The 56,598-nt window shown below is 63.2% G+C and carries 49 protein-coding genes (2 of these 49 only partly in view); 35 read left to right on the forward strand and 14 right to left on the reverse strand.

Annotation, left to right across the window (positions count from 1 at the left end):
* Positions 1-1,455 carry the 3' portion of a gamma-glutamyltransferase family protein gene (locus AC3ZU9_RS11440; RefSeq protein WP_490090721.1) on the forward strand. Its footprint begins 156 nt before the window's first position, so the window shows 1,455 of its 1,611 coding nt (coding positions 157-1,611); its start codon lies off the left edge, out of view; its stop codon occupies positions 1,453-1,455.
* A 6-nt stretch (positions 1,456-1,461) separates the two neighbouring features.
* Here AC3ZU9_RS11440 and AC3ZU9_RS11445 read toward each other — a convergent pair whose 3' ends face one another.
* The gene (locus AC3ZU9_RS11445) at positions 1,462-2,862 is read right to left on the reverse strand and encodes an L-lactate permease (RefSeq protein WP_015884886.1); all 1,401 of its coding nucleotides are present in this window, start codon (positions 2,860-2,862) and stop codon (positions 1,462-1,464) included.
* A gap of 121 nt (positions 2,863-2,983) precedes the next feature.
* Here AC3ZU9_RS11445 and AC3ZU9_RS11450 point away from each other — a divergent pair, with 121 nt between their 5' ends.
* The 6 genes from AC3ZU9_RS11450 (at position 2,984) to fecE (ending at position 10,125) form a co-directional block, all read left to right on the forward strand.
* A complete protein-coding gene (locus AC3ZU9_RS11450; RefSeq protein WP_015884885.1) occupies positions 2,984-3,466 on the forward strand; it encodes an Lrp/AsnC family transcriptional regulator in 483 nt (160 codons plus the stop codon).
* Positions 3,467-3,557: 91 nt separating this feature from the next.
* Entirely contained in the window at positions 3,558-5,963 is a 2,406-nt protein-coding gene (locus AC3ZU9_RS11455; protein ID WP_490090722.1) for a TonB-dependent siderophore receptor, read from the forward strand.
* 488 nt (positions 5,964-6,451) lie between these two features.
* Positions 6,452-7,372 (forward strand): Fe(3+) dicitrate ABC transporter substrate-binding protein FecB, encoded by a 921-nt coding sequence (locus tag AC3ZU9_RS11460; protein ID WP_015884883.1) that lies wholly within the window; start codon positions 6,452-6,454, stop codon positions 7,370-7,372.
* Positions 7,373-7,374: 2 nt separating this feature from the next.
* Positions 7,375-8,364 (forward strand): iron-dicitrate ABC transporter permease FecC, encoded by a 990-nt coding sequence (gene fecC, locus AC3ZU9_RS11465; protein ID WP_163825679.1) that lies wholly within the window; start codon positions 7,375-7,377, stop codon positions 8,362-8,364.
* Positions 8,361-9,329 (forward strand): iron chelate uptake ABC transporter family permease subunit, encoded by a 969-nt coding sequence (locus AC3ZU9_RS11470; RefSeq protein ID WP_015884881.1) that lies wholly within the window; start codon positions 8,361-8,363, stop codon positions 9,327-9,329. Before fecC ends, AC3ZU9_RS11470 begins: the two co-directional genes overlap by 4 nt.
* A 4-nt stretch (positions 9,330-9,333) precedes the next feature.
* The gene (fecE, locus tag AC3ZU9_RS11475; RefSeq protein WP_046035362.1) at positions 9,334-10,125 is read left to right on the forward strand and encodes a Fe(3+) dicitrate ABC transporter ATP-binding protein FecE; all 792 of its coding nucleotides are present in this window, start codon (positions 9,334-9,336) and stop codon (positions 10,123-10,125) included.
* A 431-nt stretch (positions 10,126-10,556) separates the two neighbouring features.
* Here fecE and AC3ZU9_RS11480 read toward each other — a convergent pair whose 3' ends face one another.
* Genes AC3ZU9_RS11480 through AC3ZU9_RS11490 form a run of 3 tightly spaced genes read right to left on the reverse strand, consistent with a single transcriptional unit; the run spans position 10,557 to position 15,000 of the window.
* On the reverse strand, positions 10,557-11,477 hold the full coding sequence (locus tag AC3ZU9_RS11480) for a sulfonate ABC transporter substrate-binding protein (protein ID WP_490090723.1): 921 nt from the start codon (positions 11,475-11,477) through the stop codon (positions 10,557-10,559).
* Positions 11,474-12,805 (reverse strand): LLM class flavin-dependent oxidoreductase, encoded by a 1,332-nt coding sequence (locus AC3ZU9_RS11485; RefSeq protein WP_490090724.1) that lies wholly within the window; start codon positions 12,803-12,805, stop codon positions 11,474-11,476. The genes AC3ZU9_RS11480 and AC3ZU9_RS11485 overlap by 4 nt, the downstream gene beginning before the upstream one ends.
* Before the next feature lie 2 nt (positions 12,806-12,807).
* Positions 12,808-15,000: a TonB-dependent receptor gene (locus AC3ZU9_RS11490; protein ID WP_490090725.1), complete on the reverse strand. Its 2,193-nt coding sequence runs from the start codon at positions 14,998-15,000 to the stop codon at positions 12,808-12,810.
* A 210-nt stretch (positions 15,001-15,210) separates the two neighbouring features.
* Here AC3ZU9_RS11490 and AC3ZU9_RS11495 point away from each other — a divergent pair, with 210 nt between their 5' ends.
* Positions 15,211-16,251 (forward strand): LacI family DNA-binding transcriptional regulator, encoded by a 1,041-nt coding sequence (locus AC3ZU9_RS11495; RefSeq protein ID WP_102060022.1) that lies wholly within the window; start codon positions 15,211-15,213, stop codon positions 16,249-16,251.
* Between the two features lie 62 nt (positions 16,252-16,313).
* Positions 16,314-16,934, forward strand: coding sequence for a TetR/AcrR family transcriptional regulator (locus tag AC3ZU9_RS11500; RefSeq protein WP_490090726.1), 621 nt, complete (start codon positions 16,314-16,316; stop codon positions 16,932-16,934).
* A gap of 71 nt (positions 16,935-17,005) precedes the next feature.
* Here the strand turns inward: AC3ZU9_RS11500 and AC3ZU9_RS11505 are convergent, their stop codons facing one another.
* Positions 17,006-19,756, reverse strand: a complete 2,751-nt coding sequence (locus tag AC3ZU9_RS11505) for a beta-glucosidase (RefSeq protein WP_490090727.1) — start codon at positions 19,754-19,756, stop codon at positions 17,006-17,008.
* Between the two features lie 508 nt (positions 19,757-20,264).
* Between AC3ZU9_RS11505 and AC3ZU9_RS11510 the strand changes: the two genes are divergently transcribed.
* From AC3ZU9_RS11510 to AC3ZU9_RS11595, 18 genes are all read left to right on the forward strand, one after another.
* Positions 20,265-20,489, forward strand: coding sequence for a hypothetical protein (locus tag AC3ZU9_RS11510; RefSeq protein ID WP_490090728.1), 225 nt, complete (start codon positions 20,265-20,267; stop codon positions 20,487-20,489).
* Between the two features lie 155 nt (positions 20,490-20,644).
* Entirely contained in the window at positions 20,645-22,375 is a 1,731-nt protein-coding gene (gene gspE / locus AC3ZU9_RS11515; RefSeq protein WP_015884872.1) for a type II secretion system ATPase GspE, read from the forward strand.
* Positions 22,372-23,574, forward strand: coding sequence for a type II secretion system inner membrane protein GspF (gene gspF / locus AC3ZU9_RS11520; protein WP_490090729.1), 1,203 nt, complete (start codon positions 22,372-22,374; stop codon positions 23,572-23,574). Before gspE ends, gspF begins: the two co-directional genes overlap by 4 nt.
* A gap of 20 nt (positions 23,575-23,594) precedes the next feature.
* Entirely contained in the window at positions 23,595-24,020 is a 426-nt protein-coding gene (gspG, locus tag AC3ZU9_RS11525; RefSeq protein ID WP_015884870.1) for a type II secretion system major pseudopilin GspG, read from the forward strand.
* 9 nt (positions 24,021-24,029) lie between these two features.
* Positions 24,030-24,461, forward strand: coding sequence for a type II secretion system protein (locus tag AC3ZU9_RS11530; RefSeq protein WP_015884869.1), 432 nt, complete (start codon positions 24,030-24,032; stop codon positions 24,459-24,461).
* Positions 24,458-24,820: a prepilin-type N-terminal cleavage/methylation domain-containing protein gene (locus AC3ZU9_RS11535; RefSeq protein WP_015884868.1), complete on the forward strand. Its 363-nt coding sequence runs from the start codon at positions 24,458-24,460 to the stop codon at positions 24,818-24,820. Before AC3ZU9_RS11530 ends, AC3ZU9_RS11535 begins: the two co-directional genes overlap by 4 nt.
* A complete protein-coding gene (locus AC3ZU9_RS11540) occupies positions 24,817-25,446 on the forward strand; it encodes a prepilin-type N-terminal cleavage/methylation domain-containing protein (RefSeq protein WP_015884867.1) in 630 nt (209 codons plus the stop codon). The genes AC3ZU9_RS11535 and AC3ZU9_RS11540 overlap by 4 nt, the downstream gene beginning before the upstream one ends.
* On the forward strand, positions 25,443-26,168 hold the full coding sequence (locus AC3ZU9_RS11545; RefSeq protein WP_102060026.1) for a general secretion pathway protein GspK: 726 nt from the start codon (positions 25,443-25,445) through the stop codon (positions 26,166-26,168). Before AC3ZU9_RS11540 ends, AC3ZU9_RS11545 begins: the two co-directional genes overlap by 4 nt.
* A complete protein-coding gene (locus AC3ZU9_RS11550) occupies positions 26,165-27,184 on the forward strand; it encodes a PilN domain-containing protein (RefSeq protein ID WP_490090730.1) in 1,020 nt (339 codons plus the stop codon). Before AC3ZU9_RS11545 ends, AC3ZU9_RS11550 begins: the two co-directional genes overlap by 4 nt.
* Positions 27,159-27,770 (forward strand): type II secretion system protein GspM, encoded by a 612-nt coding sequence (gene gspM / locus AC3ZU9_RS11555; RefSeq protein WP_046035370.1) that lies wholly within the window; start codon positions 27,159-27,161, stop codon positions 27,768-27,770. Before AC3ZU9_RS11550 ends, gspM begins: the two co-directional genes overlap by 26 nt.
* The gene (locus AC3ZU9_RS11560) at positions 27,767-28,291 is read left to right on the forward strand and encodes a hypothetical protein (RefSeq protein ID WP_064053364.1); all 525 of its coding nucleotides are present in this window, start codon (positions 27,767-27,769) and stop codon (positions 28,289-28,291) included. Before gspM ends, AC3ZU9_RS11560 begins: the two co-directional genes overlap by 4 nt.
* A complete protein-coding gene (gspD, locus tag AC3ZU9_RS11565) occupies positions 28,288-30,510 on the forward strand; it encodes a type II secretion system secretin GspD (RefSeq protein ID WP_046035371.1) in 2,223 nt (740 codons plus the stop codon). Before AC3ZU9_RS11560 ends, gspD begins: the two co-directional genes overlap by 4 nt.
* Before the next feature lie 1,193 nt (positions 30,511-31,703).
* A complete protein-coding gene (locus AC3ZU9_RS11570) occupies positions 31,704-34,097 on the forward strand; it encodes a TonB-dependent receptor plug domain-containing protein (RefSeq protein ID WP_490090731.1) in 2,394 nt (797 codons plus the stop codon).
* Positions 34,098-34,113: 16 nt separating this feature from the next.
* Positions 34,114-35,079 carry an amino acid ABC transporter permease gene (locus tag AC3ZU9_RS11575; protein WP_043205611.1) on the forward strand — a complete coding sequence of 322 codons (966 nt, stop codon included), beginning with the start codon at positions 34,114-34,116 and terminating at the stop codon, positions 35,077-35,079.
* A complete protein-coding gene (locus AC3ZU9_RS11580) occupies positions 35,072-35,845 on the forward strand; it encodes an amino acid ABC transporter ATP-binding protein (protein WP_015884859.1) in 774 nt (257 codons plus the stop codon). Before AC3ZU9_RS11575 ends, AC3ZU9_RS11580 begins: the two co-directional genes overlap by 8 nt.
* Positions 35,846-35,863: 18 nt before the next feature.
* Positions 35,864-36,787 carry an ABC transporter substrate-binding protein gene (locus AC3ZU9_RS11585; protein ID WP_015884858.1) on the forward strand — a complete coding sequence of 308 codons (924 nt, stop codon included), beginning with the start codon at positions 35,864-35,866 and terminating at the stop codon, positions 36,785-36,787.
* Between the two features lie 12 nt (positions 36,788-36,799).
* Positions 36,800-38,383 carry a flavin monoamine oxidase family protein gene (locus tag AC3ZU9_RS11590; RefSeq protein WP_093541263.1) on the forward strand — a complete coding sequence of 528 codons (1,584 nt, stop codon included), beginning with the start codon at positions 36,800-36,802 and terminating at the stop codon, positions 38,381-38,383.
* 11 nt (positions 38,384-38,394) lie between these two features.
* Positions 38,395-38,829, forward strand: a complete 435-nt coding sequence (locus AC3ZU9_RS11595) for a RidA family protein (protein WP_102060031.1) — start codon at positions 38,395-38,397, stop codon at positions 38,827-38,829.
* Positions 38,830-38,889: 60 nt separating this feature from the next.
* Here AC3ZU9_RS11595 and AC3ZU9_RS11600 read toward each other — a convergent pair whose 3' ends face one another.
* On the reverse strand, positions 38,890-39,267 hold the full coding sequence (locus tag AC3ZU9_RS11600) for a c-type cytochrome (protein WP_015884855.1): 378 nt from the start codon (positions 39,265-39,267) through the stop codon (positions 38,890-38,892).
* A 318-nt stretch (positions 39,268-39,585) separates the two neighbouring features.
* On the opposite strand from AC3ZU9_RS11600, the gene AC3ZU9_RS11605 reads away from it, so the two are divergent.
* The 3 genes from AC3ZU9_RS11605 to AC3ZU9_RS11615 all read left to right on the forward strand — a co-directional run bounded on the left by AC3ZU9_RS11605 (position 39,586) and on the right by AC3ZU9_RS11615 (position 42,262).
* Positions 39,586-39,978, forward strand: a complete 393-nt coding sequence (locus tag AC3ZU9_RS11605) for a DUF4398 domain-containing protein (RefSeq protein WP_102060032.1) — start codon at positions 39,586-39,588, stop codon at positions 39,976-39,978.
* Between the two features lie 10 nt (positions 39,979-39,988).
* Positions 39,989-40,762 carry an OmpA family protein gene (locus AC3ZU9_RS11610; protein ID WP_015884853.1) on the forward strand — a complete coding sequence of 258 codons (774 nt, stop codon included), beginning with the start codon at positions 39,989-39,991 and terminating at the stop codon, positions 40,760-40,762.
* A gap of 165 nt (positions 40,763-40,927) precedes the next feature.
* Positions 40,928-42,262, forward strand: a complete 1,335-nt coding sequence (locus AC3ZU9_RS11615) for an LLM class flavin-dependent oxidoreductase (protein WP_122811402.1) — start codon at positions 40,928-40,930, stop codon at positions 42,260-42,262.
* Between the two features lie 4 nt (positions 42,263-42,266).
* On the opposite strand, the gene AC3ZU9_RS11620 is transcribed toward AC3ZU9_RS11615, so the two are convergent.
* Positions 42,267-42,752, reverse strand: a complete 486-nt coding sequence (locus AC3ZU9_RS11620) for a hypothetical protein (RefSeq protein ID WP_490090732.1) — start codon at positions 42,750-42,752, stop codon at positions 42,267-42,269.
* Positions 42,749-43,663, reverse strand: a complete 915-nt coding sequence (gene ssp4 / locus AC3ZU9_RS11625) for an Ssp4 family T6SS effector (protein WP_490090733.1) — start codon at positions 43,661-43,663, stop codon at positions 42,749-42,751. The genes AC3ZU9_RS11620 and ssp4 overlap by 4 nt, the downstream gene beginning before the upstream one ends.
* 187 nt (positions 43,664-43,850) lie before the next feature.
* Between ssp4 and AC3ZU9_RS11630 the strand changes: the two genes are divergently transcribed.
* Entirely contained in the window at positions 43,851-44,339 is a 489-nt protein-coding gene (locus tag AC3ZU9_RS11630; RefSeq protein ID WP_490090734.1) for an Hcp family type VI secretion system effector, read from the forward strand.
* 214 nt (positions 44,340-44,553) lie between these two features.
* Here the strand turns inward: AC3ZU9_RS11630 and AC3ZU9_RS11635 are convergent, their stop codons facing one another.
* From AC3ZU9_RS11635 to AC3ZU9_RS11650, 4 genes are all read right to left on the reverse strand, one after another.
* Positions 44,554-46,017 carry an aldehyde dehydrogenase family protein gene (locus tag AC3ZU9_RS11635; protein ID WP_064052922.1) on the reverse strand — a complete coding sequence of 488 codons (1,464 nt, stop codon included), beginning with the start codon at positions 46,015-46,017 and terminating at the stop codon, positions 44,554-44,556.
* 314 nt (positions 46,018-46,331) lie between these two features.
* Positions 46,332-47,177, reverse strand: coding sequence for a GNAT family N-acetyltransferase (locus AC3ZU9_RS11640; RefSeq protein ID WP_490090735.1), 846 nt, complete (start codon positions 47,175-47,177; stop codon positions 46,332-46,334).
* On the reverse strand, positions 47,174-48,358 hold the full coding sequence (locus AC3ZU9_RS11645) for an NAD(P)/FAD-dependent oxidoreductase (RefSeq protein WP_046036735.1): 1,185 nt from the start codon (positions 48,356-48,358) through the stop codon (positions 47,174-47,176). The genes AC3ZU9_RS11640 and AC3ZU9_RS11645 overlap by 4 nt, the downstream gene beginning before the upstream one ends.
* Complete coding sequence (locus AC3ZU9_RS11650; RefSeq protein ID WP_015884845.1) at positions 48,348-49,484, reverse strand: DSD1 family PLP-dependent enzyme; 1,137 nt, start codon at positions 49,482-49,484, stop codon at positions 48,348-48,350. The genes AC3ZU9_RS11645 and AC3ZU9_RS11650 overlap by 11 nt, the downstream gene beginning before the upstream one ends.
* A 95-nt stretch (positions 49,485-49,579) precedes the next feature.
* Here AC3ZU9_RS11650 and AC3ZU9_RS11655 point away from each other — a divergent pair, with 95 nt between their 5' ends.
* Positions 49,580-50,464 (forward strand): LysR family transcriptional regulator, encoded by an 885-nt coding sequence (locus tag AC3ZU9_RS11655; protein ID WP_015884844.1) that lies wholly within the window; start codon positions 49,580-49,582, stop codon positions 50,462-50,464.
* Position 50,465: 1 nt separating this feature from the next.
* Here AC3ZU9_RS11655 and AC3ZU9_RS11660 read toward each other — a convergent pair whose 3' ends face one another.
* Both AC3ZU9_RS11660 and AC3ZU9_RS11665 read right to left on the reverse strand, forming a co-directional pair.
* Positions 50,466-51,179, reverse strand: coding sequence for a cupin domain-containing protein (locus tag AC3ZU9_RS11660; protein WP_490090736.1), 714 nt, complete (start codon positions 51,177-51,179; stop codon positions 50,466-50,468).
* A 23-nt stretch (positions 51,180-51,202) separates the two neighbouring features.
* Complete coding sequence (locus tag AC3ZU9_RS11665; RefSeq protein ID WP_015884842.1) at positions 51,203-52,054, reverse strand: GNAT family N-acetyltransferase; 852 nt, start codon at positions 52,052-52,054, stop codon at positions 51,203-51,205.
* Positions 52,055-53,252: 1,198 nt separating this feature from the next.
* Between AC3ZU9_RS11665 and AC3ZU9_RS11670 the strand changes: the two genes are divergently transcribed.
* From AC3ZU9_RS11670 to AC3ZU9_RS11680, 3 genes are all read left to right on the forward strand, one after another.
* Positions 53,253-53,921 carry a haloacid dehalogenase type II gene (locus AC3ZU9_RS11670; RefSeq protein WP_015884841.1) on the forward strand — a complete coding sequence of 223 codons (669 nt, stop codon included), beginning with the start codon at positions 53,253-53,255 and terminating at the stop codon, positions 53,919-53,921.
* A 22-nt stretch (positions 53,922-53,943) separates the two neighbouring features.
* The gene (locus AC3ZU9_RS11675) at positions 53,944-55,218 is read left to right on the forward strand and encodes an NAD(P)/FAD-dependent oxidoreductase (RefSeq protein WP_046036803.1); all 1,275 of its coding nucleotides are present in this window, start codon (positions 53,944-53,946) and stop codon (positions 55,216-55,218) included.
* A 95-nt stretch (positions 55,219-55,313) separates the two neighbouring features.
* On the forward strand, positions 55,314-56,598 hold the 5' portion of the coding sequence (locus AC3ZU9_RS11680; RefSeq protein ID WP_015884839.1) for an ABC transporter substrate-binding protein. The gene runs 353 nt beyond the window's last position; the window shows 1,285 of its 1,638 coding nt (coding positions 1-1,285); it begins with the start codon at positions 55,314-55,316; its stop codon lies off the right edge, out of view.

Genomic DNA, 56,598 nt, shown 5'->3' on the forward strand with positions numbered 1-56,598 from the left:
ACGGCGGCTGCGCTGACGGTGGTGGAGCCCACCGGCTGCGGCCTCGGCGGCGACGCGTTTGCGCTGGTCTGGTGCAAGGGCCGGCTGCACGGTTTGAACGGCAACGGCCATGCGCCGACGGCCTTGAGTATCGACGCGGTCAAGGCCGCCGGGCATGACCAGATGCCGCTGTACGGCTGGACCCCCGTCACCGTGCCCGGCTGCCCCTCGGCCTGGGCCGAGCTGTCGCAACGCTTCGGTAAGTTGCCGTTTGCCGAGTTGTTGCAACCGGCCATCAGCCTGGCGCGCGACGGTTTCCCGTTGTCGCCGGTGGTTGCCCATCAATGGCAGATCTCCTTGAACGAATTCAGCCCCCATCGTGACGCGGTGCTGGAGGCCTGGTTCGACACCTTCTTGATTGATGGTCGCGCGCCACGGGCCGGGGAGATTTTCCGCAACCCGGCCCAGGCCCGCACCCTGGAAGAACTCGCCGCCACCCGCTGCGAAAGCCTGTATCGCGGCGCGCTGGCCGAGCGCCTCGACGCCCATTCCAAGGCGAGCGGCGGCTACCTGCGCGCCAGCGACCTCAAGGATTACCGCGCCCAATGGGTCGAGCCGATCCACATCAACTACCGAGGTGTGGACGTCTGGGAAATCCCGCCCAGCGGCCAGGGCCTGGTGGCGCTGATGGCGCTGAAAATCCTCGAAGGCTTCAGCTTCGATCACCGCGACAGCCAGCAAACCTGGCATCGCCAGTTGGAGGCGATGAAGCTCGCCTACAGCGACGGCCTGCACTACATCACCGACCCGTTGCACATGCGCGTGGCCGTCGCCGATTTGCTCAGCAATGACTACAGCACCCGTCGCCGTGCGCACATCGGCGAACAGGCCCTGCCACCCAAGCCCGGCGACCCTCACGCCAGCGGCACGGTGTACCTGGCCACGGCCGACGCCGAAGGCAATATGGTCTCGTTCATCCAGAGCAACTACCACGGTTTCGGCTCCGGCGTGGTGCTGCCCGACAGTGGCATCGCACTGCAGAACCGGGGGCAGGAATTCAGCCTCGACCCGACCCACGCCAACTGCCTGGCGCCGGGCAAGAAAACCTTCCACACCATCATCCCCGGTTTCCTCACCCAGGACGGCCAGGCCCTCGGCCCGTTCGGCGTAATGGGCGGCTATATGCAGCCCCAGGGCCATGTGCAGATGGTGATGAACCTGGTGGACTTCGGCCTCAACCCGCAAGCGGCCTTGGATGCACCGCGCTGGCAATGGCTGGGCGACATGAAGGTCGGCATCGAACAGGGCGCCTCCCGCGACCTGGCCAATGCCCTGGTGCGGCGCGGGCACCAGGTGCAGATCGCCAGCGACCTCACCGACTACGGGCGCGGGCAGATCATCCTGCGCGACCCGGTCAGCGGGGTGCTGTGCGGCGGCACCGAGCCAAGGGCGGATTCGCATATTGCGGTATGGTAAGGCGCGTCAGTACACGCTAAGCAACACCCAGCCCGCCAGCGCTACCAGCGCGGTGTTCACGCAGGCCAGGGCGAAGCCGAAGCGCACCAACTGGCCTTCTTCCTCGGCGCTGGTCTTGGCCAGCCCGAGCACCAGCATCACGATCGACAGCGAACCCAGCGCGGCATGCCCGGCCGCGCTGTTTTGCACGGCCGCCAACAGCCCGCGTGACGACTCGGGCAGTAGCGCCACGGCCGGCATGAAGATCGCGTTGCCGCCGACGTTGGAGCCGGTCATGTAGCCCGACAACCCGCCGAGTAACGCCACCAACGGCGCTGCGGCGCTATCCGGCAGCCCAATCAGCACCTGGACAAGGCCGTCGAGAAAGCCGGCCTTGACCATCATCTGCGACATGGCCAGGAAGAATAAAATCGTCAGCAATGGCCGCCGTGCACGTGCGCCGAGCGTGCCGAGCAAGGCCCCGCCGCCCCGCCTGTGCACCCACACCAGCACGAGCAACAAAGCAATGCCGGGAGACGCCAGCGGTTTCCAGGCGACGTGCTGGCCGCGCACCACCCAGGCGTCTTCCAGGTGGGTGAGGGCATTGAGGCCCTTGAGCAGCACGATGCAAATGATCAGCGCCAGGTAGGGCCAGGCTTTTCGCGGCCAGGCCAGCGCCGTCGCGCCCTGGCGTCGATGCAACGCCAGCAGCAAGGTCGTAGCGGCCACGCTCAATCCCGCGCTCACGCCGGCCACTTCCGGGCCCAGCCAACGGCTCGACGCGTAGAGCACGCCCAGAAACAGCAGGCCCAATCCCACCAAGGCGCGGCTGATACCCACCCCACAACAGTACGACGCCAGGGCCGCCAGCACGATGAAGACCGGCGCACTTGTCAGCGCTGAGGTCGACGCCAGCGCGGCTGCATCCACATGTGCCAGTGACGCGCCGATCACCGTCGCCAGGCCCAGGGTGCCCCACGGCATGATCGCCATGCCGGTCAACGCCACGCGCAGCGCGATGCGGCGTTCGAACAGACTCAGCAACAACGGCACCGTGGCGATCAATGAAACGCCGAATCCAGTCATTGCCTCCAGTAACGGCGCCAGCCCCAGCACGATGAACACCACCAACTCGGCGCGCTTCAAGCCCAATGCCTGTACCCATTCGCTCAGCGCCTGGTTGACCCCCATGCGCTCGATCAGAATCACGAACGCCAGCCCCGGCACAATCACCAACGCGGTGCTGGCGAACAACACCGCCGTGTCCTTGAAGGCCGCCATCGCGGCACTCGGCAGCAACCCCTCGAACAGCCATAACACCGCCACCAGTGCGGCACCGGCAATCGCTGCCTGAACCGGTGGGCGACGCAACACCATCAGCATCGACATCACCAGCAACACCGGTGACAGGTGGATCAACAACGCCATGAGACACTCCCTTTCTGCATGCCAGAGGAGTTGCGATAGTATTGAGGTCCCGGTCGTCATTGGTCTCTGATTCGAGGCTGTTTTCGATAAAATTTCTCACCCTGACGAGCGCGCCCCCCCGATGGCCAAACCTGCTGCTTCCCTGCTGGACCTGGACGGTTTCGACTGGTCGATCCTGGCGCTTGTGCAACGTGACAATGGCTTGCCCCTGCGCGCCCTGGCCGAGAAGGTCAACCTCTCCACCGCCGCCGTGCAACGCCGTATCAAGCGCATGGAGGAGGGCGGAGTGATCAGCGCGAACGTGGCGGTGGTCGATCCGGTCAAGGCCGGCAAACCGATCACCATCCTGGCCGAGGTCTCCGTCGAGCGCACCAGCATCGACGCGCTGACGGCAACCAAAGCCAGTTTCTCCGTGCCCCAGGTGCAGCAGTGCTACTACGTCACCGGCGAGGTGGATTTCGTGCTGGTGCTCAATGTCGCCAGCATGCAGGAGTACCAGGCACTCGCCGCGCGTTTGTTTGCCGAGAACCCCAACGTGAAGTGGTTCAAGACGCTGGTGGCGTTGGATCGGGTCAAGGTGGGATTGGAAGTACCGATCAGTTGAAGTTTTTTTGAAAAAGTTTGGCGGCAGCTGTCCCTTTTTTTCACTTCGCCTGTCATTCCAGGTAAGTGAACATTATCGAGAGCTTCCTCCAATGCCCGCAGTCCGACCCTTGCGCTTGCGCCCGTTGCTGAAACTGAGCCTGCTGCTGAGCCTCAGTGCCAGCCCGTTATTCGCCGCCGTCAGCTACGCCGAAGACACCGCCAGCCGCCGCAGCTACCAAGTGCCGGCCGGCAGCCTGAGTGCGGCACTGACGCGTTTTGCCGGGTTGTCGGGGGTTAACCTGTCGGTGGACCCGGCCCTGGTCAGCGGTCGCAGCAGCAGCGGTTTGTCCGGCGAGTTCGGCGTGGAGGAGGGCTTTGCCCGCTTGCTGCAAGGCTCAGGGCTGCAACTGCAACCCATGGGTGAGCAGGCCTACATGCTGGTACCGGCACCGGATGGCAGCAGCCTGGAACTGGCGCCGACCTCGATTCTCGGCACCACCGGCCTGTACGACGGCGACACCTACGCCGGTGGCCAAGTGGCGCGGCGTGGCTCGCAGGGCCTGCTGGGCACGCGGGATTTCATGGAAACCCCGTTCAGCATGACCACCTACACCCAGGACGCGGTGAAGAACCAGCAAGCGCGCACCCTTGGCGACCTGATCGCCAGCGACCCGTCGGTACGCGCCACCAACCCGGCGGGCGGGCGCTATGAGCAGTTCACCATTCGCGGCTTCAGCCTGTTCAACAGTGATGTGGCTTACAACGGGCTCTATGGCGTGTTGCCGACCTACACCATCGATATGGAAATGGCCGACCGTGTCGACATCTTCAAAGGCCCCACCCAACTGATCAATGGCATCTCGCCGCGCGGCAGCGTGGGCGGCGGGATCAACGTGGTGCCCAAGCGCGCCACCGACAAAGACATCAACTCGTTTACCGGCAACTGGGCCTCTGATAGCCAGGCGGGCGGTGCGGTGGATATAGGGCGGCGCTTTGGCGAAGACAACAAGTTCGGCATCCGCTTCAACGGCGTTAAACAGTCCGGCGACACCGAATGGGACCACCAGAGCGTCGACCGTGAAATGGCCGTGCTGGGCCTGGATTTTCGTGGCGAGCGCCTGCGCCTTTCCACCGATATCGGCCACACCGAGCGTGACACCGATGCCCCGCAGGAGCGTGTGCAGGTCGCGGCCGCCGCGCCGGTCCCCAGTGCCAACGATGTGCGCCGCAACTATGCGCAGTCCTGGAGCAAGGCCAGTACCAACGACACCTTCGGCACCGTCAACGCTGAGTACGACCTCAGCGATAACGTGATGCTCTACGGCGGTGTGGGCGCGCGCAAAAGTAACCACGACTTCCTGCGCCATGCGGTGTCCGTGACCAACGCGGCCGGTGATTTCGTGGTGTCGCCACGGGATTTCACCCGCGATGAAAACGTGCGCACCTACACCGCCGGCGTGCGCAACTGGTTCCAGACCGGGTCGGTGAGCCATGAGGTCAACCTGGCCGCCAGCTACTTCTATATGGACTTTGAAAACGGCGGCGCACGCTATGCGAACGGGCGCAGCAATCTCTATAACCCGGTGCAAACGCTGACGCCCTCCACGGCAACGCGCCAGGATGCGAAGGTCTACACCGAAAACAAATTCAGCGGCGTAGCACTGTCCGACACCCTGGGCTTCTTCGACGACCGCCTGTTGCTGACCCTCGGCGCGCGCTGGCAGCGAGTCAAGGTGGATGACTGGAACAATGGGGTCAAAGGCCTCACCGGCTACGATGAAGAGAAAGTTTCGCCGTCCGGCGGCTTGCTGTTCAAGGCCACCGACAAGCTGTCGTTGTATGCCAACTACATGGAAGGCCTGAGCCAGGGCAAGGTCGCGCCGTCGACGTCGAATAATGACGATGAAATCTTCCCGCCATTTGTCAGCCGCCAGGTGGAAGTGGGTGCCAAATACGACGCCGGTGCCTTCGCCGTCACCGCTGCGGTGTTTCGTATCAAGCAGCCTGCCTATGAAACCAATAGCACCACGAACCTGTTCGGCCCCAACGGCAAGCGCCAGAACACCGGGGCGGAGCTGAGTGTGTTCGGCGAACCGCTCAAGGGCGTGCGCCTGCTCGGCGGCGTGATGTACATCGACAGCGAACTGCAGAAAACCACCAACGGCACCTATGACGGCAACCGTGCACCGGCGACGCCCAAGTACAACGTCAACCTGGGCGCCGAGTGGGACGTACCGACCCTGGAAGGGCTGACCCTGACCAGCCGTGGCCTCTACTCCAGCTCGCAGTACCTGGATCAGTCCAACGACAAGGAAATCGACGCCTGGAACCGTATCGACGTAGGCGCGCGCTATGCGTTCAAGGTGGACGACAAACACATCACCCTGCGGGCGAACGTGGAGAACGTCGCCGATAAACGCTACTGGAGTTCGGCCGGCGCCTCGGATGACAGCGAGCCGGGGTTGACCTTGTCGACGCCGCGTACCTACCTGCTCTCGGCCACCGTCGACTTCTAGCATGAGGCTTGCTGCGCGGACTGGCTTCTGTGGTCAAGGTGGTTGCTGGGGTGAGCAGGCTTGTTGAGGTGAGCAAGCTGTTGTGGTGAGCAGGGTTGCTGGGGTGAGCAAGCTTGTTGAGGTGAGCAGGGTTGCTGGGGTGAGCAAGCTGTTGTGGTGAGCGGGCTTGCCCCGCGCTGGGCTGCGCAGCAGCCCCAACAAGAACACCACTTCGTGTCAGGTAGAACGCGGCGCCAGGTTTTGGGGCGGCTTCGCCACCCAGCGCGGGGCAAGCCCGCTCACCACAACAAGCCCGCTCACCACAACAGCCCAGTCACCACAACAAGCCCGTTCACCACGCGGGCCGCTCCCCCCAGCAACCCCGCGTCCACAGGGTAGAGCGGGTATAAATGAGAATGTTTTTTGATCACGCCGCGCTGATATGGAATAGTACCCGCCGTTTTCCCCAGCCTGTCTAGCCGGGGTGTTTTAACGCCGAGGTTCTTGTCATGCGATTGCTGCGCTCCATCCCCACCCTTGCCGCCTGCGTCCTGGCGTTCTCTTCAAGCCTGCTGAGCGCCGCCCCCATCGACCTCAACGACGGCCAGCACGCCGTGCATCTGCCGGACGCACCCAAGCGCGTGGTGGTGTTGGAGTTCTCGTTTCTCGACAGCCTCGCCGCGGTTGACGTGACCCCCGTCGGCGCCGCCGACGATGGCGACGCCAACCGTGTGTTGCCCCGTGTGCGCCAGGCCATCGGCCAGTGGACGTCCGTGGGCCTGCGCTCGCAGCCGAGCATCGAGGAAATCGCGCGTCTCAAGCCGGACCTGATCGTCGCCGACCTCAACCGCCATCAGGCGCTGTACAACGACCTGTCGAGCATTGCACCGACCCTGTTGCTGCCGTCGCGTGGCGAGGATTATGAAGGCAGCCTCAAGTCCGCCGAGCTGATCGGCAAGGCCCTGGGCAAAAGCCCGCAGATGACCGCGCGCATCGCGCAAAACCGTGAAAACCTGAAAAACATCGCCCAACAGATCCCCGCCGGCGCCAGCGTGCTGTTCGGTGTGGCGCGGGAAGACAGCTTCTCCGTACACGGCCCGGACTCCTACGCCGGCAGCGTGCTGCAAGCCATTGGCCTGAAAGTCCCGTCGGTACGTGCCAACGCCGCGCCCACCGAGTTCGTCAGCCTGGAGCAACTGCTTGCCCTCGACCCGGGCTGGTTGCTGGTCGGCCATTACCGTCGCCCGAGCATCGTTGACAGCTGGAGCAAGCAGCCGCTGTGGCAAGTGCTCGGCGCTGTGCGTAACCAGCATGTCGCCGAAGTGGATGGCGACAGCTGGGCGCGCAACCGTGGCGTGCTGGCGTCGGAGCAGATCGCCGAAGACACGTTGGCGATCCTTAAAGGCGGCAAAGCCGTATTGAGCCAATAACCGTGCAACGCAGTTTCGCCGCCGTGGGCATCCTGCTGTTGGGCGCCGGTTTGTTCTGGTTTTCGCTGTACAGCTGGTCGCCGTTCACGCTGACGGCGACGGATGCGTGGAATGGCCTGGTCCATCAAGGCAGCGTGGGCGGCAATATGGCCTACATCGTCGCCCAATTGCGCGTGCCACGTGCCGTGTGCGCGGCGTTGGTCGGTGCCTGCCTGGGCTTGGCCGGCGCGTTGATGCAAGGCATTACGCGCAACCGCCTGGCTTCGCCGTCCCTGTTTGGCGTGACGGCGGGGGCGGCGTTGGGGTTGGCGTTGTTTTCCACCGGGTTGGTCGCGCTGCCCTTCGCCGGCGGTGCGTTGTTGATGACTTGCCTGGGCGGCGCGCTGGCCTGGGTCACGGTGTTCAGCCTGGGTGGCGCCTGGTCGCCGACCACCGCCCAGGGGCGTTTGGTATTGGCCGGCGTAGCCGTGGCGGCGCTGTGCGCGGCCTTGACCCGACTTACGGTGATCCTGGTCGAAGCCCAGGCGCAAAGCGTGCTCAACTGGCTGGCCGGTTCCCTGGCGAATGTCGGCGCCGCGCAAGTGCAATTGCTCTGGCCGTGCACCTTGATCGGCGGCGTGTGGGCCCTCTGGTGTGCGCCGCGCTTGAACCTGATCAACCTCGGCGAAGACGCCGCACGCTCGCTGGGCGTGGGCATTGCCAGCCTGCGCCTGCAGGTGTTTGTTGCCAGTTTGCTGCTGGTGGGCGCGAGCGTCTGCGCGGTGGGGCCGATCGGCTTTGTCGGGCTGATCGCACCGAATATCCTTCGCCAGTTCCTCGGCAATGACTACCGCTGGCTGATCCCGCTGAGCGCGGCATTAGGCGCTGTGATTGTGCTGGGGGCCGACCTGCTCAGCCGCGCCGTGGCGTTTCCGGTGGAGACCCCGGCCGGTGTGGTCACCGCGCTGATCGGCGCACCGTTCTTCCTCTTTCTTGCCAGGCGCGCCCTATGATCCGCCCACGTTCGCGCCTCTGGCTGCTGCTCGGCCTATTGCTGCTGGCGACGTTGGTCAGCCTCAGCGCCGGCACCCAGTGGCTCGCGCCGGGCACCGTGGTGGAGCGCCTGCTGGCCCACGACGCGCTCGACTTCGAAGTGTGGAACCACCGCCTGCCGCGCAGCCTGATCGCGATCCTCGCCGGTGCGGCCTTCGGCCTGGCCGGGGCGATTGTGCAGGGCGTGATCCGCAACCCGCTGGCCTCGCCGGAAATCCTCGGTGTGACCCAGGGCGCCGGTTTGGCGCTGACCGTGGCGATCATCAGTTGGCCGCATTTGCCGATTGCCTGGCTGCCGCTGGTGGCCTGCCTGGGCGGTGCCGGTGGCGCGTTGCTGCTGGCGCTGTACAACACCGGGGTGAGTTTTTCCGGCGTGCGTTTTGCGCTGTCCGGGGTGGCGATTGCGGTGACGTTGTCCAGCGTCACCGAGTTTCTGATCCTGTCCCACCCGCTGGATATCAACACCGCTTTGCTCGCGTTGACCGGTAGCCTGTGGAGCCGCAATTGGCACCACGTGGCGCTGGTGCTGCCGTTCCTGGTGTTGATCCCTGTGGGCCTGTGCCTGGCCAAGCCGCTGAACCTGATTGCGCTGGGCGATGAAGCCGCCCACAGCCTCGGCACCGCACTGAGCCGCACACGCTGGCTGGCAATGGCCTGCGCGGTGCTGCTGACCAGCCTGGGCGTGGGCGTGATCGGGCCGATTGGCTTTATCGGCCTGGTCGCACCGCACATGGCGCGGCGCCTGGTAGGCGGGCATCACCAGTACCTGCTGCCGGCGGCGATGCTGATCGGTGCGCTGCTGCTGGTGCTGGCCGACACCCTGGGGCGTACGTTGATAGCGCCCAGCGAAATCCCCGCCGGGGTGCTCACGGCGGTGATTGGCGCGCCGTATTTTCTTTGGTTGCTGGCACGGTTCAAGGGCTGATGACATGAGTATTCTCCACGCGCAACAGCTTGATATCGGCTACGGTGCCACGCGCATCGTGCAAGGGTTGTCCTTCGCGCCGCCCGCCGGGAAGGTCACTGCATTGATCGGCCCCAATGGCTGCGGCAAATCCACCTTGCTCAAGGCGTTCGCGCGCATCCTTACGCCGACCCAGGGCGAATTGACCCTGGATGGCCAGGCCTACGCCGGCCTGTCCGCCCGCCAATTGGCGCGGCAGATCGCGTTTTTGCCCCAGGTATTGCCGGTGCCGGAAGGTGTCAGCGTGCGCCAATTGGTCGCGTATGGTCGCAGCCCGCACAACTCATTGTGGGGGCGCCTGAGCGGCAACGACCAATCCCATGTCACCCAGGCCATGCAACGCCTGGAACTGGACACCCTGGCCGACCGCGCCCTGGCAGATTTGTCCGGCGGCCAGCGCCAACGTGCCTGGCTGGCGATGGTGCTGGCGCAGAACGCGCCGGTGGTGTTGCTCGATGAACCCACCACTTACCTCGACATCAGCCACCAGGTCGAGCTGCTCGACCTGATGGGCGAACTGGCGGCAGAAGGCAAGACCGTGATCACCGTGCTGCACGACATCAACCAGGCGTGCCGTTATGCCGACCACCTGGCGGTGATGCACGGCGGCAAGCTGGTGGCTGACGGTGCGCCGGGGGAGGTGATCAGCGCCGAATTGATGCGGCGGGTTTTTGAGGTGCAGGTGCAGATCATCAATGAGCCGGTGTCCGGCACGCCGATGTGCGTGGTAGAGAAAAGCACCCGTCATCACGCCTGACGCGATCAAAAAGTGTGGGAGGGGGCTTGCCCGCGAAGGCGGCCTGACAGCCGAGCTGGATGTTGGGTCTGACCGGGTACATATCCGTTATTTAGGTCACAGCCACTATGGGTTCCGCCCTTACGGCGGGTCACTTTTGGAAAGGCCCAAAAGTAACCAAAAGGCCTTCGCCCCAACACTCGGCACCTCGCCCAGGCTCGGTGTGCCCGTAATCCGCCAGGTATTTGGGGGGCCGCCGCCACGCGCCATCCATGGCGCGGGGCGGCTAAACCGGCATCCCTGCCGGTTTACCCCCCAAATCCCTGTCGAATTCCGGCCAGCGTGTTTGACGGGGCGCCTAAGATCAAAAGCGAGATCAAGATCAAGAACGGCTCGCTTCGCATCGTGGTTAGGGGACTGGTTGATCCCCGCCATCGCCGGCAAGTCGACGCCTACTGAGCAGCGGCTTTCTTCACATCAATGGCCTTGGGTAACAACCGGTTCTGGTAGAACAGGTCCGCCGTCGCCTGCTGCGCCTGGATGATCTTGTCGTCAATCGGCAAAATCGGCGAAGGCGGGCGGTTGTCCATATAGCGCGCAACCACGGAGGCGGGCAGGCCCATGAAGTCGGTCAGGACTTTCAAGCTGTCTTCACGCTGGCTGCGAGTGAGCGCTTCGGCGGCGGTGAGTGCTCCGAGAAGGTCGTGGATGAACGCACCGTTGGCCTTCGCATATTCACGCCGCGCGGTATACACCGGCCCGGATAAACCGAGGCCTTCACCATTGGCCAGCACCTGGCTGGGGCTCTGGCTCAGGGCCAGGGACGAATAGGGTTCCCAGATGGCCCAGGCATCCACGCTGCCTTGTTCGAACGCCGCACGCGCATCGGCCGGCGGCAGGTACACCGGCTGGATGTCCGTGTAGCTCAGGCCGGCTTTGTTCAGGGCGCGCAGGATCAGGTTGTGGGAACTGGAGCCTTTCTGGAAGGCGACTTTCTTGCCCTTGAGGTCCGCCACCGAATGCAGCGGGCTGTCGTTGCGCACCAGGATGGTTTCGGCGCTGGGCTTGGGCGGTTCGGCGCCGATGTAGACCAGGTCGGCCCCGGCAGCCTGGGCGAACAGGGGAGGGATGTCGCCGGTGGCGCCGACATCCAGCGCACCCACATTCAGCGCTTCGAGCATCTGTGGGCCGGCGGGGAATTCGATCCACTTCACTTGCGTCTGCGGGAAGCGCTTTTCCAGCAGGCCATGTTCCTTGGCGAGCACCAGGGCGATAGAGCCTTTCTGGTAGCCGATGCGCAGTGCGGCGGGGTCGGCCGCCAAGGCCGTTTGAGTGACGGCCAGCAGGGCCATTAACAGGGCCGGAATCTTCATGCGTCGTCCTTTTTAAAGCGGTTTTCGGGGCGCGCCAAACCGAGGTTTTCACGCAAGGTGGAACCGGTGTATTCAGTCCGGAACAGGCCGCGCCGTTGCAGCTCGGGCACCACCCACTGGGCGACATCTTCCAGCCCGCCCGGCAGGTGCGGCACCAGGATATTGAAACCATCGGCCGCGCCATTTTCGAACCAGTTTTGCAGCGCATCGGCAATCTGTGCGGGCGTGCCGATCAGGCTGTAATGCCCGCGCCCACCGGCAATCCGCCGACCCAATTGTGCGAGCGTCAGTTGCTCACGGTTGGCCAAATCACTCAGCAGTTGCTGGCGGCTGCGTTGCCCGCTGTCGGTCAGCGGTAACGCGGGCAAGGGACCGTCCAGCGGGTAGCCCGACAAGTCAAAATTACCCAGCATGCGCCCCAGCAAAGCCACGCCGACTTCCGGCTCAACCAACGCCTGGAACGCCTCGAGTTTCGCCTGGGCTTCAGCCTCGGTCTGACCGACCACCACAAACACCCCCGGCATGATTTTCAGCGAATCCGGTTCGCGCCCATACCGGCTCAGACGCGCCTTGAGATCGGCATAAAACGCCTGGGCACTCGCCAACGACGTCTGCGCGGTAAACACCACCTCGGCGGTTTGCGCCGCCAGTTCACGGCCGGTTTCCGACGAACCCGCCTGCACGATCACCGGCTGGCCCTGGGGCGAGCGTGCCACGTTCAGCGGGCCTTTGACGCGGAAGTGTTCGCCGACGTGATCCAGCACGTGCAGCTTCGCCGGGTCGTAGTAGGTGCCGCTGGCCTTGTCCCGCGTGAAGGCGTCGTCTTCCCAGCTGTCCCACAACCCCGTCACCACCTGATGAAATTCCCGCGCGCGGCTGTAGCGCTCGGCGTGGCCGAGGTGTTCATCGCGGCCGAAATTCTGCGCTTCGGCGGCGGCATCCGAGGTCACCAGGTTCCAGCCCGCGCGCCCGCCGGACAGGTGATCCAGCGAGGCGAACTTGCGTGCCACAGGGTAAGGCTCGTTGTAGGTGGTGGTCGCCGTGGCAATCAGGCCGATGTGATCGGTCACTGCGCTGAGCGCCGACAGTAAGGTCAGCGGTTCGAAATGGTCCGAGCGCGCCATCTGGCTGGCGACCTCACCCGTAGGCGCGGCAATGCTGTCGGCCACGAACAGCGCATCGAACTTCGCTGCTTCGGCCACGCGTGCCAGGTGTTTGTACTGGGCGAAATCCAGCCCGGCATCTGCCGGCACGTCCGGGTGGCGCCAGGCGGCGACGTGGTGCCCGGTGGCCATGAGAAAGGCGCCGAGTTTCAGTTGACGGCTCATGCTTAGAAATCCTTGCGCAGTTGCACGCCGAAGTAACGCTCATCGTCACGGGGTACGGCGCGGTAGATATAATTGCCGCCGCTGGCCAGCAGCGGCGAGTAGGACTTGTCCGCGAGGTTCTTGGCCAGGAATGCGACGCGCCAGCCCCTGCTGTAGTCGGCCAGGGCCACGCTGGCGTTCCAGATGCCATAGGCACCTTGTTGGGTGTCGACATTCTGGCTGATGTCGTACTGCACTTCACTCTGCCAGCTGTAGTCGGTGCCCAGTTCGATGTCCAGGCCGTTATCCAGCGGAATCGTGTAGTCGGCGCGCACGTAGCTTTTCCAGTCCGGGCTGAAGGGCAGCGGCTTGCCATTTACGTTGCAGGTCGCGGCGGCACCCGCGGGGCAGGCGAATTCGTCGATGCGCGCACGGGTGTAGGCCAGGGCGCCGGAGAGCTTGAGTTGCTGGGTGGCCTGCAAGGCGTAATCCAGCTCGACGCCTTCGGTGCTGACGCTGCCGGCGTTGATCAAGCGGGTCACCACTTGGCCGGCGACGGTGTCGAAGAAGTTGGCCTGGTAGTTGTCGTAGTCGCTGTGGAACACCGCCAGGTTGGTGGTCAGGCGGTTGTTCCAGGCGGTGGCCTTGATCCCGGCTTCCCAGGTATTGGAGGTCTCCGGCTTGAGCGCGTCGGTGTCACGCGGCTGCATGTTGAAGAACACGTTGTAGGCCGGGCCTTTGTAGCCGCGCGAGTAGGTGAGGTAGCTGGTGACGCTGTCAGTCAGGTCGTACTGCACGCCGAGGCGGCCGGACCAGCCGTCTTCGTCCACCGAGCCGGAACTGGAGGTGGCCGGTTGAATCCCGCTGACCGTCGTGGCCGAGGTGGAGGCGCGGCGGTGAGCGTATTTCAGGTCATCGTGGGTGTAACGCAGGCCGGCGATACCCCGAAAACGCGAGGTGAAGTTCAGTGTGGTTTCGCCGAAGACCGCGTAGCTGTCGTTGGTGGTGCTGTAGTCGGCGATGCCACGGTCGGTGCGTGTCGTGGTGGTCAGCGTGCGCTGGTAGGTTTCTTCGTCCTTGCCGTGCATGTAGAACAGGCCGCCGACGTACTCCAGGAATTCGCCCTTGGGCGAGGCCAGGCGCAGTTCCTGGGAGTACTGGTTGAAGTCCAGTTCGCCCTTGTCGGCGGTGCCGGGGAAGGCAGCGGTCACGGTACCGAGGCGGTCGCCGTCCTGGTATTGGGTGTTGTCCCAGCCGCGCCAGGCGGTGATCGAGGTCAGGGTGTAGTCGCCGAGGTTCCAGTCCAGCTGGGCGGATACACCCTTGTTGCTGTCTTCCACATGGCTGCGGGTATCGGTGTTGATGTCGCGGTTGTCGCTGGATGCCCGCACCGGGCTCAGGGCATTGCTGAACGCCGGGCTCAGGGACTTGCTGACCACGCCATTCGGCGCGTCGTCGTGGGACTGCATGTAGTCGGCGATCAGGGTCAGCTTCATGTCATCGTTGGGGGTGAACTCCAGCTTGCCGCGAATGCCTTTGTGGTTGTAGCCGTTGACCTCCTGGCCGTTGTGCGGGTTGTCCACGTTGCCGTCGTAGCTGCCAAACAACGTACTGATCGAGCCCTTGAGCACGTCAGGTACCAGGCTGCCGCCGATGCCGAAGCGGGTGCGGCTTTCATTGCCGCTGTAGTACGACTGATCGATATAGCCGTGGGTCTCGGCGGTGGGCGCCTTGCTGGTGATATTCAGCACACCGGCCGAGGCGTTCTTGCCGAACAACGTGCCTTGCGGGCCGCGCAGCACTTCGATGCGCTCCAGGTCCAGCAGGTCGAGGGTGGCCTGGCCGGGGCGGGCGTAGACCACGCCGTCGATCACCGTGGCCACCGTCGGCTCGACGCCGGGGGAAGTGGAAATGGTGCCCACGCCGCGCACGAAGAGCGAGGTGTCCTTGTTCGACGCGCCGGTGCGGAAGTTCAGCGACGGCACCTGCTGGGCGATGCTCGCCACGCCGTTGCGGTTGTCCCGCTCCAGTTGTTCGCCGTCGAGCACGGACACCGCTACCGGGACTTTCTGCAGGGATTCTTCGCGGCGGGTGGCGGTGACGGTTACCGATTTGAGCGTGGGTTCCTGCTCGTCAGCGGCAAAGGCGCCGGGCACGGGGAGGGCGGTCAAACCCGCGAGCAGTAACAAATGAGTGTGTTTTGTGACGTTGTGCATGCTGTGTTTGCTCGAAAAGAATGCCCGGGTCCGCTGCGGTTCTTGCGACCGTCAGCGCCTGTGAAAACTGTCGTGGGCATTCGCTTGAGCGAGTAGCAGACAGCGCGCGTTGTTAGCGCTAACATCGGCATTATTGGTAGCTCGGGTTTAGAGCGTCAAAGACTTAAAAATTATTCCTATATTCTTTTTGGTTGTTAGCAGGATTGTCCCGTGAGCGAAGATAAACCGCGCAAGCGCCGTGGCGCCGGGCGCGTCACCTTGAACACCGTGGCCCGCCAGGCCGGGGTGTCGGCGATCACCGTGTCGCGCTATTTCAACCAGCCGGAGCACGTCTCGTCCGAGCGTCGCGAGCGCATTGCCCAGGTGGTCGCCGAGCTGGGGTATGTGCCCAACCTGGTGGCCGGCGGCTTGGCCTCGGCGCGCGGGCGGATCGTGGCGATGGTGATCCCGAACATCTCGGGGCCGATCTTTGCCAATACTATCCAGGGGTTCAGCGACACCCTCAGTCGCCATGGCTATCAATTGCTGCTGGCGTCCAGTTACTTCAGCGCCGAACAGGAAGAAAGCGCGGTGCGCGCGTTCCTCGGCTGGTCGCCGGCAGCGCTGGTGCTGACCAGCCGCTTCCACAGCGCAGGCACTGAAAAGATGATCGCGGACGTGGATATCCCGGTGGTCGAAACCTGGGACTACGTGCCCGAACGCGCGCCGCTGCAGATCGGTTTTTCCCACTACGACGTCGGTGTCAGTGCCGCGCACTACCTGCACGGTAAGGGCTACCGACGCATTGCCTTCGTGCAGAACAGCGCGGCGGGCGACTTCAGTGCACTGGAGCGGCGTGACGGCTTCGCCGCGACCCTGACCGAACTGGGTGTACAACCCTGGGTCTTCGCCCCGGACGCCGACCGCGCCCCGTTCGAAGCAGGCAAGCAAGCGATGGAAACCCTGATGAGCCACGCCAACCCGCCCGATGCGATCTTCTTCGCCAATGACAACCTGGCCGCCGGTGGTTTGCTGGCCAGCCAGCGCGCCGGGTTGAAGATCCCGCAGGACTGCGCCGTGCTCGGGTTTGGTGATTATCCGTTTGCCGAAATGCTGCTGCCGAGCCTCAGCACCATCAAGCCGCCTGCGCTGGAGATGGGTGTGCTGGCCGCGACGCGGGTGCTGGAAAGCCTGGGCGTGCTGGCGGTGAGTGATGAGGTACAGCGCTTGAACTTGCTGGAGTGCCGCTTGATCGAACGGGAAAGCGCCTGAGCTTTATTTGCGGCGCGGGGGCAATTTGGATACGGTGAAAGCCTGCCCACAAGGATGTTCCTATGACCGAACCCGTCCTCAAGACCCGTCGCGCCCCAAAAGGTGAAAAGCGCCGTGAAGAGCTGCTGGACGCAGCCTTGCAGGTGTTTTCCCTGGAGGGCTACAGCGGCGCCTCGGTGGCAAAAGTGGCGGCCATCGTCGGTATTTCCGTTGCCGGTGTGCTGCACCACTTCCCCAGCAAAATTTCATTACTGATGGGCGTGCTGCAACGCCGCGACGAGGTCAATCAGCGGATTGCCGATGAAGTGCGCGCTGAAAAAACCCTGACCGGGTTGCTTGGCAGCCTGCGTGCGATCAACCGTTCGAACGCGACCGCGCCTGGGGTGGTGCGGGCGTTTACCATCTTGAATGCCGAAAGTCTGCTCGACACCCAGCCGGCCTGGGCGTGGTTCCAGGAACGTTACGCGGGCATTCAGCGGCGCTTGCAGGGGCAGTTTGCCGACCTGGTGGCGGCGGGGGAGGTGCGCAGCGATGTGGACATCGCCGGGCTGGTGGAAGAAATCCTGGCCATGATGGATGGCCTGCAGATCCAGTGGTTGCGCTTTCCCGCGCAAGTGGACCTGGTGGCGCGGTTCGACAGCTACATCGCACGGGTCGAAACGGCCATCAGAGTCCAAAAATAACGCGGCCCAAAATGTGGGAGGGAGCCAGCCGAATCGTCGCACCGCCCCTCCCACACTAGACTGAGTCGGGATCAGTTGCCGGCAGCACTGCCCTGGCTGCTGTCATCGCTCATGTCATAGCCATCACCGTCGCTGGTGCCGCTATCCCCTTCATTTTGATGCAGCACGCCGCCAGTCTTCACCGTCGATTCACGCAGCGTCGAGTTGAGCGCCGAGCGCGGCAGCGGGTTGCTGGTGGTGGTCGACAGTTCCTGGCGGAACGGGTTGACCAGCTTGGCGTTCAGGCGAATATCCTGGGACGACGCGCCCACCGACAGATTGAAGCTGTCCGCATCCACCACCCACTGCTTGCTCGCCACGTCGTAGTAGGCCAGCGAGCGATCGTTGAGTTCGATGGTCACGCGCTTGCTTTCGCCCGGCTTCAGGAAGACCTTCTTGTAGCCCTTGAGCTCCTTGATGGCGCGCTCGACTTTCGGGTTGTTCTGGCCCACGTACAACTCGGCCACTTCGGCGCCCGCGACCTTGCCGGTGTTGGACAGGTCGAACGACACCTTGATCGGCGCACCCGCCACCGCCACCCCAGGGGTCACGCTGATGTTGCTGTAGCCGAAGGTGGTGTACGACAAGCCATAACCGAACGGATAGAGCGGCTTGATGCCTTTCTTCTCGTAGCCGCGATAGCCCAGGAACAGGTCGTCCTTGTAGCTCATCTCGGCCAGGGTTTCCTGGTTGTCGAATTTCGGGAAGGTCGCGTAGATCGGGTTGTCTTCGATGTTGCGTTCGATACTGATCGGCAGCTTGGCCGACGGGTTGACCTTGCCCAGCAGGATCTCCGCCAGGGCCTGGCCGCCGTTCTGCCCAGGGTAGAACGCATGCAGCGCGGCCGGTACCTGGTCGATCCAGTCGCTCATCTTCAGCCCGGTACCGCCGTGCAGCGTGACCACGGTGTTCGGGTTGACCTTGGCGATGCTCTGGATCAGCAGGTTCTGGTATTCCGGCAGGTCGAAGCTGTGGTCGAAGCCTTCGCCTTCGTATTCATTGCTGTTACCGGCTGCCACCAGGACCGCGTCGTACTGCGCCAGGTCTTGCGGTGCCACCAGCGAAGCCCAGCTCATCTGCACGCCGACCAGGCCGCCCATGGTCGAGAGGTAGCCGTTGCGACGCGAGTATTCCAGCTTGATATCGACGGGTTTGCCGGCTTCCAGGTTGACCTTGGCAAACACCGGGATGGTCGGCGGAATGCTGTTGTTCGGCAGCGGTTTGCCGTCGCCGTTGTCGAGGACTTTCTTACCGTTGACGTAGAGGCGCACGGCGCCGTCGGCGCGGATCTTGAACACCTGCTCGCCGCTGACGGTCGGGGTGATCTGGCCGCTGTAGCGGATCGAGGTGGCGGCGGTATCGCCGTTCACCGGCAGGCTGTCGGTGGACCAATCGAGGTCGACATGTGTGTCGGTACGGCTGGCCGCCGGGTCACCGGACCAGTTGGTGTTGTTGAAGAACTCGGTCTTCAGGCCTTTGGCGCTGTTGCCATTGCTGTCGGCATGGGTCCAGGTCGAAGTGGCCGGGTCCAGGGACAGCCCGTCGATAAACTCGACCTTGGCGCCCGGCGCCAGTTGCTGCAGACCGCTCAGCTCACTGATGTAGTTGGCGGCCATCACGTTGGCGCTACCGAAACCGGTAGGCGGCGCGTACTTGGCCAGGGTGCCGACCACGGCGATGCGCTTGACCTTCTTCGCGTCCAGCGGCAGCAGGCTGTTCTGGTTCTTCAGCAGCACGATGCCTTCACGGGCGGCGTTCAGGGCCACACGGTTGCTGGTGGCGCTGTTCATGTTGTGGCTGGTCAACGGCGCCTTGCTGTCGAATTTGTACAGGTAGATCTGCTTGAGGATGCGCCGCACCTTGTCATCGATGGTCGCGCTGCTCAGCTCGCCGCTGTCCAGGTAAGGCTTGAGGATGGTGCTGTTCATCTGGTAGCCCATCATGTCCAGGTCGGTACCGGCCTGCGCCGCCGGCAACCCGTTGACCACCGCGTTGTAGTCGCTCTGCACGAAGCCTGGGTAGCCCCATTCGGTCTTGAGGATGTCGCGCATCAGGTGTTTGTTCTGGCAGGCGAACTCGCCGTTCACCTTCTGGAACGCGCACATCATCATCGCGACTTTGCTGTTCTTCGACGCGGACTCGAACGGCGGCAGGGTCATCTCGCGCAGGACGCGTTCGCTGATGATTTCATCGAGGTGGAAGCGGTTGCTTTCCTGGTCGTTGGCGGCGAAATGCTTGGCGTTGGCCCACACACCGCGCGATTGAATGCCGTTGATTACCGCCGGCGCGAGGCTGGCGCCGAGGAACGGGTCTTCGCCGGACAAATACTCGAACGCACGGCCGCTGTACGGCATGCGGTACAGGTTCACGCCTGGCCCGGTGACGAACTGATAACCACCGCTGGCGGTGTCATAGCCCAGGGCACGGCCGAGGTCGATGGCGCGGCGCGGGTTCCAACTGGCGGCCAGGTTCGGCCCGGACGGGTACACCACGCCCTGCGCGTTGCCCTCGCTGGTGTAACGCACACCCACGCCGCCATCGGCGCCGTGAATCTGCGGGATGCCGTACTGAGTCAGTGGCTTGACGTCCCAGCCACCGGTGCCGCCGATGTAGGCGAGTTTTTCTTCCAGGGTCATCTTCGCCAGGGTCTTATCCGCGGCCTTTTCTGCACGGCTTACCCGGCCTTCATCCAGGGCCGGGCTCGTGGCCGCGTGCACCTGGGACACGGCCAGTGCCAGCAGGGCGAATGCCGACTGCGCACCGATCATTTTGCGTTTATTCATGGGTCTCTCCGACAACTGTTCAGTAAACATGGCGCGCCGAGAAGTGCGTGTTGCAATGCACGCTCGTCACTTTTTTCTGGGCAATAGTTGCCCGTGAGCGCAATTTTTAACCGATGGCTAATTGCAACTATTTGGCGAAATTCGCAGTTTTATAAGTGTAATAATTATATGAGTTGTTATTGTAAGTAGTGTCTAAGCGATATCACGAGATGGCATTTTGAACCGCTAAAACGGCATAATTAAGGCAATTCTTGCGGTTATAAGTCAAACGAAAGCTAATTTTTGCGTGAAATAAGAAATAATTTCTTACGTTCAGGAACTAAGGCTAAACCTACCAGTCGATTGGTTTAAGAAAAATCATCGTGGCATGGCGAACTAGTGGCATTGCTCGGTAGTTCTAAAGTGCCATGTTTACACAAGCTGTCATACACAACGCTTTGGTGTAGGGTCTTGATTGAGTTCAAGGCGCCACTTGGGCTATCTGCTGTTTTTGATCTGGAGAAAGTTGATGAATATTTCCCTTTTGGGTGCTGGTTTTGCGCTGGCCGTTGCACTGAGCGGCGCCGCCATGGCCGCCGAATCCACCGATGCTGATGCGAAGTCCGGTGCGGCAGATTCCACGGTGTTGACTCAAACCCACGACGCCAAGGCCGCCAAAAAGCAAAAGGCGCAAACCACCAAGGGTGGTCGGCCGCTGAACAGCAGCCAGGCCGCGCCGAAGACCTCGAACTAACGGGGAAACGCGGTCCCCTGTGGGAGGGGGCTTGCCCCCGATAGCGGTGTATCAGCCGGCGCATGCGGCAGCTGGTCCACCCCTATCGGGATCAAGCCCCCTCCCACAAGGGTTTCCCATAGCCCTTTAGAACATCGCCCCTCAGATAGTTACCCATGCCCAGCGCCTCAACGCCCCTCGATGCCTGCCAATTGCACATCCCGCACACCGAACAGGTCTGCGCGTGGCTGATGCAGCACGCTGGCTTGAAAACCGTTGACCTGGAGCGCGCCCGACGCCTGTCCCAAGAGTCGGATGACCCCGAATTGCTCGGTCTGCTGACCCGCCTGGGACTGGTCTCCGAAGTCGAACTGGCCCGCGCCTGGGCCGACCTGCTCGGCGCGCCGCTGCTGCTGGCCGATGCCGCGCCACCCTTGCTGGACCCCTTGCCCTCACTGACCGAGCGCTTCATGCGTCACTACCAAGTGGTGCCCGTGGGCTGGAGCCAGGGCGGCCTGCGCGTGCTGGCCGCCAACCCATCGCTGGTGTACCCGTTCCAGGCCCTGGCCTATGCTTGCGGCGTGCCGGTGTGGCTGGCCGTGGGCCCGCGCAATGAAGTCGAAACCCTGATCGAGCGCTACTACGGCCAGGGCCGTTCGGCCATGGGCACGCTGATCGAAAACCTCGACGAGCAGGGCGGTGCGCTGGAAGACATCGAACACCTCAAGGACATGGCCTCCGAAGCGCCAGTGATTCGCCTGGTCAACCTGATCCTGCAGCGTGCGGTGGAACATCGCGCGTCGGACATTCATATCGAACCGTTCGAAAACCAGCTCAAGGTGCGCTACCGCATCGACGGCGTGCTGCACGAGGCCGAAGCGCCGCCGTCCAGTTCGTCGGCGGCGGTGATTTCGCGGGTGAAGATCATGGCGCGCCTGGACATCGCCGAGCGGCGCCTGCCCCAGGACGGGCGCATCATGCTGCGCATCCAGGGCAAGGAGCTGGACTTGCGGGTGTCCACGGTGCCCACCAGTTTTGGCGAGTCAGTGGTCATGCGTTTGCTCGACCGCCAGACCGTGCAGTTCGATTTCCAGAGCCTGGGGTTCGACGGCCAGCGCCTGGAAACTTTCCTGGAAGTGCTTGAACGGCCCCACGGCATCCTGCTCGTCACCGGGCCCACCGGCTCGGGCAAGACCACCACGCTCTACACTGCGCTGTCGCGGCTCAACACCGCTGAGCGCAAGATCATCACCGTCGAAGACCCGGTGGAATACCAGCTCGAAGGCATCAACCAGATCCAGGTCAAGCCGGCCATCGGCCTGGACTTTGCCGGCGCGCTGCGCTCCATCGTGCGCCAGGACCCGGACGTGATCATGATCGGTGAAATCCGCGACCTGGAAACCTGCCGTATCGCCATCCAGTCTTCCCTCACCGGCCACCTGGTGCTCTCGACCCTGCACACCAACAGCGCGGCGGCGAGTATCACCCGTCTGCTGGACATGGGCGTGGAAAGCTACCTGATCGCCTCGACCGTCAATGGCATCCTCGCCCAACGCCTGGTGCGGCGCCTCGACCCGGCCACCCGCGAAGCCTTCGAAGCCCCCGCCGAGTTGATCGCCGAACATGGCCTGGATCGGTTTACCGAGCAGCGCCCGATCCTGCTTTATCGCCCGCGCGCCGATGCGCCGGGCGGTGGCTACCACGGCCGCAGCGCGATCACCGAACTGCTGGTGATGAACGACGAACTGCGCAGCCTGCTGATGCGCCAGGCCGACGCCGCCACCCTCGAACAGGCCGCCCGCCGAGGTGGCCTGCGCACCTTGCATGAAGAGGGCCTGCGCCAAGCCGTGGCGGGTGTTACCTCCCTTGAAGAAGTGCTGCGCGTCACCCGTGGAGAGGGCGCGTGAGCCTGTTCAAATACCGCGCCCTCGACAGCCAGGGCCAAGCGCAAAACGGCACCCTGGAAGCCAAGGACCAGGACGCTGCCGTCGCCGCGCTGCACAAACGCGGTTTGCTGCTGTTGCAGATCGAGGTGGCGGGCGCCCAGGGGCTGCGCAAGGCCTTCGGCCGTGGCCAACTGAACGGCGCGGCGCTGGTCAGTTTCACCCAGCAACTGGCCACGCTATTGGGCGCCGGCCAACCGCTGGAACGCTCCCTGAGCATCCTGCTCAAGCAGCCCGGCCAGCCGCAGACCCGCGCGTTGATCGAGCGCATCCGCGAACAGGTCAAGGCCGGCCAGCCGTTATCCAAGGCGCTGGAGGAGGAGGGCGACCAGTTCTCCCCGCTGTACTTGAGCATGGTCCGCGCCGGCGAGGCGGGCGGTGCCCTGGAAGACACGCTGCGCCAGCTCAGCGATTACCTGGAGCGCAGCCAGTTGCTCCGCGGTGAAGTGATCAATGCGCTGATCTACCCCGCGTTTCTGGTGGTGGGCGTGCTCGGTTCGCTCGCGCTGTTGCTGGCCTACGTGGTGCCGCAGTTCGTGCCGATCTTCAAGGACCTGGGCGTGCCAATTCCGCTGATCACCGAAGTGATTCTGGGCCTCGGCCAATTCCTCGGTGCCTACGGCCTGGCGGTGTTGGCCGGGTTGATTGTCGGCGCATGGACCGTGGTCGCACGCCTGCGTGATCCCCAGCGCCGTGAGCGCTATGACCGCCGCGTATTGGGCATCCGCATTCTTGGGCCGCTGCTGCAGCGGGTCGAAGCCGCACGCCTGGCGCGCACCCTTGGCACCTTGCTCAGCAACGGTGTGGCGCTGCTGCAAGCGCTGGTGATCGCCCGGCAGGTGTGCACCAACCGCGCGCTGCAGGCGCAAGTCGCCCAGGCCGCCGAATCCGTCAAAGGCGGCGGCACGTTGGCCAGCGCCTTCGGCAGCGAACCCCTGCTGCCGGACCTGGCGTTGCAAATGATTGAAGTCGGCGAACAGGCCGGCGAACTCGACAGCATGCTGCTCAAGGTCGCCGACGTGTTCGACGTCGAGGCCAAACGCGGCATCGACCGCCTGCTCGCCGCGCTGGTGCCGTCCCTGACCGTGGTCATGGCGGTGCTGGTGGCCGTGATCATGCTGGCGATCATGCTGCCGCTGATGAGCCTGACCAGCAATATATGAACCCTTAAGGAAACAAGCTGATGCGTCCTACCCGATTCAAGCCTGCCCGCCGCCAGGGCGGTTTTACCCTGCTGGAAATGCTCGCCGTGATCGTGCTGCTGGGCATCGTCGCGACCATCGTGGTACGCCAGGTCGGCGGCAATGTGGACAAGGGCAAGTACGGTGCGGGCAAAGCGCAACTGGCGAGCCTGAGCATGAAGATCGAAAGCTATGGCCTGGACGTCGGCTCGCCGCCCAAGACCCTGCAGCAACTGGTCGAAAAGCCCGGCAACAGCGCCGGCTGGGCCGGGCCGTACGCCAAACCCTCAGACCTCAAGGACCCGTTCGGCCATGCCTTCGGCTACCGCTTCCCCGGTGAGCACGGTGCGTTCGACCTGATCTTCTACGGTCAGGACGGCCAACCCGGCGGCGAAGGCTACAGCGCCGACCTGGGCAACTGGGAATAACCCGCGACCATGCCCAACCTCCAACGCGGCTTTACCCTGCTGGAAATGCTGGTGGTGATCGTCTTGATCAGCATCGCGGCCGGGTTGGTGGGATTTGGCCTGCAACAAGGCCTGCGTGCCGCGAAAGAGCGCCAGGCTGTCGGGCAGATAGTCGAGGCGCTGCGCAGCACGCGGGCGCGGGCGATTGTCAGCGGCACCGCCCAAAGCACCGTGTTCGACTTGCGTCAGCAAAGCTTCCAGGCTCCGGGCCGCCCGTTGAAACACTGGCCGGCCGACCTGCACGTGACCCTGCACACCGCAGAACAGGCCGGCTCGGCGGTGGCGTTCTACGCCGATGGCAGCTCCACCGGTGGCAACCTGCTGCTGGCGAATGGCAGCCGGCGTTGGCGCATCGACATCGGCTGGCTCACCGGCAGTGTGCAGTCCAAGGCGCTGCCATGAAGCATCAAGGCGGTTTCACCCTGCTGGAAATGCTTGCGGCGCTGGTGCTTATGGCGATCTGCAGCAGCGTGTTGCTGGTCGCGTTCGGCCAGAGCGCGCGCTCGTTGTTGCAAGTTGCCCATAGCGACCGGCTCACCCATGCCGCCGTCAGCGTGATGGACCAGGAAGGCGCGGGGCCCTTGGCCAACGGCGTGCGCCAGGGCGAACTGGACGGCATCGACTGGCAGCTGCGCATCGCCCAGCAGCCCACCCGTATCGGTCAGCCGCAGCTGTTTCGCCTTGATCTCAGCGTCAGCGAAGGCCCGCGCCAGGCGCATTTCAGCACGTTGAAACTGCGCGCTGCCGGGGCCGGATTGTGAAGCGGCATCAGCAGGGCTTTACCTTGCTCGAGGTGATGATCGTGCTGAGCCTGCTCGGCGTGCTGCTGACCCTGGTCGGTGGCGCGTTGCTGGGGGCCAATCGGGCGGTGCTCAAGGCCCAGCGCTATACGGTCAGCCTGGATGAAATGCGCGCCGCGCAGCAGTTTTTGCGCACCGCCATCAGCGAGGCGCTGCCGCTGGATGTGACCGAGGACGACAGCCAGGTCGACGGCTTTTTCGCCGGCAGCCCGCAGCGCATGCAGTTTGTCGCGACCTTGCCCGGCGTGCTCGGTGGCGGGATTCAGCGCTTCACGCTGCAGTTGGTGGGGCCGGAATCGCAGCGCGAACTGCAAGTCGCGTTCGCACGGTTTGAGTCCCAGGCGCAAGTGAGCGTGCCGGCGTCGCGCAGTGAGCCGCAGGTGTTGCTGAAAGACGTTGAGGATGTGCAATTCAGCTATCGCGGCCTGTCGCCCAAAGGCCAACCCACCGGCTGGATCAGCGAATGGCCGTGGACCAAGCGCCTGCCTTACGCGGTGCGGATCGACGCGCGAGTGAATGGGCCGGTGCCCTGGGTGACCCAGGTGGTTGCCCTGCGCCTGAACTTGTCGGGCGGGGCGCCCGAATGATCAAGCATCAACGTGGCGTTGCCCTGTTGCTGGTGCTGTGGGTGCTGGCTTTGCTCAGCCTGTTGCTGGGCGGTCTGGCCGGTTGGGTGCAACTGGAAACGCGCCAGGCCGCCTGGCACCGCCAGCACACCCAGGCGGTGCTGGCTGCCGAGGCGGGCGTGGCGCTCGCGATGCAAGGTCTGCTCGACCCCTTGCAGCACAAGCAATGGATAGCCGACGGGCGTGAAATTTCGCGGGTATTTGATGACGCGCAACTGCACGTCAGCCTGCGCAGCGAGCGCGGCAAGTTGTATTTGAACAGCGCCGAGGTCGGCGATTTCGCCCGCCTGGCCTTGGCTTGCGGTGCGACTCAACGCCAGGCCAACCAGCTCGCCAAAGCCCTGGAGGTGCGCCGTAACCAGGGCCTGGCGCCGTTTCGAGTAGTGGAAGAAGTGCGTCAACTGCCGGGCATGACCCAGGCGCTGTACAGCGAATTGGTGCCCGAGATCAGCCTGTGGAGCGGCCTGGACCGACCCGATCCGGCCTTCGCCAGTGCGTTGATGCGCCGCGCGCTGAACCTGCCGCACCAGAGCGCGGTGGGGGCCGATGCCGGCGAAGTGCTGGTGGTCAGCAGCCGCGCGCAACGTCCCGGCGGTTACCACGCCCAGGTGCAAGCCACCGTGTTATTGAGCCCCGCGCAAGGCAGCGCACAACCTTATCGAGTCCTACGTTGGCAAGAATGAATAAGTACCTGGAGCCCGTCATGCAACGCTGGCGCGGCAGCCTGCTGCAACTGGGCTGGCGCCTGTGGCTCAAGGAGTTGCGCGGCTGCCTGCCGGCCTGGCTGTCGTTCGCCGATATCCCCGAGCATGTCTATGCCTGGCCGCTGACCGCGCCGGTCGAACAGCACCCCGGCGAAGCGCGCCACGTGCTGGTGCTACCGCCTGAAACGGTGCTGGTGCAAACCCTGCAATTGCCCCCGGCCGCGGCGCGTAACCTGTCGACGGTCGTCGGCTATGAACTGGACCGCTTCACGCCGTTCGACGCTGCCCAACTGTACTTTGTCGCGCGTCAGGAACGCCGTACGCCGACGCACTTGCACGTCACGCTGGTGGCGATCCTGCGTGAGCGCCTCGACCAGATCCTCAATGACTGCGCCGCCCTCGGCTTGCAGCCCCATGCCGTGGATGTGGCGGATGCGACGGGCGCGCCAATGGGCATCGACTTGCTGCCGGCACCGTTGCGCCCCCGCCAGCGCCCCCAGGGCAAGGGCCTGCAACGCAGCTTGCCATGGCTGTGCGGCGCCTTGCTGATTGCCGCGATGCTGCTGTGGCTCAATGACCGTCAGCGCGTGCTCGATGCCATGCAGCAGAGCGTGCGCGAACAGAAAGCCCAGGTCGCCGAGGTCCAGGCCCTGCGCCAGCAATTGCTCAATACCCGGGGCGCCGCCCAGTACCTGATCCGCCGCAAGGCCGCGCAACCGCCGTTGGCGGCGCTGCTCAACGAGCTGACCGCCTGCCTGCCGTCCGACACCTGGCTCGACCAATTGGAAGTCAACGACGGCGCCGACGTGTCCTTCTCCGGGCAAAGCGCCAAGGCCAGCGCGCTGATCACCCGGATCAAGGGCTGCCACAGCCTGGAAAATGCCCAGTTCGAAGGGGTGATCCAACCCGATGCGCAAACCGGCAAGGATCAGTTTTCCTTGCGCGCCCACCTGCACCAGGAGGCCGCCGATGCGCCGACCACTGACACCCCGTGAACGCCGTGGCGCGGCGTTGATCGTCCTGGCCCTGGTGCTTGGCGCCGGTTACTGGCTGTTGATCGACAGCTGGTTCGCCGGCCCCTTGCGCAGCATGGGCGAGCAGGCCGAACAGTTACGTGAACAGCAGCAACGCTACGCCGGCCTGTTGCGCCAAGGCGATAGCCTGCGCCAACAGCTGGAGCAGGCGCGGCAGGACCCGGCCAGCAGCACCAGCTTGTTGCCCGGCGATGACCCCAGCGCCGTGGCGGCCGACCTGATGCAACGCATCGCCGACCTGATCAACAGCCGCGCCAGCCTCGGCGGCGGTTGCAGCCTGACGCAGCGCATGCCCATCACCCCGGAGCAGGACGATGCCGAGCCCTATCGCCAAGTCAAAGTCAGCCTTACCCTCAATTGCGCCATCGAACCCCTGACCGCGATCCTGCATGAACTGGAGTACCAGCGGCCGTTTCTGTTTGTCGATGAGATGAGCATCCGCCGCCCGCCGAACGCACCGGCCAGCGGTGGTGCCGGGCAACTGGTGGTGCACCTGTTGGTGCGCGGCTACCTGCAACCGGCCACGGCCCGGCAGGTGCAGCGATGATCAATGCATTGCGTCCCCTGGAATGGCTGTTGCTCGGTGTGGCCGGGCTGTTGGGCCTGCTGATGGTCGGCATCCTCAGCAGCATCGGCGATGCGCCGCAATGGCTGCCGGCGCCCGAACCCGATGCGCGTGCCACTGCGGCCGCCAAGGTACTGGTGGCGCCGAACGCGACCCTGGAAAGCCTGGCCGGCACCTGGCAAGCGCCGCTGTTCAGTCCCGACCGCAGCCCCGACCGCGCGGTGGGCCAGGCGGCCGTTTCCAGCCTGTCGAGCCTGACGCTGACCGGCATCGTGCTGGATGGCGACCTGCGCGTGGCCCTGCTCAAACGCGCCGACGGCCCGCCGCTCAAAGTCCGCCAGGGCCAGACCCTGCCCAACGGCTGGCGCCTGGAACACCTCACACCCCGCGATGCCCGTTTTGCGCTGGACGGCCGCACACAAACCCTGAGCCTGCGCGCCTTGCGTTTGCCGCCGCCGTCCACCACACCCCCGATTACCCTTCCTCACGAGTCCACCCCTTGATCGATACATTCCCTGGCGCCTTGCGCACCACCGTGTTGTGCCTCGCTACCGCCGTTTCCCTCGGTGGCTGCGGGACATTCCCTGAGCATCTCGACCCGGACGAGGCCCTGTTGCATGAGGCGATGCAGGGCACCGGTTCGCAACGTCCGCCCGTGGACCCGGCCAGCGAACAGGCGCCGGTCGACAGCGGCCAACCCCAGGCCAAGACGCCGCCGCAACGCCAATTGATTCGCGGCAACCAACAGTTCGTGCGCGCGCCATCCGCGGCGCCGGCGGGGAAGGAGGAGGGCGCTGGCGACATCGTGTTCAACTTCGCCGACCAGCCGATCGAAGCGGTGATCAACAGCGTGATGGGCGACCTGCTGCACGAGAACTACAGCATCGCCCAGGGCGTGAAGGGCAATGTGAGCTTTTCCACCTCTAAACCGGTGAACAAGCAGCAGGCCCTGTCGATTCTGGAAACCCTGTTGTCGTGGACCGACAACGCGATGATCAAGCAGGGCAACCGTTATGTCATCCTGCCGGCCAACCAGGCGGTGGCGGGCAAGCTGGTGCCGGAGATGCGTGTGTCACAGCCCTCCAGCGGTTTGTCGGCGCGCCTGTTTCCGCTGCGCTATATCTCGGCCACCGAGATGCAGAAGCTGCTCAAGCCGTTTGCCCGCGAGAACGCCTTCCTGCTGGTGGACCCGGCGCGCAATGTGCTGAGCCTGGCCGGCACCCCCGAGGAACTGGCCAACTACCAGGACACCATCGACACCTTCGATGTGGACTGGCTCAAAGGCATGTCGGTGGGTGTGTTCGGCCTGCAACGCGCCTCGGTGGCCGAGCTGATGCCCGAGCTGCAAAAAATGTTCGGCCCCGACAGCGGCATGCCCCTGGCGGGCATGGTGCGTTTTTTGCCGATCGAGCGGACCAACTCGGTGGTGGCGATCTCGTCGCAGCCGCAGTACCTCAGCGAAGTCGGTGACTGGATCCACACCATCGACGAAGGCGGCGGCAACGAGCCGCAGATGTACGTCTACGACGTGCGCAACATGAAAGCCACCGACCTGGCCAAGTACCTGCGGCAGATCTACGGCACGGGCGCAATCAAGGACGACACCCCGGCCAAAGTCGCCCCCGGCCTGCGCACTGCGACCTTGTCTTCGCCCGGCACCAACAGCACCTCCGGCAGCACGCCGGGTGGCCTGAGTAACAACCTCAACAACAACCAGCCTGCCGCTGAGGATGAGGAGCAAGCGCCCGAAGCCGAGCAGGACGACGCCGAACAGGGTGCCACCGAAGACGCCCCCGCCAAAAGCCTCGACGCCGGCACGCGTATCACCGCGCAGAAAAGCAGTAACCAACTGCTGGTACGCACCCGTCCGGTGCAGTGGAAAGAGATCGAATCGGCGATCAAACGCCTCGACAACCCGCCGCTGCAAGTGCAGATCGAGACGCGCATCCTCGAGGTCAAACTCACCGGCGAACTGGACCTTGGGGTGCAGTGGTACTTGGGTCGCCTGGCGGGCAATTCCACCAGCACCACCGTGGGCAACACCGCCGGCAGCCAAGGCGCGTTGGGCGGTGGCGGGGCAGGGCTGGGGGCGGCGGATTCGTTGTTCTATTCGTTCGTCAGTTCCAATCTGCAAGTGGCCTTGCACGCCCTCGAAACCAACGGCCGCACCCAAGTGCTTTCGGCGCCGTCGCTGGTGGTGATGAACAACCAGCCGGCGCAGATTCAGGTGGGGGACAACATTCCCATCAGCCAGACCACGGTGAATACCGGCACCTCTGACACCACCTTGAGCAGCGTCGAGTATGTGCAGACTGGGGTGATCCTCGATGTGGTGCCGCGGATCAATCCGGGTGGCCTGGTGTACATGGATATTCAGCAGCAGGTCAGTGACGCGCAGGACCAGGCGTCTTCGAGTAATGACACGCAGAATAACCCGCGCATCTCCACGCGTTCGGTGTCGACACAAGTGGCGGTGCAAAGCGGGCAGACGGTGTTGCTGGGGGGGTTGATCAAACAGGACAACGCCGAGAGTGTCAGTGCGGTGCCTTACCTTGGGAGGATCCCGGGGTTGCGGTGGTTGTTTGGGAATACCAGTAAGTCCAAGGATCGGACGGAGTTGATCGTGTTGATTACGCCTAGGGTGATTACCAGCAGCAGCCAGGCGCGGCAGGTGACGGATGATTATCGGCAGCAGATGCAGTTGTTGAAGCCGGGGGGGTGAAAGGTTGTGTGCATATCCGTTATTTGGGTTACGGCGGCTATGGGTTCCGCCCTTACGGCGGGTCACTTTTGAAAGGAGCCCAAAAGTAACCAAAAGGCTCTTGCCCCAACACTCGGCACCTCGCTCACGCTCGGTGTGCCCGTAATCCGACAGGTATTTGGGGGGCCGCCGCCACGCGCCATCCATGGCGCGGGGCGGCTAAACCGGCATCCCTGCCGGTTTACCCCCCAAATCCCTGTCGAATTCCGGCCAGCGTGTTTAACGGGGCGCCTAAGATCAAGATCAAAAGCAAGAGCACAGCGGCCTGACAGCCGGCTTGAGTGGTGTAGAGCAAAGGCAAACGCGGCGGCCTTAAAGCCGACCGGAGTTGCGTCTGTCAATCGCGTTCCAAATGTGGGAGGGGGCTTGCCCCCGATTGCAGTGTGACAGCCAAAGATGGATCAGCTGACACACCGCTATCGGGAGCAAGCCAGCTCTTACACGTAGCTGCTTTTGATCCAACCACTCAGGTCGGCTTTCAGGCCGCCGTGCTCTTGCTTTTGATCTTGATCTTGATCTTAGGCGCCCCGTCAAACACGCTGGCCGAACGCAGGCTTGAATCCGTGGGTAACCCGGCAGGACGCCGGGTTAGCCGTCCTGGGCCAAGGATGGCCCATGACGGCGGCCCACGGATTCAAGCCGGAGTGAGGGCACACCGAGCCTAGGCGAGGTGCCGAGTGTTGGGGCGAGGCGTTTTTGGTTACTTTTGGCGCTCTTCCAAAAGTGACCCGCCGTAAGGGCGGAACCCATTTCAGCCGTTACCCAAACAACGGATATGTACCCCGTCTACCCAACGACAATCTCAAAAAGACATTATTTATATGAATAAAAACATTCATAAATAATGAAAGTAGAGAATATTAGCTTATACCCAAATAGCATTATATTTTCAAAACCCATTCCGTTATGTTTGATCGCAACAGCCTACCCCTGACCTCGGATGGTACCCAGCGTAATCAAGATTCTGCGCGCCATAACCGGGCGACAAGCCCACGGCAGAATCGTTGGAAGGGAGCTCAACGTATGTTGCCAACTCAATCCCCACACTCGCCGCACACCTAGTCCTCAATCGCCGCAACACCCCTGAAAAAATCGAGCACCGCGCCCGCCCGCGTGCCTGCCCGACTTCGCGATTTGGACTGTCTGGAGTGGCTATGAAGCAAGTCTTACAACCGACCGCCGTACTGGCACTGGCCTTCCTGGCCAACACCGCCCAGGCCCAGGACGACAAAACCCTGTCCACCGTGGTGGTCACCGGTAACCGGGGTGCCGAACAACGTACCGTCACCAGCAGCCCGGTGCCGATCGATGTGGTCAGCGCCAAGCAACTGCAAAGCACCGGCAAGCCCGGCCTGATGGAAGCGTTGAGCGCGGTGATCCCGTCGCTGACCCTGCCGGAAAAAACCGGTTGGGACGCCAGCGGCATCGCCCGCGCGCCGAACCTGCGTGGCCTGAGCGCCGCCGAGGTGCTGGTGCTGGTCAACGGCAAGCGCCGTCACACCGCCGCCACCTTGAACATTAACGGTATCAACACCGGCGCGGCCCCGGCCGATCTGGACCTGATCCCCATCAGCGCCATCGATCATGTCGAAGTCCTGCGCGACGGCGCCGCCGCCCAATATGGCTCCGATGCCATCGCCGGAGTGATCAACGTCATCCTCAAGGCCGACACCAGCGGCACCTCGGTGACCAACGCCGGCCTGGGCTATGACGGCAAGAAACAGACCGTGCAACAAAGCCTCAACAAGGGCTTCGAAATCGGCAACGGCGGCATCGTGCAGCTGGCCCTGGACGCCCGCAGCCAGAATGATGACAACAAGGCCAGCGCCAACGGCTACACCTATGAGCAAGCCTACGGCCTGGCGGGCAAGTCCACGTACGGCGGCTATGGCACGCCCAAGACCAACCTGCTGACCCTGGGCTACAACGCCGAGCTGCCGATCGACGACAGCCTCAGCCTGTATTCCTTCACCACCTATTCGCGACGCAAAGCCGAGCAAGGCCAGAACTTCCGCCTGCCGACCATCACCAACACCATCACCACCGGGCCCAACGGCTACCCGTCGGGCTATACGCCTACCTGGTTTATCGACGAAGACGATTTCCAGGCTGCCTTCGGTGGCAAAGGCACCGTTGGCGAGTGGGACTGGGACCTGTCCACCACCTACGGGCGCAACGAGGCGGAGCAGGGCACCACCCACAACCAGAACCCGTCGCTGGGCGAGGCCACGCCGAATCACTTCATCTCCGGCACGTGGATTTCCACCGAGCTGACCACCAACCTCGACTTCAAGCGCGGCTTCGACATCGGTCTGCAAAAGCCGCTGGACCTGAGTTACGGCTTCGAGCATCGGCGCGACACCTATGAGGTGCAGGCCGGTGACTACGAGTCCTACGCCAACGGCGGCTACTGCGTGGCACCGGGCAATTGCGCGTCGTCCGGGGCGCAGGTCACCAACGGCATTTCGCCGGATGAAGAAAGCAGTGCCTCGCGCAACAGCCTCGCCGGTTACGTCGACGTGGGCTTCAACCCGATGCCGGATTGGTACGTCGGCACCGCGTTCCGCTACGAGCACTACAACCAAGGCGTCGGCGCCACTCGCAGCGGCAAGCTGACCACCCGCTACGACTTCACCCCCGAATTTGCCGTGCGCGCCACTGTCAGCAACGGCTTCCGCGCACCGTCCCTGGCCAACAGCCTGTTCAGTGCGCGCTCCACCACCTATGGCGTGGTCGACGGTGTGTACCAGTCGATCAACTACGGCGTACTGCCGGTGGGTTCGGCGGCGGCCAGGGCCTTGGGCGCCGAGGACCTCAAGCCCGAGCGCTCGACCAACTTCAGCCTCGGTTTCACCCTCACGCCCACCGACCGCCTGAGTTTCACCGCCGATGCCTACGTGATCAACCTGCGCGATCGCATCACCCTCACCGGTACCTTACTCGGTCCCGAGATCACCCAGGTGCTGCAGAACAACGGCATCAACTCCACCTCGGGCGGCCAGTATTTCATCAATGGCGCCGACACCCGCACCAAAGGCCTGGACCTGGTCAGCAACTACAGCCAGGACCTCGGCCAGTACGGCTCGCTGAAGTGGACGGCGGCGTTCAATTGGAATCAGACCAAAATCCTCAACTACAAGGAGTCGACCAACATCCTTGGCACCTCCTATGAGTTGATGAACCGCGAGGCGCGCAACCTCATCACTGGCGTGCAGCCCAATACCAAGCTGATCCTGGGCGGCGACTGGAGCATCGACCGCTTCAACCTCAACCTGGCCCTGACCCGCTACGGGTCCTACAAGGAAGTGAATGCATCGGCCAATCGCGACCTCGACCGGGTCTACAGCGCCAAGTGGATCACCGACCTCGACCTTGGCTACAACCTCACCAAAGACCTCAACGTGGCCATCGGTGCCAAGAATCTGTTCGACATCTACCCCAAGAAACAAGGCGTGCCCAGCAGCACCATGGTCAGCAGCTACGGCACCTATTCGCCCTACGGTTTTACCGGTGGGTACTACTACACCCGCTTGACCTATGCCTTCTAAGGCCGAGGAATACACCATGCCCATCGTCGCCAAATCCTATGACCTGATTGACTCACCCAGCCCGGTGCGCCAGGCCCGTGTCTCCACGCCGATCAAGGCCCTGCAAGTGGTGCCCGCGCGGCATCCCTGGCGCTGGGCCGGGTCGATCTTCGCCGCGCTGGTGCTGCTCGCCATCGTGCATTCCCTGGCCACCAACCCGCGCTGGGAGTGGGGTGTGTTCGGCCAGTGGTTCTTCTCGCCGTCGGTGCTTCGCGGCTTGGGGCAGACGCTGTTGCTGACCCTGCTGAGCACTGTGTTCAGCATCATCCTCGGCACCGCGCTGGCATTGGCACGGCTGTCGGGCTCGCCGCTGCTGGCGGCGTTGGCCTGGGGCTATATCTGGTTCTTCCGCTCGATGCCGGCGCTGCTGGTGTTGATCATCCTCTACAACTTCGCCTACCTGTACGACCACATCGTGCTCGGCGTGCCGTTCACCGGCGTGGTGTTCGCTGAGTGGTCGACGGTGGATGTGCTCAGCCAATTCACCGTGGCGGTGTTGGGCTTGAGCCTGATGCAGGCGGCGTACGCGGCGGAGATCATTCGTGGCGGCCTGATCGGTGTCGATGCCGGCCAGCATGAAGCGGCGGCGGCCCTGGGGTTGCCGGCCTCGAGACGCATCTTCCGGATCATCCTGCCCCAGGCGCTGCGTTCGATCCTGCCGTCGGGGTTCAACGAAATCATCGGCCTGGTCAAGGGCACGTCCATCGTCTACGTGCTGGCGCTGCCTGAGCTGTTCTACACCGTGCAGGTCATCTACAACCGCACCCAGGCGGTGATCCCGCTGCTGATCGTCGCCACCGTCTGGTACCTGATCATCACCACCGTGCTCACCAGCGCGCAGTACTACGTCGAGCGCCATTTTGCGCGTGGCACCGCACGGGTGCTGCCGCCCACGCCGCTGCAACGCCTACGCGGTTGGTTGAAGGAGAAAACCCATGGGTGAGGCACGCGCCGGGCGCATTCAGATCCAGGGCGTGGGCAAGCGCTTTGGCAACCAGCAAGTGCTCAAGGACATCGACCTGACCATCGATCCAGGCAAGGTCACGGTGATCCTCGGGCCGTCCGGCTCGGGCAAGTCCACCTTGCTGCGCACCATCAACCACCTGGAGAAGATCGACAGCGGGCATATCACCATCGACGGTGAATACGTCGGCTACCGCCGCAAGGGTGACCTGCTGTACGAGCTCAAGGAGCGCGAAATCCTCAAGCGCCGCATCGACGTGGGTTTCGTGTTCCAGAACTTCAACCTGTTCCCGCACCTCACCGCCTGGGAAAACGTCGCCGAAGCACCGCTGGCCCACAAGCGCTGGAGCAAGGCCGACGCCCAGGCCAAGGCGCAAGAACTGCTGGCCAAGGTCGGCCTGGCGGACAAGGTCGATGCCTACCCGCGCCAGCTCTCCGGCGGCCAGCAACAGCGCGTTGCGATTGCCCGCGCCCTGGCGCTGGACCCGAAAGTGCTGCTGTTCGACGAGCCCACCTCGGCCCTCGACCCCGAACTGGTGGGCGAAGTCCTTGACGTGATCAAGGGCCTGACCCAACTGGGTGTGACCCTGGTGATTGTCACCCACGAGATCGGCTTTGCCCGCGAAGTGGCCGACCACGTGGTGTTCCTCTGCGACGGCCAGTTGATCGAAGAAGGCCCGCCTGAACAGATTTTCCGCCAACCCCGACATCCCCGCACCGTGGCCTTTCTCGGCAAGGTGCTTTAGTTAACGGAGTGACTGCCCATGTTTACCTCTACTGCTCGTATCGCGCTGTTGGCGATCGCCGTCGGCACCGCGCAAGCTGCGCTCGCCGTGCAACAGGTCGACCTCAGCCCCGACCGCCCGCGCATCCATGTGCCGCGTAACGAGGCGGCCATCGCGCAGATCCCGCCGGGCTTCAAGTTCGCCCAGCCGGGCAAGTTCACCGTGGCCGTGTCTGGCGTGGCGGGGCCACCGCTGGCGCTGCTGGCCAGCGACGACAAGACCACCATCGGCAGCGAGGCCGACACCGCGCAGCTGGTCGCCGACAGCCTCGGCCTGCAACTCAACGTGGTGCAGACCAGCTGGGAGGACTGGCCCCTGGGCGTCAGTTCGGGCAAGTACGACGCGGTGATCAGCAACGTCACCGTTACCGAGGCGCGTAAGAAGCGGTTTGACTTCGCCACCTACCGCCAGGATGTGCTCGGGTTTTATGTGAAGAGCACCAGCAAGATCAGCGAGATCAAGGAAGCGGCGGACATCGCCGGTCTGAAGATTATCGTGGGGTCCGGCACCAACCAGGAAAAAGTCCTGCTGGCGTGGAACGAGGCGAATGAAAAGGCCGGCCTCAAACCGGCGCTGCTGCAGTATTTCGACGACCAGGCCGCCGCGCAATTGGCGGTGCAGTCCGGTCGCAGCGATGCCCTGTTCGGTCCCAATTCGGTGTACGCCTATTCCGCCGCGATCACCGGCGGCATCAAGCGTGTCGGTACCGTCAACGGCGGCTGGCCCTTGCAGGCGGACATCGCCGTCACCACGCGCAAGGACAACGGCCTGGTCAAGCCGATTCACACCGCCCTGGAAGGCGCGATTGCCGGCGGCCAATACGAACAGGTGCTGCAACGCTGGGGCCTCGACGTAGAGCGTGTCGACAAATCGCTGATCAACCCACCGGGGCTGCCGGATTAAGGAGGCATCGACATGGGACTGACACGACGTGAAGCGCTGTCGAGCATCGCTGCGGTAGGCGGCGAGCAGGCCGCCAAGGATGCGCTGGCGGCATTGGGCCTGGGGCCGTCGTCACACCGTCGCCCGCAACCGCTGAAACTCAAGAGCGGCCTGGGGCAGGGCACTCGGGTGCTGGTACTGGGGGCCGGAATCGCGGGGCTGGTGACGGCGCTGGAACTGACCCGCGCCGGGTTCGACGTGCACGTGCTGGAGGCCCGTGAGCGGGTGGGCGGCCGTACCTGGACGATCCGCAACGGCGACCGCGTGGACTACAAGGACGGCCGCACGCAAACCGCCGCATTCGACCCCGGGCATTACTTCAATGCCGGGCCTGCACGGATTCCCAGCCAACACCGTACGATCCTCGACTATTGCAGTGAGTTGGGTGTGCCGCTGGAAGTGCTGGTCAACAGCAGCCATGGCGCCCAGGTGCGGCCGGATGTGCAAAAGCCGGCGTTCACCGTCGGCCAGGCGATCAACGATGCGCGGGGGCATGTGTCTGGCTTGCTGGCCAAAGCCGTGCAGCGCGATGCCCTCGACGATCTGTTGAGCGCTGAAGAACGCACGCGATTGTTGGCGTTTTTGCAGGTGTATGGCGACCTGTCACACGCGCTGGCGTTCGAGGGCACGCTTCGTTCGGGGCACCTGGAATCGCCTGCGCATCCCGGTGCCTTACCCGCCAGCCGCGGTCCGTTGACGCTCGACCAATTGCTGCACCCGGAACTGTGGGGCGCGCTGCTGCACACCGAATTCCCGGAGTTCTCCGCCACCATGTTCCAACCGGTGGGGGGCATGGACCGCATCACCGATGCCTTCTACCAGCGCGTCAGGGGCCACGTGCAACTGGGCGCCCAGGTGCGGCGGATCCGCCAGTTGGAAGACGGCGTGGCGGTGACTTACCACGACACGCTCAGCGGTCGCGAACAGGTGGTCCGCGCCGACTACCTGATCTCGACATTGCCACTACCGCTGCTGGCCAAGCTCGACACCGATTTCAGCGACCCGATCAAGGCCGCTTTGCTCAGCACCCGCAGCGACCAGGCGACCAAAGTCGCGTGGCAGTCGCCGCGCTTCTGGGAAACCGACTACCGCACCTACGGTGGCCTGTCGTGGATCGAACACCCGGCACGCCTGCTGTGGTACCCGAGCAACGACCTCAACACCCGCGAAGGCTTGCTGGTGGCGGGCTACGTGACCGGGGAGGGCGCCGACGTGTTTGGCGCGCAGCCGTTCGACAAGCAGTACGCCACGTCCAAGGAGGCCGTGGAACTGTTGCATCCGGGCTATTCAAAACACCTGCGCCACCCGCTGGCGGTGTCCTGGGAACAGATTCCCTACAGCGAAGGCCCGTGGCTGCAACGTGAACACTTCCCGGCCGACGCCAGCGCCTTGCTCGAAGCCGGGCATGGCCGGGTGTATTTCGCCGGCGACGGCCTGGTGCAAAGCGGCGTCGGTATCTGGCAGGAATCGGCGGCAAACTCGGCGCGCCATGTGGTCGGGCAACTGGCCGAACGGGTCACCCAACAAACACACCTTGCGGCACTTGCCGCCTCGTAAGGAGCTTCATCATGAGCGACAGCATCCAACGCACCCGTGTCGGCGATTTCCCGATCTCGCAGACCGTCACCGTACCGGCTTCAGCCAGCCTGATCTTTGTCAGCGGCACCTTGCCTGACGTGCACGACGCGACCGCCCCGGCAGGCACGGCGGCGGCCTATGGCAATACCGAAGTGCAGACGGTCTCGGTCTTCAACAAGCTGCGCACGATCCTGCGCCAGCAAGACCTGGACCTGGGCGATATCGTGCAGTTACGGGTGTTCCTGGTGGGCGCCGAAGAGACGGGCGGCAAGCTGGATTTCGCCGGCTTGCAGGCGGGCTACACCCAGTTCTTTGGCACGCCTGCGCAGCCGAATAAACCGGCACGCACCGCGTTGCAAGTGGTGGCATTGCCATTGCCCGGTGCGTTGGTTGAAGTGGAGGCGATCGCTGCCAGAACAGTGTGATGCGCATGGGGGAGGTGCAGGCGAGCGGTTGACGGGCTCAGTCGACCGCTCAACTCAACATCACCGACTTTTTGCAATCACACTGCTCATGTACTGATGTAAATCGCGAAAGTCGTTAACGCTCCACGCGTGCGGTGCCAGCTTTACACCATTCTCTCGCAACGTTCTTGGAATCAAGTCTCCATTGGGGCGCAGTATTACCGAAGACACAATGACGCCTGGGTAATCATGCAGGCGTTGTTTGAACGTAGCCGTTGTCAGGTCGGGTGTAGGCGGGGTGCTTTTGTTGGCAAGGGGCCCCGTTCCTTTGATATCGGCGCCGTGGCATAGCGCGCAGCGCTGTGAGTAGAGCGTTTTCCCGTTGACGTTATCCGCGAAGCAGAGCGATGTTTGAGTCAGCGATAAAATGCCCAGTGTCGCGATGACTGATATTTTCATTGTTATACGTCCTTGTCATAACGGCTTTGTTTCATCTCAACCGTTTGATTTTGCTGAGATAAATTACTATCTGGCTGATGGTAAAGGCGCCATTCTCCTGCGGGACATCCTTGCGCGCAAGGGCGCCCGCTCTCCCTGTGCGTTGCCTAAGGTTACGCATTTTTTTCGAGAAAACTCCTACATGATGGTGGGATTTTTCATTCTTTATGCTCGTCTTTTTCCTCCTAGGATGTGGCGCGATCGCTTGAACGCAAGCGAGACGGCGAGGGCTGTTTGTACCCGTCCCGTAGCCATCAGTAAATGCTTAGGAGTCAACACATGAAAATGACCAACGTGAGCAAACGCCTGTGCCGCTCGGCCTTGGTTGTGATCGTCACCGGTGCATTGGCAGGTTGTGCCGCGACGCCGCTGCCAGCGACAAAAATCTCCATGGCCCGTGATTCGGTTGGGCGCGCCTTGTCGGCGCAGGCCACCCAATTCGCACCGCTGGAGATGAAAACAGCCCAGGACAAGCTGGCGCGCATGGAGCAAGCCATCGGCGAGAAAAATTATCTCCAAGTCGACGCGTTGGCCGAACAGATCGAAGCCGATGCCAGCCTGGCCGAAGCCAAGGCCAATGCCGTGCGTAAACAACAGGTCTTGATGCAGGCGCGAGAGGGCATCCAGGTGCTCAAGCAGGAAATGCTCAACGCCCCCGCGACTACCCACTGAGGATCCTTCCATGCGTGCCACTTTAGTCATTCCTGTTCTTTCGGCCCTGGGCCTGGCGTTGGCCGGCTGCGCCACCCCGCCGGAAAACCCGCAACTCCTGCAAGCGCGCAGCCAATTCTCCAGCCTGCAGCAAAAGCCTGAGTCCAACACCCTGGCGGCGGTTGAAACGCGCATTGCGTCCAATGCTGTGGACCGTGCCAACCAACTCTCCCTGCACAACCGTACCGACCCACAGATCGACCAGCTCGCGTACTTGGCGACGCAGAAAATCGCCCTGGCCGAGCAGACCATCGTCAGTCGCAAAACCGACGCCCAGCTCGATAACATTGCGGTGGACCGCACCCAGGTACAGCTCGACGTGCGCACCGCGCAGCTCAAGGCATTACAGGCGATGAAAGCCCGGCCGACCGAGCGCGGCCAGGTCGTCACCTTTGGCGACGTGCTGTTCGACACCGGCAGGGCCGAGCTGAAACCGGGCAGCCAACGCGACTTCCAGGGGCTGGCAACCTTCCTGTTGCAGAACCCGGAGCGTCAGGTACGTGTAGAGGGCTTCACCGACAGCACCGGTGGCGATGCTTTCAACCAGAGCTTGTCCGAGCGACGTGCGCAAGCGGTCGCCCGTGGCCTGCAACAGCTCGGCGTGGGGCCTCAGCGCATGGCGGTGATGGGGTACGGCAAGCAATTTCCGGTCGCCGATAATGTGAGTGCGCAGTCGCGCCAATTGAATCGCCGGGTGGAAGTGATTGTGTCCAACGACGGTTCAGCGGTCAGCGCCCGGCGCTAAGCCGTGCCAGTGATTGTTATGCGAGTTATGCAGGTATGGGTTTTTTTAGATCAATATTTTTAATAATTAGCATAGATCTATAAAGCCTTTCACAAGCCCCGCCCACGGGCATTAAGGTCATCCTCCACAGGCCAGCACCGCTGCCATCCACGGAGGAATACCTTGATGCCCACCTTGCCTCGCCAACTCAAATTCGGCGCCATTCTCACCGGCGTCGGCACCGCACAAAACGAATGGCTGCACCCGCAAATCCCAGGCGATGCCAGTGTGGATATCGACTGGTACCGCGCCCAGGCACAACAGGCGGAAGCGGCCAAGTTCGACCTGGTGTTCATCGTCGACAGCCCCTACATCACACCGGACTCCGCGCCGCACTTCCTCAACCGCCTGGAACCGTTGACGCTGCTCTCGGCCATCGCCGGCGCCACGTCGAACATCGGCCTGGTGGCGACCCTCACCACGTCCTATACCGAACCTTTCAACGTGGCGCGGCAGTTTGCGTCTCTGGACCATATCAGCGGTGGCCGCGCAGGTTGGAACGTGGTCACCACCGGCCTGGAAGGCGCGGCCGGCAACTTCGGCCGTGAGCAGCATATCGACCACACCGAACGCTATCGCCGGGCGGCCGAACACCTGGAGGTGGTGCAGGGGCTGTGGGACTCCTACGAAGACGATGCCTTTGTGCGTGACAAGCAAAACAAGGTGTTCCTCGACCCGCAACGCCAGCATCGCCTCGATCACCACGGTGAGTTTTTCTCCGTCACCGGGCCGCTGAACATCGCGCGTTCTGCCCAGGGCCAACCGGTGATTTTTCAGGCGGGGATTTCCGAATCCGGGCGTGGCCTGGCGGCCAACTATGCCGAGGGGATTTTTGCGGGGGTGGGCAATTTCGAAGACGCCCAGGCTTATTACAGCGACATCAAAAAACGCACCGCCGCCGCCGGGCGCAACCCCGATCATGTGACCATCCTGCCCGGCATTTCGCCGATCATTGCCGACACCGATGAGCAAGCCCAGGCCATCGACCGCGAGCGTAACGGCGAGCTGGACCTGAACAAGGCGCTGGTGCAATTGGGGCGGCCCTTCAACTACCACGACTTCAGCCAATACCCCCTGGACGAACCGTTCCCGGACCTGGGCGACCTGGGCAGCAACGGTTATCGCGGGCATGCCGAAAACATCAAGCAGGTTGCCCGTGACCAAGGGCTCACCTTACGTCAGGCGGCCTTGCGTTTTGCCAAACCGTTTTCCAGCTTCGTCGGCTCGCCCAAGACCGTGGCGGACGAGATTGAGCGCTGGTTTGTCGAGGGCGCGGTGGACGGGTTCAACATCCACGTGGGCGCGCCGGAGGACTTCGCGCGGTTTACTGATCAGGTGTTGCCGCTGTTGCGTGCGCGAGGGTTATTTCGCAGTGAGTACAGCCACAGCACGCTGCGCGGGCATTTGGGGTTGCCGGTGCCGGTGAATCGGCATACTGCGGCGCGGGCGGCAGCGGCGTAACGGGTCACCACCACTTCCAGCGACCTTGTTTTTTCAGGGTCGCGATAACGCCATTGCGTTTATGCCTGATTTCCAGCATCGCTCGGCGCATTTCCCGCTGTCGGTTGCTGTTCAGGCACAGCAACCCGGTTAACGGGCTCAGTAAGGCAAAGGTAAATAGAAGGTGATCGGGGCTGTAGATGATTGTCGGAACTACAAGCAGCGAATAGATCATAAACACGCCAACCTGAAGCCACACCCACCGGGGATAACCGTGAAGGACCAGGCTCTGTGCGATGCCGAATACGACACACGCTGTGCCACCTGCGATGAAGAAAGCATCATCGGCAAGCTCATCGGATGTGTCAGCGAAATAGGTGAGGTTCATTAGAGTGCCGGCGGTTGCAATCGAAAAGCACAAGGCTAAGACCCCGCCAAACAACCCCAGTTTGTGACGAGTCCAAAGTGGGCCAGGATCTACGATGTAAAAGGGCTCTCGATGGTTTTTCATTCGCTGAACTCTTCATAGATTCCGATGGCCAGCGTTTTCGTGTTTCCGGACATGGCACTGCCGGTGAGACCCAGCGCTGCCGCAAAAGCATCATTGCGATGGGTGGTGGTGATGGGTTTTATCTGTGCTGCGGGAATGCGTTTGGGGGCATTGCCTGCGGCTTGCTTGAGCTTGAGGAGCTTCGGTGTCAGTCGCGGGTCCTGGATTCTCAGCAGCTCATCCGTCAATTTTGCTCGTTCCTGCCTGCTCAACCCGCGGAGTACCGCTCTAAGTGATTTGCCTGTTGCCCGCTTAGATAGATTGATAACTTTCACTGTCGTTACGGCAGAAGTGGCGACCCCAAGTAAGGAAACAGCATCTAGAGCCACCATCATCCCTTCGTACCAGGCATTACTGTCCAGGCGGTCATTTCTTTGCGGGTCCCACACTTCGTTCACCGTTCGATAGGCCCCCGCTGCGCACTGGAACAAACCCGCTACTGTTACGGCCGTACCAATGAATGAGATGACAACGCTTGCGCCAGCAGTAAAAGGCATCAAGGCAATCCCGGTGTAAATAACATGCCAACTCAGCAGCGCCCCCGCACACGTCACCGCCGTATTCACCGCCTCCGCCACTAACCTCGACTCCCGAGGCTCATGCTCCAGCATCCGCTTGAACTCCACCGGCCCCACGTACCGTGGCGCTTCACGCAGCACGACCTTGATCGGCTGTACGCTGCAGATCGCCTGGAACTCACGCAGCACCACCCCATTGAACACCTCATCGATATACACAACCCCCGCGCCAATCAGCGCCGGGTCGCTGTCAATCACGGAAAACAATCGACGCAGGTCAATGCTGCCTTCAATGCGTTGGCGTGTGGTGCGGTGAGCCGAGGGGAATCCATCTTTAAGCAGCGAGGCCGTCATTCCTTAACTCCTGGGTATTCGCGGAGTCGAGAGGGTAAAGACGCAGCGAAGCAAATTAATGTCAGACGTTTCGCCTTTTGGAGACGGGCCCTTCCCGATCTTGCTTGACCACCTTGTGAGTACCGCCCCGATTCAGGAACAGTGCGCCCCGCGTCACTCACGGCGCACCACAGGACAGGGAGCCAACATGGCAGTCGATATGTTTTTGAAACTGGGCGATATCAAGGGTGAATCACGGGACCAGGCCCATCGCGACGAGATCGATATCACCGAGTGGGCCTGGGGGCTGTCGCAGACGGGATTGATGCACTCTGGTACGGGCGGCGGGGCAGGCAAGGCCGATTTCGCCAACCTGAACCTGACCAAACCGCTGGATAAATCCAGCCCCAACCTGATGATGGCCTGCGCGAGCGGCAAGCATTACCCAGAAGCAAGACTGGTGGTGCGCAAAGCGGGAGGTACCAGCCCGGTGGAGTACCTGGTGATCACCTTGAAGGAAGTCATGGTGCTGTCCTACGGCACCGGTGCCGACAGTAAAGATGACCTGCTCTACGACCGTATCGCCTTGAATTTCGCCAGCGTCGACATCAGCTACCAGCCGCAGAAAGCCGATGGCGCCAAAGACGGCGGGCCGGTGAAATTCGGCTGGAACATCCGGCAAAACATCAAGGCGTAATACCTTGGAAGGCCATAGGCACCGAGTGGTGGGGCGTGCGTTTGGTTACTTTTGGCGCTTTCCAAAAGTGACCCGCCGTAAGGGCGGAGCCCATAGCCGCCGTTACCTAAACAATGGATATGTACTCAATCAGATCCAACATCCTGTAAATCACATAGCAGCAGTTGATACCCGTCACGAGGGCCCCACAAGAAATCATGTAGCCCCTCAGAACTCACTCACCAAACCCAATAATCGCCTTAGTCTCCAAATACTCCTCAAACCCCTGTACCCCATACTCCCGCCCATTCCCCGAACGCTTGTAACCCCCAAACGGCGCCATCGGGTTCCAAGCCGGATGGTTCAAGTGCACCTGTCCTGCCCGTATACGCGAAGCCACGGCCCGCGCAAGCTCCAAGTCCTGCCCCTGAACGTGAGCACCCAACCCATACACCGTGTCATTGGCAATCGCCACCGCCTCATCCACCGAGTCATACGCAATAATGCACAACACCGGCCCAAATATTTCCTCCTGGGCAATGCGCATCCCACTCTGCACCTCAGAGAACACCGTCGGCCGGGTATAGAAGCCCTTATCAAAACCCGCCACCCGCCCAGGCCCACCGCACACCAGTTTTGCCCCCTCGTCGAGGCCGGCGGCGATCATGGCTTGGACGCGATTGAACTGGGCCTCGTTGGCAATCGGACCCAGCACCGTGTCTTCCGACTGCGGGTCGCCCACGACGATTGCCTCCACGGTGGCCGCCGCCAGCGCCTCGACTTCGGCCAAGCGGTGTTTCGGCACAATCATCCGGGTCGGTGCGCTGCAGGATTGCCCGACATTGCGAAACGCCGACATCACGCCCAACGGCACGGCCTTGGCGAAATCCGCATCGGGCAACAGGATATTCGGCGACTTGCCGCCCAGCTCCTGGGTCACGCGTTTCACCGTCGGCGCCGCCGCTTGTGCAACCAGCGCGCCGGCACGGTTGGAGCCGGTGATTGAAATCATATCGATATCGGAGTGCGCCGCCATGGCTGCACCGACCTCGGCACCGCTGCCGTTGACCAGGTTGAACACCCCAGGCGGCAGGCCCGCGTCGTGCACCAGTTGGGCAAACAACAGGGCGCTCAGCGGCGACAATTCGCTGGGTTTCAACACCACGGTGCAGCCGGCGGCGATGGCCGGGGCGACTTTTGCGGTGATCTGGTACAGCGGCCAGTTCCACGGTGTGATCAGGCCGCAGACGCCGATGGCTTCGCGCTCGATCGCGGTGCCGCCTTCAACGGTCTGGAATGGATAGCTGGACAGCAGGTCACGTGCGACCCGAACGTGTTCAGCCGCCAACGGCACCTGCATCGCCCGGGCGAAACTGATCGCCGCGCCCATTTCCAGGGACAGCGCCTGGGCCAACTGCTCTTTGCGCTCAAGGATGAGCGCGTGGATGTTCCCAATCACCTGCGCGCGCACGGCGGCCGGGGTCGCAGACCAACCCGCAAACGCCGCGCGTGCTGCTGCGACGGCGCGGTCCACATCCGCGGCCGAGCCACGTGCCACCTGGGCGACTACCGTCTCATCGGCCGGATTGACCACCGGTAAACTGGCCGGGATGACGGGCGAAACCCACTGGCCATCGATGTAAAACCGCTGGGATGTGTGCGGATCGATGCTGTTGCTATGCGAAGAGTGTGTGGTCATCCAACGAGCTCCCTGGAGCGGTAATGGCGCTGCGAACAGCACGGCCCTGTCTTCCCGATAAACTAGCAAAACGGCCCCACCCAAAGATGCCGTTATTCAAGCCTGCAAGGGATAATCTGCTGAATCCGACATCCCCGCAGCCCACTAGATTCTTTGTAGTGAGCGGGCTTGCCCCGCGCTGGGGTGCGAAGCGCCCCTGAAACCATGCGCCTCCGTTTTACCTGGAGGAATGCATTGGCCCGTATTGGGGCTGCTTCGCAGCCCAGCGCGGGGCAAGCCCGCTCACTACAAATCCTCTGCCGCAGGTTGTCTTGCTAGCCGATTGCTTGCGTTACCAGGGCAAATTGCTGGACGCCGTCGCGCGATTGCGGGGGCACGCCCAGCACCATGCGTGGCGCTCTGTCCACGCACGGCAGCCCCAGGCTTTCCAGCCAGCCGGCCAAGCCGCAATCGGCCAGAATGTCGAAGCGCACGAAGGCTCCGGGAATCAGCCGCAGCAGGTGGGTGATCAACTGTCGGGCCTGGTCCGGGTTCTGCGCGACCACCGGGCCGATGATATGCCCGCGACCAAATCGACGCAGCAGGGCGCAACCCTGCAGTTGCCCTTGCACCTCGAGGCCGGCCACGTGCTCGGCCGTGGGCAGCAAATCATTGAGCACCCCGGTGCGGTCCAGGCCACTGCCTGCATTGGCGAGTTCAATCACCTGCGGGTAATCGGCCAGGCTCAGCGCGCGGCATTGCGTGTGCTCGACCAAGGGCTGTGGCGCTGGGGTCTGCGGCACGCCTTGATGTTGCTGGATGCGCGCGAAATCGACGAAGCCCATGCTTGCGTAAAGCGGTGCGCCGGATTCGGTGGCGTTGAGGATCGGCGTGCGCGGCGCCGCAGCCTCCAGGCACAGCTGCATCAGCCGGCGTCCGATGCCGTTGCCTTGGTGCGCATCGTTGACGATCACCAGGCCGATGGAGGAATAAGCACCCTGGTGACAGGCGAATGCCACGCCCACCAGATGGCCGTCATGCTCGGCGACGAAGCCTTCGGAGGTGCGCTGCACCATGGCCCAATCTTCCTCGCGGTGAGGCCACTTCAGGTGTACGGACAGCGCATGGGCGGCGGGTATGTCGGCGGCGGTGGCCGAGCGATAAACATAGGCGTGGCTCATATCAGTTTTCCTGTGGTGGGCGCGCTCGCGGGCACCGTCGAAGGCTGGGTAAACCGCCGGATATCAAAGGGGCTGATCAGGGTGCTGGTGCTGCCGGTGCTGATCAGTTCGGCCATTACGTCCCCCACGCCAGGGCCGAGCTGGAAGCCGTGGCCGCAGAAACCAAAGGCATAAAACAGCCCGTCCACGGCGCCACTTGGGCCCATCACCGGCAGGGAGTCCGGGGTGTAGCTTTCGATGCCACTCCACACGCGGATGATGTTCAGCTTTTCGGCGCCGGGCAGCAGTCGGCGCATCTGGCGCATCTGGTTGAGCAGGCTCTCGGGCTTGAAATAGGCGCGTCGATTGATCATGTCCGGGGTACAGCGATTGCCGCCGCCAATGATGATGTTGCCGCGTGGGATCTGCCGGAAGTAGATCACCTCTTCCTTGATTTTGGTAAACACGCCGATCACGGTCGGCAAGGCATAGGGCACCGGTTCGGTGACCGACATCTGCGGGCCGTTGGGCTCCAGCGGTACCGGTTCACCGAAACGCTCGGACAACCGCGCCGCCCAGGCACCGGCGGTAATCAACAGTTGCTCGGCAACGAACAATTGCCCATCGGTGGTGGTGACGTGGAACAGGCCGTTGACCTTTTCCACGTCGGCGACTTCGGTTCTTTCCTCGATGCGCGCACCGAGGCGTCGTGCCGCGCGTGCAAACGCCGGGGCTGCCAGGCGCGGGTTAGCGTGACCATCGTGAGGCGCGTAGGAGCCACCTTTTACGTCCGGTCCCAGAAAGCCGAAGCGTTTGTGCAACTCGGCGCCGCGATAGATTTGCAGGTCCAGCTGCGCCGCTTCCGGCGCGGCGGCGTAGGCCTCCAGTTCGGCAATTTCATCTTCGCGATAACACACACGCATATGCCCGCTGGGGATGAATTCAAGGTCGTCGTCGATCAGTTCCGGCAGGCGTTTCCACAGCGCCCACGAACGATTCGCCAGCTCCAGCTGCCCCAGGTAGCGTCCCTGGCGGCGCACGTTGCCGAAGTTGACGCCGCTGGCGTACTGGCCGATCTGGTCACGTTCCAGCAGCGTGACCGAACCACCGCGCCGCCGCAGGAAAAACGCGGACGACGCCCCCATGATGCCGCCGCCGATGATCAGCACATCGCTTTTTGATCCTGCTTGATTACCAGCCATGGAGGCGGCTCCAGGTGTGCACGCCACCGTCGGCGTCCAGGGCGTGATAGTCCGGGAACTGCGCGCCGGTGGCACAGGCATGGTTGGGCAGGATGCGCAGCCGACTGCCGATGGGGAAGCGTTCGGTAATGTCATCACCGTCGACGGTGTGCAGGGTAATGATGCCGTGTTCCTGGTTGGCGCCGGTGACGCGCGCGCCTTCGAGCCAGACGCCGGCTTCGCTGCACACTTGGCCATAACCAAAGTCCTGACGCTGACGCTGGGTACCACGGTCTCGGCTCATCGCCATCCAGCCGGCGTCGGTGATGACCCAGCCTTTCTCCGGTTGATGGCCGATCACGCTGGTCAGCACGCTCAGCGCCAGCTCGTCCGGCTGGCACACGCCGATGTTGTGCATGACCAGGTCGAAGAACACATAGACCCCGGCGCGCACTTCGGTGACGCCGTCCAGGTTCAGCGCCGACAGGGCCGTGGGGGTGGAACCGATGCTGACGTCGGGGCATGCCAGCCCGGTCGCGCGGATTCGTTGCGCGGCGCGCACGCACAGCGCACGCTCCTGTTCGGCCAGCACTTGCAGGGCTTCAGGCGTGTCGAGTTCGTAACTGGAGCCGGCGTGGGTCATCACGCCACGCAGGTGCATGCCGCCGTCGCTGAGGATTCGCGCCACGTCCAGCAGGGCCTCGTCTTCAGCGGCCAGGCCGGAGCGGTGGCCATCGCAGTCGATTTCAATCCATACGTCGAGGCGCTCGTCGTGTTGCTGTGCAAACGCGACGAGGGCTTGGGCACCGGCGACGCTGTCGGTGAGCAGGCTCAGGTTGCAGCCTTGGCGCCGCAGGGCCAGGGCTTGGGGCAGTTTGCCCGGCGCGACGGCCACGGCATAAAACACATCGAGGATTCCTTGGCTGAAGCAATGCTGCGCCTCCTTGAGGGTCGACACCGTGACACCGCTGGCGCCCGCAGCGAGCTGCGCCTGGATCACCGGCAGGCATTTACTGGTCTTGATATGCGGGCGTAAACGCACGCCGAGGGTATTCATCCGTTGCTGCATGCGCTGGATATTGTGCTGCATCCGCGGGATATCGATCAGTGCGGCGGGGGTGTCGAGGGCGGCAATCGGCGTAGGCATGGCAGGGCTCGAATGGCTGGGTTCAGGTTGCACTCTACTCAGGCATCCTTAAGGTGTGGTTCAATCAAGGCTAATCAATCATTAAGTAAAATTGAATGATCTCCATCGAAGACCTGCGCCTGGCCGCCACACTTGCACGCTGCGAGTCGCTGAGTGCTGCCGCCAGAGTCCTGAATGTGTCGCCGCCGGCGCTGTCCATGCGCCTGCGTAAGTTGGAGACGCTGCTGGGGCTGACCTTGGCCAACCGCGATGCGCGGCGCCTCAGCTTGACCGCCGACGGCGAACGTTTTTCCCGCGAAAGTGCGCTGCTGCTGGAGCAGTTGGAAGCGCTGCCGGAGTCATTCAGGCAAAAGGACGAAACACTGGTGGGCACACTGAGGCTGGCCGCGCCGTTTGGCTATGGCCGCCAGCGCATCGCGCCGCTGTTGGCACGGTTTGCCAGAGTGCATCCGCAGCTTTGCCTGCACCTGGATCTGCGCGAGACACCTTGGCCGGACCGGCATGACAGCGATGCGGTGATCCACATCGGCCATCTCAACGACAGCCTGTGGACCGGTCGGCAACTCACGCCGAACGAGCGCTGGTTATGCGCGAGCCCGGCCTACCTGCAAGCGCACGGCGTGCCGTCCTCCCCGGACCAACTCGCCGAGCATCGCTGCATCTGCATTCGAGAAAACGATGAGGATGTGACGCTGTGGCACCTGCGCAAGGGGCAGGGCCGCAAGACGTTGCGCGTGGAGCCTGCGTTGCTGAGTAACGACGGCAGCGTTGCCCGGCGCTGGGCCGAGCAAGGCTTGGGGTTGGTGCTGCGTTCGCAGTGGGATGTGAGTGACGCCATCGCCAGCGGCAGCCTGGTACGCGTGTTGGCGGACTGGAGCTTTGACAGCGCACCGATCGTCCTGCTGGTGCCGTCACGCAAACTGCGCAGCCCGCGCGTCCAGGCCTTGGTGGCGTTCCTGGAAGAGGCGCTGAAAGCCTGATTTATTTCACCGCGTAGACCTTGCGCACATACACCGTGCTGTTCCAGGCACACGGCGCGCCTTTGGCCACAAACACGCTGTCACCGGTGTTGACCGTCACCTCGGCACCGCTGTCATCCTGCAGGGTGACGCGGCCTTCGAGCAGGTGCATCAACTCATGCAGTTTATGCGGGCGGCCGTGGCGGGTGTAGGGCGTCGAGTCCCAGATGCCGATACGCAACTCGGTGACCGCATCGTCGAACAGGTTGAACGCACGGCACTGCGGCGTGGGACCGATCAGGATCTGCGCTTCCGGCGCGGCCGAGGGGTTAAGCAGGGTGTGCGGGTCGAGCAGGGTCAGGCCGGGGCGGGCGGGTGCGTCAGCCTGATCGTAGGCGCAGAACGCCCACTGGCTGCCTGCGCTCGCCTGCACGGTGAGGCGTGTGCCACGACCGATCACGGCGCTGGCGCCGATGCCCAGTTCCAGCGTTTGCTCGGCACTGCTGAGCACCACATGGCCTGCGTGCACCACCAGTGTTTCACTGTGGGGGAAGTCTTCGATCACGGTGTCACCGCTGAACCCTACAAGGCCTGCGGACACACCATCGTCGCCTCGCCAGGCGAGTTGACGGGTGTCGCCGAATGGGTCCAACGCGCTCAAGGCGCCCGTGTTGAAGGACGTGGCAACGCGGCTGCCGTCGGCACGCGCCAACAGCAGGATACGGGGAGATGACATGGGGAGTGCTCCGGGAGGAAAAGTCAGCCGATCGCCTGGGTGATCAGGGCAAAGGGGTGTAGGCCTTGGCTGGCCTGGGGCGGCGTGCCTCGGGCCATCTGCGCGACGGTGTCGACGTTCTTCAGGCCCGCCTGTTCGAGCCAGTCACTGAGGCCGCAGGCGACGGGGATGTCGATGCGCACAAAGGCGTCCGGCACCTGGGCCAGCAATGTGGCGATCAGGTGCTTGGCCTGCTCGATGTGCTCGGCCACCACCGGGCCGATGCACCGCCCACGCCCAAACGGTCGCAGCAGGGCGAAGCCGCGTAGCTGCCCATCGCGTTCGATGCCCACGGCGTGCTCCACCTGCAGGTCGCGTAATACGTCGCGGCGGTCCAGGCCGCTGGCGGCTTTGGCGAGCGTCAGCAGGGCGGTGTGATCATCGGTGTGCAGGGCGCGGCAGGTTTCGCCGTTGGCCAGCGGCGGCAGGGCAGGCACCTGCACCTGGCCCTGATGCTGCTGCACCCGTCCGAATTCGACAAAGCCCTGGCTGGCGTACAACGGCGCACCGGCGAGGGTCGCGTTGAGGACCGGGGTGCGTGAGCCGCAGGCGGCGAGGGCTTTTTCCATCAGGCGTCGGCCGATGCCCTGGCCTTGGTAGTCATCGCTGACGATCACCAGGCCGATGGTGGCGTAATCGCCTTGGGGGCAGGTGAAGGCGCTGCCGATCAGCCGCTCGCCGTCCGTCACCACGAAGCCGTCGCTGACCCGGTGCAACGTGGCCCAGTCTTCCAGGCGGTGGGGCCATTTGAGTTGTACCGACAGGGCGTGGGCGGCCGGGAGGTCGTCTGTGGTCATAGGGCGGTAGGTATAAGCGGGGTGTGGCAGGGCGGACATGGCATGCCTCCATAGAACGTGGTTTTTTGCGGCGTCAGGGTGCTTGTATCCCACCTGGGTTGGGGGCTGGCAAGGGGGGTGGGGATATTCGGTAGATTCCTTGGGCTGTGGGTTCTGGGGCCACAGGTACTACTTAATTTTTGTGGGGCGGCGGTAGTAAATGCTAGGAGGGGGGTGAGTGCAGATCCGTTATTTAGGTTAGGGCCACCTAGGGTTCCGCTCTTACAGCGGGTCACTTTTGGAAAAGAGCCCCAAAAGTAACCAAAAGGGCTCTTGCCCCAACACTCGGCACCTCGCTTAGGCTCGGTGTGCCCCAAATCCCTGTCGAATTCCGGCCAGCGTGTTTAACGGGGCGCCTAAGATCAAGATCAAAAGCAAGAGCACAGCGGCCTGACAGCCGGCTTGAGTGGTGTAGAGCAAAGGCAAACGCGGCGGCCTTAAAGCCGACCGGAGTTGCGTCTGTCGATCGCGGTCCAAATGTGGGAGGGGGCTTGCCCCCGATTGCAGGGTGACAGCCACAACTGCATCAGCTGACACACCGCCATCGAGAGCAAGCCAGCTCTTACACGTACCTGCTTTTGATCCAACCACTCAGGTCGGCTACTAGGCCGCCGTGCTCTTGCTTTTGATCTTGATCTGGGGCGCCCCGTCAAACACGCTGGCCGAACGCAGGCTTGAATCCGTGGGTAACCCGGCAGGACGCCGGGTTAGCCGCCCCGCGCCATGGATGGCGCGTGGCGGCGGCCCACGGATTCAAGCCGGAGTGAGGGTACACCGAGCCTAGGCGAGGTGCCGAGTGTTGGGGCGAAGGCCTTTTGCTTACTTTTGGGCCTTTCCAAAAGTGAGCCGCTGTAAGAGCGGAACCCTAGGTGGCCCTAACCTAAATAACGGATATACACCCAATCCCCCCGGCCACACTTTCTGCCGCCCCAACCCCCCGTCCTTAAGCCCTCACCCCACAAAGTCTCCCCAAAAGCCCCCTAAAAGCGCACAAACAAAGGCCCTGCCCAAGCCTGGCGCGCACCGCAAAGTCTGCTGAGCCCAGCCACCAAAACGGTGGTTTGTATTGAGCACAGGTCTTTTTAGACGGCATATGCTGATTTCACAGTGGTGTAATGAACCTGTGCTGCAACGAGGCCGACGCGCCGCCAGGGCAGCGAACGCTTGCCACACTCAACTGACTTCAGGACCGCACTCAATGAGCTTTCTTCGTCCCAAATTCATTACGTTCGACTGCTACGGTACGCTGACCAACTTCCATATGGGCACCATGACCCGCGAGCTGTTCGCCGATCGCATCAAGCCCGAGCAGATGGACCAGTTCGTCAAGGACTTCTCAGCCTATCGCCTCGACCAGGTGATGGGTGACTGGCGTCCGTATGACGAAATCCTCAAGACCGCCCTGGCCCGTACCTGCAAGCGCTGGGGTATCGATTATCGCGAAGAAGGCCAGCTGTATTACGACGCCGTACCGACCTGGGGCCCTCATGCGGACGTGCCGGCCGGTCTGTCGAAGATTGCCGACAAGATTCCCCTGGTGATCTTCTCCAATGCCATGGACAGTCAGATCATGTCCAACGTCGACAAGCTCGGCGCGCCGTTCCATAAGGTGTTCACCGCCGAACAGGCCCAGGCCTACAAGCCGCGCCTGGCGGCCTTTGAGTTCATGCTCGACAACCTCGGCTGCGGCCCGGAAGACATCTTGCATGTGTCGTCCAGCTTCCGTTATGACCTGATGTCGGCCCATGACATGAAGATCAAGCACAAGGCATTCGTTGCCCGTGGCCATGAAGTCCCGGCCAATGCCTTCTACGGTTACCAGCAGATCACCGATATCGGTGGGTTGCCGGCGTTGGTCGGCCTGTAAACGCGCACCTTGAGGGTAAGACATGGGCAGTGAATCCTATTGGCTCGACACCGCACCGGCTTTTACCGGTGCCCAGCTGGGCGGCTTGCCCAAGCAGGTCGATGTGGCTGTGGTCGGCGGTGGGTTCACCGGCCTGGCGGCGGCGCGGGCGTTGGCGCGTAAAGGCGCGAGTGTGGTGGTGCTCGACGCCGGCCGTGTGATCGGTGAAGCCTCGGGGCGTAACGGTGGGCAGTGCAACACCGGGGTGGCCCAGGACTATGCCGGGCTACACGCCAGCCTCGGTGCCGCCAAGGCGCGTGCCTATTACCAAGCCTATGAAAGCGCGGTGCAGAGCGTGGTTTCGCTGGTCGAGCAGGAAGGGATTGCCTGTGACTTGGTGCGCAACGGCAAGCTCAAGCTGGCGGCCAAGCCGATGCATTACGAAGGCCTGGCCCGCACCTGCGAGCTGATTCGCCAGGAGGTGGATGCCGATGTCGAGCTGCTCAGCGCCGAACAGACCCATGCGGAAGTCAACTCGGCGCAGTTCCATGGCGGCTTGCTGCAACGCAACGGCGTGCAGATGCACGTCGGCCGCTTTGGGGTCGGTTTGGCCGAAGCGGCGGCGCGGCGTGGCGCGATGATTTACGAGCACACCGCCGTCAAGGACTGGAAGGCCCAGGCCGGTGGCTATCAGGTCAACACCGTCAAGGGCTCACTGCACGCCGGGCAAGTCCTGCTGGCGACCGGCGCTTGCCAGCATGGCGACCTGGGCTGGTACCGCCGCCGGATTGTGCCGGTGGGCAGTTTCGTCATTGCCACCGAAGTCTTGCCCCAAGCGCTGATCGACCAGTTGCTGCCCCGACACCGGGCTTATGTGACCAGCCGCATGATCGGCAACTACTTTCGCCTGACCCCGGACAACCGTCTGCTGTTTGGCGGGCGTGCCCGGTTTGCCATGTCCGACAGCGTCTCCGACGCCAAGAGCGGCAAGGTGCTGCAGGCGGCGATGCTGAACATGTTCCCGCAGTTGGCGCACGTGAAGATCGACTACTGCTGGGGCGGCCTGGTGGACATGACGTCCGACCGCCTGCCACGCGCCGGCCAGCATGGCGGCGTGTTCCACTCCATGGGCTACAGCGGCCATGGTGTGCAGATGTCGGTGCACATGGGCCAGGTGATGGCTGAGGTCATGGCGGGCAATGCGGCGGCCAACCCTTGGCGCGAACTGGAATGGCCGGCGATCCCCGGGCATTTCGGCAAACCCTGGTTCCTGCCGTTCGTGGGGGCGTATTACCGGTTCCAGGATTATTTGCACTGAGTTGCCGTTGTTGCGTCACCGTCGTTTGTGTTTCCAGGACGCTCCGGACATCCGTGAGCACTCGATTCTTCCGATTATCGACAGGTAGCCTTGATATGACTGACAACAAAAATACACCCGAGCTCATCTCCGGCCATGACAGCCTGCGGGTGTTCGAAAGCCTCAACCGTGGCATGTCGCGCCGCAACGCCCTGCAAATGCTCGGGGTGGCCGGTGTGGCAGCGGCCGGGGCGGGCAGCCTGTTTGGCGCCGCCGGCAAGCTGTTCGCCGATGAAGCGGCCGCCGAGGGCAAAGGCAAGCCAGGTGGCAAGATCCGCGTGGCGGGCATGTCCAGCTCCACCGCCGACACACTCGACCCGGCCAAAGGCGCGCTGTCCACCGACTACGCCCGCCACTACATGTTCTACAACGGCCTGACCCGCTTCGATAAGCACCTGGTGCCGCAACTGGAGCTGGCCGAGCGCATCGACAATACCGACGCCACCGTCTGGACCATCACCCTGCGCAAAGACGTGACCTTTCACAACGGCAAGGCCCTGACCGCCGCCGACGTGGTGTTCTCGCTGAACCGCCACAAAGACCCGCTCACCGGCTCCAAAGTCATGCCGCTGATGGAGCAGTTCGCCGAGATCAAGGCCAGCGGTCCGAACGAAGTACAGATTCGCCTCAGCGCGCCCAACGCCGAGCTGCCGTCGATCCTGGCGGTGTCGCACCTGCTGATCGTGCCCGAAGGCACCACCGATTTCGGTAAAGGCATCGGCACCGGACCGTTCACCGTGGGCGAGTTCAAGCCAGGCGTGCGTTCGATTGCGGTGCGCAACAAGAATTACTGGAAACCGGGCCTGCCGTACCTCGACGAAATCGAATTCATCGCCATCGCCGACGAGCCCTCGCGAGTCAACGCGCTGCTGTCGGGCGACGTGCACATGATCAACGAGGTCAACCCACGCTCCACTACGCGCATCGCCGCCAGCGCCAAACACCGGGTCGTGGATGCACCGTCGGGCAACTACACTGACTTGATCATCCGTCAGGACCAACTGCCCGGCAAAAGCCCTGAGTTCACCCAGGCGATGAAACTGTTGCTGGACCGTGAGCAGGTCAAGTCCGCGGTGTTCCGTGGCTTTGCCGTGGTCGGTAACGATCACCCGATTGCACCGGGTTCGCGCTACTTCAACACCGACTTGCCGCAGACGGTCTACGACCCGGAAAAAGCCAAGTTCCTGCTGAAGAAGGCCGGCATGGAAAGCATCACCATGCCCGTCATGGCCTCGCCGGCCGCCACCGGTTCGGTGGACATCGCCGTGCTGCTGCAGCAATCGGCGAAACAGGCCGGGCTCAAGCTCGACGTGAACCGCCTGCCCAGCGACGGCTACTGGT

The sequence above is a fragment of the Pseudomonas sp. A39 genome (assembly GCF_058145955.1).

What these genes read in the sequence shown, in the direction of transcription:
- AC3ZU9_RS11445 (WP_015884886.1), bottom strand. Translation starts at nt 2,862, where the DNA reads ATGGCGTTGTTGATCCACCTGTCACCGGTGTTGCTGGTGATGTCGATG.
- AC3ZU9_RS11450 (WP_015884885.1), top strand. Translation starts at nt 2,984, where the DNA reads ATGGCCAAACCTGCTGCTTCCCTGCTGGACCTGGACGGTTTCGACTGG.
- AC3ZU9_RS11455 (WP_490090722.1), top strand. Translation starts at nt 3,558, where the DNA reads ATGCCCGCAGTCCGACCCTTGCGCTTGCGCCCGTTGCTGAAACTGAGC.
- AC3ZU9_RS11460 (WP_015884883.1), top strand. Translation starts at nt 6,452, where the DNA reads ATGCGATTGCTGCGCTCCATCCCCACCCTTGCCGCCTGCGTCCTGGCG.
- AC3ZU9_RS11470 (WP_015884881.1), top strand. Translation starts at nt 8,361, where the DNA reads ATGATCCGCCCACGTTCGCGCCTCTGGCTGCTGCTCGGCCTATTGCTG.
- fecE (WP_046035362.1), top strand. Translation starts at nt 9,334, where the DNA reads ATGAGTATTCTCCACGCGCAACAGCTTGATATCGGCTACGGTGCCACG.
- AC3ZU9_RS11480 (WP_490090723.1), bottom strand. Translation starts at nt 11,477, where the DNA reads ATGAAGATTCCGGCCCTGTTAATGGCCCTGCTGGCCGTCACTCAAACG.
- AC3ZU9_RS11485 (WP_490090724.1), bottom strand. Translation starts at nt 12,805, where the DNA reads ATGAGCCGTCAACTGAAACTCGGCGCCTTTCTCATGGCCACCGGGCAC.
- AC3ZU9_RS11490 (WP_490090725.1), bottom strand. Translation starts at nt 15,000, where the DNA reads ATGCACAACGTCACAAAACACACTCATTTGTTACTGCTCGCGGGTTTG.
- AC3ZU9_RS11500 (WP_490090726.1), top strand. Translation starts at nt 16,314, where the DNA reads ATGACCGAACCCGTCCTCAAGACCCGTCGCGCCCCAAAAGGTGAAAAG.
- AC3ZU9_RS11505 (WP_490090727.1), bottom strand. Translation starts at nt 19,756, where the DNA reads ATGAATAAACGCAAAATGATCGGTGCGCAGTCGGCATTCGCCCTGCTG.
- AC3ZU9_RS11510 (WP_490090728.1), top strand. Translation starts at nt 20,265, where the DNA reads ATGAATATTTCCCTTTTGGGTGCTGGTTTTGCGCTGGCCGTTGCACTG.
- gspE (WP_015884872.1), top strand. Translation starts at nt 20,645, where the DNA reads ATGCCCAGCGCCTCAACGCCCCTCGATGCCTGCCAATTGCACATCCCG.
- gspG (WP_015884870.1), top strand. Translation starts at nt 23,595, where the DNA reads ATGCGTCCTACCCGATTCAAGCCTGCCCGCCGCCAGGGCGGTTTTACC.
- AC3ZU9_RS11530 (WP_015884869.1), top strand. Translation starts at nt 24,030, where the DNA reads ATGCCCAACCTCCAACGCGGCTTTACCCTGCTGGAAATGCTGGTGGTG.
- AC3ZU9_RS11535 (WP_015884868.1), top strand. Translation starts at nt 24,458, where the DNA reads ATGAAGCATCAAGGCGGTTTCACCCTGCTGGAAATGCTTGCGGCGCTG.
- AC3ZU9_RS11545 (WP_102060026.1), top strand. Translation starts at nt 25,443, where the DNA reads ATGATCAAGCATCAACGTGGCGTTGCCCTGTTGCTGGTGCTGTGGGTG.
- AC3ZU9_RS11550 (WP_490090730.1), top strand. Translation starts at nt 26,165, where the DNA reads ATGAATAAGTACCTGGAGCCCGTCATGCAACGCTGGCGCGGCAGCCTG.
- gspM (WP_046035370.1), top strand. Translation starts at nt 27,159, where the DNA reads ATGCGCCGACCACTGACACCCCGTGAACGCCGTGGCGCGGCGTTGATC.
- AC3ZU9_RS11560 (WP_064053364.1), top strand. Translation starts at nt 27,767, where the DNA reads ATGATCAATGCATTGCGTCCCCTGGAATGGCTGTTGCTCGGTGTGGCC.
- AC3ZU9_RS11570 (WP_490090731.1), top strand. Translation starts at nt 31,704, where the DNA reads ATGAAGCAAGTCTTACAACCGACCGCCGTACTGGCACTGGCCTTCCTG.
- AC3ZU9_RS11575 (WP_043205611.1), top strand. Translation starts at nt 34,114, where the DNA reads ATGCCCATCGTCGCCAAATCCTATGACCTGATTGACTCACCCAGCCCG.
- AC3ZU9_RS11580 (WP_015884859.1), top strand. Translation starts at nt 35,072, where the DNA reads ATGGGTGAGGCACGCGCCGGGCGCATTCAGATCCAGGGCGTGGGCAAG.
- AC3ZU9_RS11585 (WP_015884858.1), top strand. Translation starts at nt 35,864, where the DNA reads ATGTTTACCTCTACTGCTCGTATCGCGCTGTTGGCGATCGCCGTCGGC.
- AC3ZU9_RS11590 (WP_093541263.1), top strand. Translation starts at nt 36,800, where the DNA reads ATGGGACTGACACGACGTGAAGCGCTGTCGAGCATCGCTGCGGTAGGC.
- AC3ZU9_RS11595 (WP_102060031.1), top strand. Translation starts at nt 38,395, where the DNA reads ATGAGCGACAGCATCCAACGCACCCGTGTCGGCGATTTCCCGATCTCG.
- AC3ZU9_RS11600 (WP_015884855.1), bottom strand. Translation starts at nt 39,267, where the DNA reads ATGAAAATATCAGTCATCGCGACACTGGGCATTTTATCGCTGACTCAA.
- AC3ZU9_RS11605 (WP_102060032.1), top strand. Translation starts at nt 39,586, where the DNA reads ATGAAAATGACCAACGTGAGCAAACGCCTGTGCCGCTCGGCCTTGGTT.
- AC3ZU9_RS11610 (WP_015884853.1), top strand. Translation starts at nt 39,989, where the DNA reads ATGCGTGCCACTTTAGTCATTCCTGTTCTTTCGGCCCTGGGCCTGGCG.
- AC3ZU9_RS11615 (WP_122811402.1), top strand. Translation starts at nt 40,928, where the DNA reads ATGCCCACCTTGCCTCGCCAACTCAAATTCGGCGCCATTCTCACCGGC.
- AC3ZU9_RS11620 (WP_490090732.1), bottom strand. Translation starts at nt 42,752, where the DNA reads ATGAAAAACCATCGAGAGCCCTTTTACATCGTAGATCCTGGCCCACTT.
- ssp4 (WP_490090733.1), bottom strand. Translation starts at nt 43,663, where the DNA reads ATGACGGCCTCGCTGCTTAAAGATGGATTCCCCTCGGCTCACCGCACC.
- AC3ZU9_RS11630 (WP_490090734.1), top strand. Translation starts at nt 43,851, where the DNA reads ATGGCAGTCGATATGTTTTTGAAACTGGGCGATATCAAGGGTGAATCA.
- AC3ZU9_RS11635 (WP_064052922.1), bottom strand. Translation starts at nt 46,017, where the DNA reads ATGACCACACACTCTTCGCATAGCAACAGCATCGATCCGCACACATCC.
- AC3ZU9_RS11640 (WP_490090735.1), bottom strand. Translation starts at nt 47,177, where the DNA reads ATGAGCCACGCCTATGTTTATCGCTCGGCCACCGCCGCCGACATACCC.
- AC3ZU9_RS11645 (WP_046036735.1), bottom strand. Translation starts at nt 48,358, where the DNA reads ATGGCTGGTAATCAAGCAGGATCAAAAAGCGATGTGCTGATCATCGGC.
- AC3ZU9_RS11650 (WP_015884845.1), bottom strand. Translation starts at nt 49,484, where the DNA reads ATGCCTACGCCGATTGCCGCCCTCGACACCCCCGCCGCACTGATCGAT.
- AC3ZU9_RS11655 (WP_015884844.1), top strand. Translation starts at nt 49,580, where the DNA reads ATGATCTCCATCGAAGACCTGCGCCTGGCCGCCACACTTGCACGCTGC.
- AC3ZU9_RS11660 (WP_490090736.1), bottom strand. Translation starts at nt 51,179, where the DNA reads ATGTCATCTCCCCGTATCCTGCTGTTGGCGCGTGCCGACGGCAGCCGC.
- AC3ZU9_RS11665 (WP_015884842.1), bottom strand. Translation starts at nt 52,054, where the DNA reads ATGTCCGCCCTGCCACACCCCGCTTATACCTACCGCCCTATGACCACA.
- AC3ZU9_RS11670 (WP_015884841.1), top strand. Translation starts at nt 53,253, where the DNA reads ATGAGCTTTCTTCGTCCCAAATTCATTACGTTCGACTGCTACGGTACG.
- AC3ZU9_RS11675 (WP_046036803.1), top strand. Translation starts at nt 53,944, where the DNA reads ATGGGCAGTGAATCCTATTGGCTCGACACCGCACCGGCTTTTACCGGT.